The sequence below is a fragment of the Streptomyces sp. NPDC058371 genome, from assembly GCF_042723265.1.
In the GTDB taxonomy this organism is placed as follows: domain Bacteria; phylum Actinomycetota; class Actinomycetes; order Streptomycetales; family Streptomycetaceae; genus Streptomyces.
Map to the genome: position 1 here is coordinate 1,455,919 of NZ_JBHXJC010000001.1, position 56,152 is coordinate 1,512,070.

Genomic DNA, 56,152 nt, shown 5'->3' on the forward strand with positions numbered 1-56,152 from the left:
GAGAACCCGCCGGACCGGGTCATCGGCGAGGACGACCAGTGTGGCGTCGCACGAATGTCCGCCCGAAGTCGGCCTCGTGCAGTGTCCGCCGGCTTCCTGTGCGGTGGTGGGCGTGGCGGGGGCCGGTGGTGACGCGGTGGGCCCCCGCCCGTGGTCAGCCGGCCGGCTCGGGCAGGGGCGACGCGGCGCACTCCAGGTCCGCATGGCGACCGCGTGTGCGCGTGGGCAGCTCACCGGTGGTGAGGTACGCGGCGATGTGCGCGTCCACGCAGGTGTTACTGCCCGGCGTGGCACCGTTGTTGATGCCTCCCGGCACGCTGATCAGCGAGGAGCGGGGGAAGCGTGCCCGCACTTCGAGGCTCCCCTCAAAGGGCGTGGCGCCGTCCAGTGTCTCGTCGAGCAGAAGGGCGCCGGTGACCCGCGAACCGTCCACGTCAACGGGCGTACCGGCCTCGGCACCCCAGGTCCGGCACGGCGCGTTGAACCAGGTGTTGCCCCAGGTCGTGGTCGGTGCCTGTACGGCCGCGGCCTCGGAGTCCGCCTTCCAGCGCGCCGGGTCCGACGGCCAGGGTGCGTCGGTGCACACTTCGGCGAGCAGGGCCGCGTAGACGTTGTCGTTTCCGCGTTGGAGGAACTGGTCGAACAGCGTCTTCACCGTCGCGCCGTCACCGTCGCCCACCCAGCCCGAGAACGCTGACCCCAGGATTGGCCAGGTGGCCTGGAAGTAGGGGGCTGTCAGGAAGAGGTCGATCCACTCGTCCGGTCCGATCAGTCCGGCGGCGGGCTCCGTAGCCAGTGCGGCCACAGTCTTGTCCCATGTGTCTGCCACGGCCGTGCGGGTGGCGCCGAGGTGGTAGACGTCGTCGTGTGCGGCGAGCCAGTCGAACCAGATCCCGAGATTGCGTTCCAACGGGGCGTCCTGGTCGAAGGATCCGGCGTAGTACCAGACACGGCGAGGATCGACGTTGCTGTCCAGAACCATCCGGCGGATGCGCTGCGGGTGGAGTGTTGCGTAGACCTGGGCGACGTACGTGCCGTAGGAGTGCGCGTACACGCTCACCTGCGAGACACCGAGTGCTGCACGCACGCTTTCCATGTCCGCGGCGGTGTCGGTGGTCTTCATGTGGTCCAGCAGTGCCGACTGGCTTTCCGTTTCGCAGGCCTGCGCGTACCCCTGAGTCCGGCTCAACCAGGCCTGCTCGTCAGCCTTCGAGGCCGGTTCGTACGGCGGACGGTTGTAGGTGAAGTAGTCGGGCTCGCAGGTCAGGGCAGGGACGCTGGGCGCGAGACCGCGGCGGGCGAACCCCACCCAGTCGTACGCCGCCCCGGCGTCGTCCGGCAGCCGGGCGCCCTGGAGCGGGTCGGTGTATCCGGAGCCTCCAAGCGGGTTGGGAGCGGCGAGTACAACGCCCTGGTACTGGCTGTCCGGGACCGTGTGCCTGATTCGGGACAGCGCGAGTGTGATCTTTCTGCCGTCGGAATCGGCGTAGTCGAGCGGCACTTCGAGCGTGCCGCATTCGGCGTTGCCCGCGACCAGGGTTGGGTCCGTGCACGCGCCCCAAGCGATCGTGGGAGCACTAGGGGCGGTTGCTGCGGTCGCTGCGGTGGCTAATGGCGCGGCCGGTATCGCCAGCACCAGAAACGTGCCCGTGGCCAGTGCGGCCAGCAGTCGTCTCACCGGTCAAACTCCTTGCTCGGAGGGGTGGTTCGAGCGACGCTGGCAAGCACGGCCTGTACCTGTGGCAGCCTTGACGATCTTTTTGGATAGGAAAGTGATCCCGGACGGGCTCACTGCGGGCCAGGCCCGGTCTCCTGCCTGCTGCCCGCCCGGGGGTGGGCTCAGGCCGGTAGAGGCTCCGCCGCAGTAAATCCGGCATGTACTGCGGTAGGCAGGCATCGGAGCCACTCGACCCGTGGCTCGCAGCAGTGCGTCGTGGGCCTCGGCCGCGGTCGGTACCTCGGTCACATGGCTCTGCGCCGGGATCTGCTGGGGACCCTGGTCGGCGACGATTGCCGTGTCCTGGGTATCGCTGCTGGTCACAAGCGCCTCTTGAACTCTCTGCGCGCGCCCGGGCCAGTCGGCCGGAGACGCGCTGAGCAAAGCCGATCCGCCACAAGGTGCGATAACGAAATCCGGGCGTCGGGCTGAGGCCGACCAAGCCGGTCGTCGGGTTGCGGATCCGATGCGGGCCCGGAGGATGGGTCTTGGAAATCGGGTGGGCGGCTCATCGAGTCCCCAGCCCCTGGGTTCGGCGGCCCTTACGCCCGGCCAGCCCCGTGGGCCGGCCTGGATCTCTCAACGAGAGTGGAAGGAAACCACGACATGGCGGAAGCCACATCGGCTCTGCAGTACGAGACTTTGTGCATGCGCCGGTCGGGTCTGACCCGCGATCTGCCGCCCGGCACGGAAGAGCTCCAGTGGGTGGTCAACACCGCCACGTTGATCCTGGGGGAGCGGGACGCCGTGCTGGTCGACACGTTCCTCACGGTCGAACAGAACCAGCAGCTCGTCGACTGGGTGAAGGCGCACGACCGCAATCTCACCTACGTCTACATCACGCACGGCCATGGCGACCACGGCTTCGGCGTGAAGCAGCTCCTTGAGGCATTTCCCGAGGCCAAGGCGGTCTCGACTGCCGCAGCCGTGGCCAAGGCGAGGTTCGAGGGCACACCGCCCTACGTCGATACCTTCTGGGCCTCGCGCTTTCCGGGACAGGTCCCGCTGCCGCAGGTGTTCCCGGAGGCCCTGGACGGCGACACCTTCACCCTCGAAGGGCACCCGCTGCGGGCGGTCGAGACCGGCTTCACCGACTGCGAGGGCAGCACCGCGCTGTGGGTGGCGGACTTACGGCTCGTCGTGGCCGGCGATGTTGCCTACAACGGCATCCACCAGTACCTGGGCGAGACCACTACCGGCTCGCGCGAGGAGTGGATGCGCGCCACCGACACGCTTGCCGCACTGGACCCCGCCTTCGTCGTCGCCGGCCATAAGAACCCTGACCTGCCCGACGACCCGAAGATCCTGGCAGAGACCAAGAAGTACCTGGCGGACTTCAACCGGCTCGACACCGAGACCCACACCGCGGCCGAACTGTACGAGGCGATGCTCGAGCTGTACCCGAACCGAGCCAACCCCGGCTCCCTCTGGGGCGGAGCGAAGCGGGCCAAGGCGCCCTCGCAGTAGCGTCACGCCCCGGCCAACCGCAACGACCGCTACAAGAACCGGCCTTCGCGTACCGCACCCGCACCGGGTCGACGGGCGAGGCAGGCCCCTACCGGCCGCTCAGGTCCTGGTCGGGGTTGAACTCGTACCCGAATACGTAGCGGACATTGTCGTACGAGGCGCTCCTGCCCTGCGGTGCGAGCCCCTCAGCCGGTCCGGCCGGCGAAGGGGCACCGATGGCGGGCGCGGCCACCAGTGCGTATGCGCGGGCGAGCTGTTCCAGGGCTGCTGAGGCGTTGCCCGCCTGGGTGTCCGTGACCTGTTGGGCTTCCCTTCGGCGTGGTCCGCCAGGGCCGATTCGGGCCTGGCCACGGCCACGGCATCGACGACGACGAAGTACACGACCGTGCTGATCTCCAGGATCAGAGCCTCGAGGTCGACCCCGTGCCGACGGTCCTGCAGCAGGAGCAGCAGGCCCGTGACAAGTCCGCCTGCCGCGCCCCAGCGCCAGTCGAAGGACGAGACGACGCCCGCGACGATCCAGGGGATGAATCCGCGTAGATAACCCATTGATTGGTCCTTGGTGCATGGAGTGGATGGCCGCGGAGGGGCGCTGTTCCGAAGCCGTCCAGTGACCGATGCGATGCAGGTCACCGCAGCAGCTAAGCGGATAGATGTATCCACTTGCTGTTAGGGTTGTTTCCGTCGGCGTTGCCCATCACGCCACGAGAGGAGTCCGAATGTCGCGCAGGGTTTGGCTTCCGCTGGGAGCGGTGGTCCTGGTGGTGAACGCGTTGCAGTGGGTGGTCGCCGAAGCCGTCACCGCGGCAGCCTGGACCGATCCGCCCTACAGCTACGCCGCGAACTACATCAGCGACCTCGGTGTACCCGACTGCGGCACGCAGTTCCAGGGCCGCGACATCTGCTCGCCGGCGCATTCGCTGATGAACGCGTCGTTCATGGTCGAAGGGATCTTGTTCGCGGTCGCGGTGGTGCTGCTGGCCCGCCTGGTCGAGGGCCGCGCGCGTCGCGTCATCGTCGCCCTCGGCGTCGCGCACGGTGTGGGGATGGTGCTGGTCGGGCTGTTCCACGGCTCCGCGGACGGCCCGAGCTCCGGTCTGGTCCTCCACGTAGCGGGGGCGGGAGTCGGCATCTTGTGCGCGAACACGGTGGCGATCGTCGCGGGGTCCCTGCGGAGCCTGGGACAGTCGCCGGCGTACCGCGTCTTCAGCATCGCGGTCGGCGCCCTGGGTCTGCTGAGTGAGGCGCTGGTGAGCTTGTCGGCAAGCACGGCAGGGGTGTTCGAGCGCGGCGGTGTCTACTCCTGGCTGCTGTGGAGCGTCGTGACGGGCATCGTTCTCCTGGTGAGAAACCGGCGCCGCGCCGCGATGGTGGAGGATGTGTCGGTGTGACCCGGGATAGCGAACGCCCGCTGCGAGCGGACGCGGCACGAAACCGCCGACTGATCATGCGGACGGCTGAACGCATGTTCGCGCAGGGGGGTGCCTCGGTCACTCTCAACGAGATCGCGCGCGAGGCAGGCGTCGGAGTCGGCACGGTCTACCGGCGCTTCCCGGACCTGCAGTCGCTGATCGACGCCCTGTTCACCGAACGGTTCACCGTGTTCCTGGAGCTGGCGGCGGCAGCGGCCGATCAGCACTCGGATCCGGGGCAGGCGCTTCGCCAGTACCTGCTCGACGCGGCGCAATGGAGAGCCCGGGACCGGGCACTGGACGTCATCCTCGCCAACGCGAGCATGGACGCGCGGCCGATCGCCCAGATGCGCGACGACCTGGGCGGCCTCGTGGACGGCCTGGTGGAGCGTGCGGTGGCGGCAGGCGCCGCTCGTGAGGACTTCGCCGGCGCCGACGTGTACGCCTTCCTGCACATGGTCGGCGCCATCGCCGACCGGACCCACGACATCGCGCCCGACGCCTGGCGCCGCTACGCCGAGGTCCTGCTGATGGGCTTCGGCCTGGAGCAGTCCCCGCCGGCCCACACCTCCGCCATGTCCGACGGCCAACTCCGCCGGACATGGCCCAGGCCCGAGGCCTTCCGCTAGCAGCCGGGCGGCGCCATGCAGGTCCTGTACGAGGTGGCGGAACGCAGGACACTGCCGGCGAACCGGAGCCTCTGCGGGCCTACTTGGACTCGACCCGCCCGAGTGGGCTGGGCCCCGCCGCCAGTGCGTCAAGTGCCGCCTGCCACGCGGAATCGCCGGGGTACAGCTCGCTGCGGAGGTACGCCCAGGTGAGCCGCTGGACCGCAGCCACTCGCTCGGGGTTCTCGTCCGTGGTCTCGGCGACGTCGTATCCGGAGATGCCGCCCAGCCCGTGCTCCGCGTCGAAGAGGGTGAGCAGGGATTTGGGACCGGGGGAGAGGACGTAGGGATCGGCGTGCCATTCCGGTCCCCGGACCGTCAGGTGGGCGGAGGCGTCCTTGTCGCCGGCGACCACGAGCGTGGGCGTCGTCATTTCGGAGAAGTCCGTGGTCGAGAAGAAGGAGTAGTTCTCGGCCGTGAATTCGCTGAGGGCATCGCCCCCTCTGCCGGGCGCGGCAAGCAGCACACCCCCCTTGATCCGCTGCTCGGCCAGGTTCACTTCCTTGCCGTCGAGCGGATCGGTGAGCCGGGCGCCCAGCAGCAGGCTCGCGGTGTGCCCGCCCATCGAGTGCCCGGCAACGGCGACCTTGCTCCGGTCCAGGCGCCCGAGGAGCTGCGGGACGGCGGCCTCGACCGCGTCGAGCTCGTCGAGGATGCGTGTCATGTCCTCGGCCCGGGACCGCCAGTACAGAGGCGCCTCGGGATCGCCGGGGTCCAGGCTCAGCGTCCGCGAGCTCAGATGGGTGGGCTGGATCACGACAAAGCCGTGCGCCGCCCAGAAGTTGACGAGAGGGGCGTAACCGTTCAGTGAGGAGAGGTGGTTCGAGAAGCCCTGGCCGTGCGAGAGGAGGATGACCGGCAGATCGCTCCCGGTCACTGGTGCGGAGACCCGCACCTCCAGGTCCACGGCTCGGCCGGGAGCCGGCAGCACCACCGGGCCGACCGAAAGGACGGCAGCGGGCGGACTGATCGCGTCGTGTGTGTAGAGCGAACTGGCGGCGTCGGCTGGGTAAGTCGGATCACTCATGATGCGTATTCCCTTCCATGGCCTCGAACGTGGGCCTCGATCGGCCGGCGGCGGGTCAGGCGCTCAGGGGCGACCCGCTTCGGCTAAACTCAAAGCGGAGCGTCGTTCCGTTTAATATACGGAGCGCTGTTCCGCTTTGTCAATGATCATCGAAAGGGAGGCGCGTTGCCCAGTACAGGCCGGTCCGGGGAGGTGCCGGCCCGCAGCAAGCGGGCCGACGCGCTGCGCAACCAGCAGACGCTGCTCGACGCCGCCGCCGCGGTGTTCGTCACCTCCGGCGTCGACGCGCCGATCCGTGAGATCGCGGCCAGAGCCGGCGTCGGGATGGGGACGATCTACCGACACTTCCCGAACCGTGCGGATCTCGTCGTCGCCGTCTACCGCCACCAGGTCGACGCCTGCGCCGAGGCCGGCCCGACCCTGCTGGCCGGCGCCGACTCCCCGCTCATGGCCCTCCGTCAGTGGGTCGACCTCTTCGTTGATTTCCTGGTCACCAAGCACGGACTCGCCAACGCGATGCAATCGGACAGCAGCGGATTCGACGCGCTGCACACCTATTTCCTCGACCGCTTGGTGCCCGTCTGCGCGCAATTGCTCGACGCCGCGGTCGACGCCGGCGAAATCAGTCCTGGCACGCACGCCTATGAACTGATGCGAGGAATCGGAAATCTCTGCATCGGACGTGAAAGCGACCCCCGTTATGACCCCCGCCGCTTGGTCGAACTGCTCCTCAAGGGACTGCAGCGACCGCAGCCGTCCTGAGGCCAATGTTGAACCCGCATGCGGCGAGGGGGTGTTCGGCAGCGCCGCGTCGCTGGGGGATTCCTGTGTGAACCCGATTCAACGGCTGGGAAACCTTTGCGTTCGCCCATAAGTCGGTCCTTCTGCTTGAAGTCCTTCGTCGCGCACGAGTAGACCTATGGGCTGTTGCGGGTGTTTCGGCAAGTGAGCCTTTGCCACCCTGCCCAGCCAAAGGAGCCCGATGTCCTCGTCGTACGCTCGCCCGCCCGCTGTCGTACCTTCGCGCCGCAGCGTCCTGCGCCAAGCGGCCTCACTGGCCCTCCTCGGTCCCGCGCTGACGGCCCTCGGCGGCACGAGTGCGGCAGCCGCCGCCACGAAGGCCGGTTCGTCGCCGGACTTCGAAGGAGTCACCCTCAAGGTCCTCTGCAACACCCCGCACCTGTCGATGTACAGGAACTTCCTGGCCCCGGCCTGGCAGCAGTTGACCGGTGGCACGCTGCAGGCGACGGCCGTCGACTACACCCAGTTGGCGGACACGATCATCCAGGACGTGCAGAGCGGGACCGGCGAGTTCGACTGTTTCGACTATTACTACTACCTGTTGGGGACGATCGCGGATGCCGGAGCGCTGGTCGACCTGACCAGTTGGATCGCCGCGCAGGGTGACCTGAACACCAGCGACTTCCTGCCGAGCGTCTACGACCCGTACACCGTGTACCGGAGCCGACGCTACGGACTGCCGTACGACGGCGACCAGCACCTGATCTTCTACAACCAGGAACTTCTCGACAGGTATGGGCTCACGCCCCCGAAGACCTGGGCCGCCTACGACGCGGCCGCCAAGAAGATCACCGAGGGCGGCGCCGGCGCCTACTACGGGGCTGTCGTGACGGGCCAGCCGGACCCCCTGGTACTGGGCCCCGCTTTCATCAACCGGCTCGTCGGCTACGGCGGCGATCTCGTCGACGGCTCCGGCCGGCCGATCCTCACCAGGCCCGCCGCGCTCGCCGCCGCCCAGCACCTGATCGACATCGCGCCGTACGCGCTGCCCAAGCCCACCGAGACCGGCTTGGGCGCCGCCACCGACGCCTTCATGGCGGGTCAGGCCGCGCTCGTGGAGACCTGGACGGGTGTGGCGCAGCGGGCCGCCGACCCCACGCTGTCGAAGATCGTCGGCAAGTGGGGCGTAACGGCGCTGCCGCTCGGCGGAGGCAACACGCGTCGCCGCACACCGCTCAACGGGGGCTACGGCGTCGGTGTCTCCGCCGCGTCCAAGAACCGGGACGCGGCGCTGGAGTTCCTCAAGTGGCTGACCAGCACCGACGAGATGCTGCTGGAGACCACCCGGAAGAACAGCGCCATCGACCCCAACCGCATGAGCGTGCTGCACTCCACCGCGTACGCCGCGAACACCCCGTCCGCCGTCGACCTGATCCGCGCCGGCCTCAACGGCACGCCGATGGTCTGGCCCCACGGCCCCGCCGACCCCGACAACCTGCAGCGTCTCGTCGACCAACTCGCCCTGGCCATCGAGGGCAAGCAGAGCGCCACGAGGGCGTTGCGCAACGCGCAGGACGCCTGGACGGCGTAGGCGGCGGACCGGAGGTGAGCGCCGGTTCGGCTTGGCACCGACCACAAATCGAGGTGCACCTGGTCGGCGGCGCTGACAAGATGCGCCGGTGAACCGCGAACAGTTCTCCAAGATCGCCCATGCTGATCACCCGATCAAGGCTCCGCTCGACGACAACTCGGTGCGACGGCTCCTGGAACGCGGTGTTCCGAGCGGTGACGAGCGGGTCCTCGACCTTGGTTGTGGTGGCGGGGAATGGCTCCTGCGCGCCTTGGCCACGTGGCCGCACCTGCGGGCCGAGGGTGTCGACCTCTCCAAGGACGACTTGGCGCAGGCGGGCCGGACTGCCGACCACCTCGGCGTCCGTGAGCGGCTGGTCCTCCACCACCAGGACGCCGTGGACTTCGATTCCCCCCACTCGTTCGACCTGGTGCTCAGCGTTGGGGCGGCTCATGCCTTCGGCGGTCTGCTCGCCACGCTCTCCGCGGCGCGCAAGCACCTGGCCCCCGGCGGCCGGGTGCTCATCGGTGATGGGTTCTGGGACCGCGAGCCCTCCCAGGAGGCCGTAGAAATGCTGGGGAACTTCACCGACTTGGTGACCACCGTGGACCGCGTCGTCGCCGCCGGCTGGACGCCTGTCGACGGGCATGTCAGCACGCGCCGTGAACTGGACGACTACGAATGGGCCTGCTGGGGGTCGACGGCCTCCTGGGCCCTTGACCACCCGGCGGATCCTGACAGCTCACACGTTCTCGAGACAGCCACCATCCGACGCTCCGAATGGCTGCGGGTGTACCGGGACACTTGGGGGTTCGTCTCTCTGGTCCTGCGCCGTACGTCCGATTGATCTCGACCGGTCAGGGTGTCCCAGCTCGCCCCGGAAGGTCCTGCGCAGCCTCCCGTGCTTGCCGCGCAGGTCCCCGCAGCCTCCCGTGCGTCCCGTCAGGCGGCAGGGTGTTGGAGCGACGTGGTGTGTTTCCGGCCTCGGATGCCCATGACGGCCAGGGCGAGGACCGTCACTGTGACCGCGGTTGCCTGGGCCAGCGTGCTGCCCAGGACGGGCGTTGAGATGCTGAGGCCCCGCCAGAACAGCAAGCCGCTGAGGCGGTTGGCCAGGATGACCAGACCGAGTGCGGCGAGGCCGATGGCGCTGCCCATGGTGTCGCTCTGCTGGGCTTCCCGGTTGCGTGAGATGAGCCATCCGACGCCCAGGACGAGGAAGCCTGTCGCGGGTCCCCAGGCGGCATCGGCCGCGGCAGGCACCAGCGTGATGGAGGCACCGATGAGAGTGCAGCAGGCCATGTAGACGAGTCCGGGGGAGCCGGCGGGGAAGCGGGCCGGCGCGGCGTCACGGTGGAAGGCGGCGCAGACCGCGAGGACCGTCAGCCAGGCGAAGAGCATGGTGGTGATGGTGTAGGCGGGCTCGGGCGGGACGCTCCCCTCGGAGAGTTGGATGATGAGCGTGCTCACGGTCGGGAGCGCGGCGAGGACCACGCAGACGCGGGCCGGGCGACGGTGTCCGCCCACGAGGGCGAAGTAGCCGACGGTCCACAAGAGGGGAAGGATCCACTCGGTGCTGGTCCTTACGGCGATGAGCGGACCGTGTCCCGACCAGCCCATCAGGGACATCGCCTGATGAGGCGTACTGGTCGTCCCGAGCCAGGTCGCACTGAGCACCCGGTCGGTGAGCGTGGACGCCGCCTGCAGCAGCAGCGCGCAGAGAGCGAAGAAGCGGGCGGAGGAGCCCAGGAGCGCGTACGGCCCAGGCGCCTTGTCGGTGGCGAGACGGCTGCGTACGGCGAGTGCGGCGATGCTCGCCACTTCTCCGATGGTGGGACGTGACTGATCCTGCTGCTCTTCGTCGGCGTCCCAGAGATAGACCTCGAGCATCTCCTCCTCACGTGCCTGGCGGTAGTAGCGGGGGAGCAGGCGCATGACCGTGCGGTAGCGGGATTCGAGGAGCGTGGTCATGCGGCGCCTCCGGTCAGTCCGTGCCCAGGGAAGGGGGGAGGGGTGGTGTCGGCCGTCGGGTGGTGCCGGCCCGCGGCGATGCGTTCCATCGCGGCGGTGGCGCCGGCGGCCATCAGCTCCGCTTCGGTGTTGAGGGCGCGGATGCCCTCATCGGTCAGCCGGTAGTACCGCCTCAGTCTGCCCTGCTGCACTTCCTCTCGGTCCAGGACGATCAGCCCGTCCGTGGAGAGCCGGTCCAGTACGCCGTACAGCGTGCCGACCCGCAGTTGCAGGGAGCCGTTGGACAGCTGCTCGACCTCCTGCAAAATGCCGTAACCGTGCCGCGGCTGGTCGGCCAGCGCGGTCAGGACGAAGAATGCGGCCTGCGTCATGTTCCGTGGTGCCATGAAGACAGGATATCTCGGATTCCGATATATGCATGTCGACGATACGGGTGTGTCGGCCGTCTCGGGGATCCGCACCCGCCGAACGGCCGTCGTCCGACACGCGCGCTCGCCCTGGCGGAGACCGCGCGGGTTTCCGCCAGGGCGGGCGTGAACGTTGCCGGGCCATTGGCGGGGGCGCCGCCCCGATGACCGTCAGCCGGCGCTTCGGGACGGTCGGGCCGCAGGACGGCGGCATGCCGGACGTGGTGACCGGGCGGAGGCCGGGTCAGCGGGTGTAGGTGACCCGGCTCTCCTTCAGGGCGGCGCAGTTGGAGCCGGACACCTGCACGTACACGTTTCCGATGCTGCCGCCCCAGTCGACGCAGTGCCCCTTGCCGTAGACGTACGTCGGACCCGCGTACGACGTGTACGTCCCGTAGTCCTCGTCGCCCTGGTCGGTGTCGGCGACGTAGATCCAGGCGGACATGTCCACGGCGGTGCCCGGGGTGTTCCGGATGGTCGTGACGCAGTTCTTGCCGTTCGAGGAGTTGTAGGTCAGGTAGACGGTGCCCCGCGAGCCGATGGGTGCCGAGTTCACGGTCTTGTAGCTGCTTCCACAGACCTTCTGCGGTGTGGTGTTGGGTGCGGCGGAGGCGGGTGCCGCCAAGGCGGTCGTGGCCCCCAGCGACAGAGCCGCTACTGCGGTGGCGCCCAGGGCGGAACGGGTGAATCGCATATTTCCCCCTTGTGAGTGTTGGAGTCGTTTGCTCCTGCCTGGTGTGACCTGCGACTCACATGAATGGTTGTGCCTTGTCGGCAAGTTCAGACCGAAAGGGCGTACGCCCAGAGGCGTCCCCTCGCCACGTAGTACCCGCGGCCGTCGTGGAACCGACCGCCCTTCGCAGAGCGCGCTCGGAGGACGACCACGGCGCTTCAGCGGTGTTGGGGGCGAGCGGTTCCGTCGTGCCGAGGACCTCGCTGACAAGCTGTGCGAAGCGCTCCGGCTGGACACGGGCAGAGGCCACTTGACGGGCCGTAAGGTCCCGGCGGCCTACCTGCCAGGTAATCGACCCCGGCGCGGGCCGCATGCCACGATCAGCGGCGTACGGAGCCCCGACTGACCGGAAGGACACCATGACTGCCTACGCCATAGCTCACCTGCGGGACGCAGCCCCGCACCCGGAGATCGCCGAGTACATGGAGCGCATCCCCGCCACCTTCGCGCCGTACGGCGGCCGCTTCCTCGTTCACGTCACGCAGCACGAGGTGAAGGAGGGCAGCTGGCCCGGGCACGTCGTGGTGATCGGCTTCCCCGGGATCGCCGAGGCGCGGGCATGGTGGGACTCACCCGCATACAAAGAGATCGCACCACTGCGCTCGCGGCACATCGAGGGCGACATCATCCTGGTCGAAGGCGTCCCTGAGGGCTACGACCCTGCTGTGAGCGCAAAGGCGGTGCGGGAGGCCATGTCCGCCGACTAGGCCTCGAGTTCCCCCGGGCTCGGCCATCTCCGACCACCGCCGGCCTACGGCCCTCACGGCCGCGGTGAACCGGAGCGTTACTTCGACGTCGGTGCCAGGTGGGCGGCAGGGGACGACGTCACCGGGATCGTCCCCTGCCATCGGCGCGAGGCCCGTGCGAGGGTGATCGCATGACCAGCGAGATCAGGTTCGAGCCCGACCTCTACCGCAGCACTGCCGAGTACTACGACCGGTTCCGACTCTCCTACCCCGACGCGATGATCGCCGATCTCGTACGCCGGACAGCCCCGTCGGGGCGCGGGGCCCTGCTCGACCTGGCTTGCGGCACCGGTCAGCTCGCCTTCCCGCTGCGGGACCGGTTCGCGAACGTATGGGCCGTGGACGCCGAACCCGGCATGACCGAAGTGGTCCGCGCCAAGGCGAACGCTGCCGGCGCAGCCAACATTCGAGCGGTCACCGCCGACGCCGAGGGTCTTCACGCCGGATCGGGGAGTTTCGAGCTGATCGTCATCGGCAATGCCTTCCACCGGCTCCGCCGCGAGCGGGTCGCCGAGCGCGCCTACGCCTGGCTCGGGCCCGGCGGCTGCCCGGGGAACCGGGGGGGTGCGGAAAACCTCGACGGGGGGCCCAGACAATACGAAGGGGTTTGCCCGGTCTCTTCCTCCCCCCCCTCCCCCCCTCTTCCCCCCCCTCCTCCCCCCCCCCCCCTCGTCCCCCCCCCCCTCCTCTTCCCCCGGGCCCCAGGACTGGCAGCGGGTGCTCGACGGTCTGCTGCGCACCTGGCAGAACACCCTCGGCGTGTCCGGACGCGTTCCCTTCGGCTGGGACCGGGCGAGGATGCAGAACCCGGACCACGACGTCTTGTCCCGTGCCGGGTTCGAGCCCGCCGGGCGCCCCGAGTTCTCCGTCGAGCACCACTGGACGATTCCCGAACTCGCCGGGTACGTCCGGTCGACGTCGTTCCTCCCGCCTCCGGTCCTCGCGGACCACGCCGACGAGTTCGACGCCGACCTCGCTGCCCAACTCGGCCCCTACGCGGCCGAGGGCCGCCTCACCGAAATGGTCTGCTTCGCCTACGAGTTGGCCCGCAAGTCCGCATCCGCGTGACCGCCGGGAGACCGGCCGTGCCAGAACACCACCGGCAGCGACTCGAGGCCTCGCATCAGGCGCGTATGCCGCCACTGGAGGTCCTCGGCCGGAACGGCGAGTCGAAGCCGGCCGCAGCGGGTGAGAAGGGTGTCCAGAGCGATCTCGGCTTCCGCTCGGGCGAGGGGCGCGCCGAGGCATCGGTGGATGCCGTGGCCGAAGGCGAGGTGGTCCTTGGCCTCGCGATCGAGGTCGAGTCGGTCGGGGTCGGGGAAGTGCGCCGGGTCGCGGTTGGCGGCGCCGGGGGCGATGAGCACGGGGACGCCGGGCGGGATGTCGGTGCCGCCGAGGGTGAGCGACTCCGTGGAGTAGCGGAAGGTCGCGATGCCGACCGGGGAGTCGAACCGCAGCAACTCGTCGAGGACGGTGCCCATCAGCTCGGGAGCTTCACGCAACTGGGCCAGGGAATCCGGGTGTTGGAGCAGGGCGAGGGTGGCGTTGCCGATGAGGTTGGTCGTGGTCTCGTGACCGGCGACGAGCAGGAGGACGGCGAGCGATACCAGTTCGGACTCGTCGAGTGCGTCCCGGCCGTCGCGGGCGGCGATCAGATCCGTGAGGAGGCTGTCGTCCGGCGCCCGACGCTTGGTCTCGACGAGGCCGGCCATGAACTCGGCGAGGTCGTGCGAGGCGGCGTCGATCCGCGCCGGCTGCCCGGCCGCGAACAGGTCGTTCGACCATCGACGCACGGCGGGCCGGTCGGCTTCGGGTACCCCCAGCATGTGGCAGATCACGGTCACAGGCAGGGGGACGGCGAGGTCCTCGACGAGATCTGCACGGCCGTCGGGCAGGAAGGCGTCCACCAGCTCGGTGGTGACCTGTTGGATGTAGGGGCGAAGCCGGTCGACGGTGCCTCGCGTGAAGGCCTGGGTCACCAGACGGCGGAGCCGGGCGTGTTGGGGCGGGTCGGTGGCCAGCATGGTCCGGGAGACGGCGGGGTGCAGATTGCGCTGAGAGGGCTGGTCGGCGAAGAAGCGTGCGGTGTTCTTCGACAGGCGCGGATCGACGAAGGCCGCGCGGGCCTCGGCGTAGCCGGTGATCAGATAGCTGTACCGCCCGTTGCCGGTGGGGACCTTCTGCACCGGGCCAGAACTTCGCAGCTGGGCGTACGCCGGGTAGGGGTTGTGATGGAACTCCGGTCCCTGGAGCGGGTTGCTCATACTCGTCCTCGTGCCGTTGGATGCGTCGCCTGGGGACACACGCTACGTCCCGGCGGCGGAGATCCTTGCCGACGCCGGCTTCCCTTTGTCGGGTCGAGCGATGCCGACGTCGGGTGACCGGTGCCGACGACCCGTCGGGTGACCGGTGCCGGACGACCACCGGTTTGACGATGCCGACCCAGGCTTCCCTCGTAGGGTCGAGCGAACCGGTCGCGGAAGTTCAGCAGGTGGCTTCGACGTCTGTGGAGACGTCAGATTCCTGTCCCGTCAAGGGAGTTGACACTCAGTCGTGCTCTCAGCGATGTCGCGCGGGACTCAGGCGTCCTTGGCCGGTGGGCCACGTCGCGAAGTAGAGCAAGTCTCAGGCGTCTCACAGGGTTCGCTGATTCGCTGTGCTCACCATGTCCCACCCCCCACCCTTCTCGGAGGCCCGACCCATGGTCCGGAACCACTCCACGCCGTCCCGACGCGCCTTCCTCGGCGGTGCCGCCCTCGCCACGCTCACCGTGGCCGCCGGCGCCGGTTCGGCGAACGCCGCGTCCTCCAAGGCGACTTCCGCATGGCCGACCGAAATCCCGCTCCCGAACGGCTTCCTCTGCGAGGGGATCACCATCGGCAGAGAGCCGTACGCGTTCATGGGTTCCCGCGCCAACGGCGCCGTCTACCGCGCCGACCTGCGTACGGGCACCGGCTCGGTGATCTACGCGGGCGAGACCGGCACCGTCACCAACGGGCTGAAGCTGGACCACGACGGCCTGCTCTACCTGGCCGGAGCCGCGGGAGGGACCGCGAGAGTCGTCGACTCCCGGACGGGCAGGCTCGTCACCACGTACCAGTTGACCGCCCCGGATCAGTTCATCAACGACGTCGTGCTGCTCGGCGACCGGGCCTGGTTCACCGACTCCCGGGCTGCGGTGCTCTACGGCGTACCGCGCGGCGGTACGGGTGAGGTGCGCGCCCTGCCGCTCAGCGGCGACTGGGTGCAGACGCCGAATACGCTGAACGCCAACGGACTCGTCGGCACTCCCGACGGGCGGAACCTGATCGTCGTCAGCTCCGGCAAGCTCTACCGGGTGGCCCTGACGTCCGGTGCGGCCACCGAGATCGTGCTGAATGGCGCGGCCGACGTCTCCACCGGCGACGGTCTCGTCCGCATCGGCCGCACGCTGTACGTCGTACAGAACCGGCTGAACACCGTCAGCGTGTTCACGCTCGACTCCGAGGTGACCACGGCCACCCTGAGCCGCACGATCACCGACCCGCGCTTCGACGTCCCCACCACCGGCGCTGTCTTCGGCGACCGCCTCTATCTCGTCAACGCCCGCTTCACCAGCCCCCAGACGCCTGACACGACGTTCAGCGCCAACGCCGTCACCCTCTGACGACGACAGCGGCCGCCGTACGGGGGCGGTAGCTGACGTACTCAACAAGAGGCGGCACCTCCGCACGGGATGCCGCCTCTTCGTGGACGCTGTCGTACTCCACGGCTTCGATCCGCCACGGTGCGCCCTCTCCAGAGCGTGCCGGGCGGACCCGCTTGGCCTGTACGTCCCCGCTCGTTCAGTGGGCCGTCGCGACGAGGCGTCGCAGTGCGGCCTGGGCGGGTGGACCCCACGTGGGCTTGCCGCCGGGGCGGCCGTGGACGCCGGCGTCTCCGATGTGGATGCCGCCGAGGGCGCGCAGCGCTGCCCAGCCGCGGGCGCGGCGCAGGGTCGCGGCGTCCGGGCTCGGCCGGTAGGTCTCGTGGAAGAGGTCGGCGGCGCCGTCCGGCAGCAGGATCCAGGCGGCGGCGAGGTCGCAGGCCGGGTCACCGGCGAAGAGGTCGCCGAAGTCGATCACGCCGCAGAAGGTGCCGTTCGCGGTCAGGATGTTGGCCGGGTGCAGGTCGCCATGGAGCCAGAGTCCTGGGCCCGCCCAGTCGGGTGCGGCGGCGGCGTCCTCCCAGACCGCGCGGACGGCGTCCGGGTCGGGAATCAGCCCCAGTTCGGTGGCCGAGGCGAGTCCGTGGGTGAAGCTTTCGGCGGTGTCGGCCAGCGGACCACCGCGGTCTCGCCCTGCGGGCGCCCCGTCGGGGGCGGGGCGGTGAAGGGCGGTCAGGAAGCCGGCCAAGGTGACGGCCGCTTCCGCGGCGCGCGTAGCGGGGGCGCGGTCGGCGGGCTCGCCGGGTACCCAGGTGGTGACGAGCCAGGGCCGCGGAAACCTCTCGGAGGGCTCACCGAGGCGCTGTGGAACGGGGACTTGAAGGGGAAGGCCCGGAGCGAGGGCGGGCAGCCAGGCGTGCTCCTTGCGCAGCAGCGCGTCCGCGGACTGCGTCGCCCAGGGCAACCGGACGGCGAGGTCGTCGCCCAGCCGCCACAGCTGGTTGTCCCAGCCACGCGCCCCGAGCCGTACAGGGCGGTCGGCCAGGTCGGGGTGCTGGTCGCGCAGCAGATCCCGGATCAACTCGGCGGTGATCTCGATCTCGGTGTCGGGCATGCGAAGCAACGATAGCGATCGTCGCCTAGAAGGGGTGCATGACGATCTTTCCCACGTGACCCCTGTTGGCGAGTTGTTCCTGCGCCTGGGCGGCCTGGTCCAGTGGGAACGTCGCGGCGATGACGGGCTGGATCTCGCCCTGACGAGCCAGGTCCATGAGGAGCCCGAAGTGCGTGGGCGTGTGCATCGAAGAGCCGATCACCTGCGCGTTGTGCAGGTAGAGACGGCGCACATCAAAAGTCACTTCGTACCCGCCCAGTGCGCCCGCGACAACCCATCGGCCGCCCTCGCGCAGCAGCGGCAGTCCCGCACTCACCAGGTCGCCGGCGACGACGTCGAGTGCGACGTCGATGCCCTCCGGGGCGGCGGCGCGGAGCTGATCGCGCACGTCTCGTGCGCGGTCGACGACTTCGTGTGCGCCCGCCTCACGCACCGAATCGATCTTTGATCCGCTGCTGATGGCGAGCACCCTCGCACCGCGCGCACGGGCGAGCTGCATCAGCGCGACGCCGACACCGCCGGACGCCCCCGAGACCAGGACGGTCTCTCCCGGCCGCAACCGACCTCGCTCGATCATGCCCAGCGCCGTGCCGTAGGCCGTCGGCAAGGTCGCGAGCTGATCGTCCGTGAGCGGGGATTCCGTCACGTCATGTACGCGCTCCGCCGGCGCGGTCACGTACTCGGCGTAACCGCCGTCGCGTTCGCTCCCCATCAGACCCACCGGGTTCGCATCCGGCCCTTCGCGGTCGTAGATCGCCGGGTCGACGACCACTCGGCGACCGACGAGGCTCTCGCCCACGTCGGCGCCGACCGCCACGACCCGGCCGGCCACGTCGGCGCCCTGGACGCGCGGGAAGTCGACCGGGCCTCGCCAGCCCGACAGCGCCTTCGGGTCTCCCGGGCGGCCGTAGGCACCCTCCCGGGTCCACAGGTCGGTGTTGTTCAGGGCTACCGCGCTGACCTGGACCAGTACCTCTCCTGCCTGCGGGGCAGGAACGGCCACCTCCGTCAGCTCAAGAACCTCCGGCCCTCCGTGCGCCGTGATCCGCACCGCGCGCATGGTCTCGGACGCACCCATCGCTCAATCCTCCTCGCAGGTATACTGATCTGTGAACTTCGACCCACGGTACACCGATCAGTGAAGGGGTGCTGGTGCAGGGAGTACGGCCCATGACGCCGGCCGGTCGCCGCATCGTGGCGGCCGCCGAGGAGTTGTTCTACAACCGCGGGATCACGGCGGTCGGCGTGGATCTGATCGCCGAGCACTCGGGCGTAACCAAGCGGACCCTGTACAACCAGTTCGGTTCGAAGGACCATCTCGTAGCCGCCTGTCTCGCGGAACGAGACCAGCGCTGGCGGTCACTCGTCCGCGCAACCGTCGACGCCTGCGACGGCCCCGTCCAGGCCGTCACCGCACCCTTCGACGCGCTGCGGACCTGGAGCCGTACCAACACCCGCGGATGCGCGTTCATCAACGCACTGGCCGAACTCCCGGACCCCTCGCATCCGGCGCACCGCATCGCCGCGAACCAGAAGCTCTGGCTGCTGAACCTGTTCAAGGAACTCGCCACCGCGGCGGACTGCTCGGGCCCCGCCACCCTCGCCGCACAGCTCCTCGTGCTGCACGAGGGTGCTCTCGCCACGCAGCCGCTTCCGCTCGACACCCTTTCGGAAAGCACTGACCTGGCAAGAGCCCTGGTGCGAGCCGGCGTGTCGACCGGCTGCGGCTGATGTCCCGTCACGGCGTGCCGGAGTTCGATGATCTGCCGTCGGCCCCGAAGGGACCCTCCGGGCCGATCGGCTCCGTATGATCTCCGCCTCCAATTGTGGACTTGCCAGTCCATTTTTTGCGTCGCACAGTGGCACCTGCGCCCTGGTTGCCCAGGGCCCCGGCCGGTCGAAGGCGGTGTGCGACTCGGCCGTACGGGTTCACGGTGGAGAATCGAACAACGGAGTGGATCATGTCGATGCGGCTCGCGGGCAGGACCGCGCTGGTGACCGGAGCGACCAGCAACATCGGGCGGGCGGTCGCGGAAGCCTTCGCCGCCGAGGGGGCGCACGTCGCCGTCTCCGGCCGTAACGCCGAGCGGGGCAAGGAGGTCGTCGACGGGATCCTCGTACGTGGCGGCCGTGCCGACTTCGTGCAGGCCGACCTGGACGGCAGCGCCGCCGCCTCGCAGGCACTCGCCCAGGAGGCGACGGCGATCCTCGGCGGCCGTATCGACGTCCTGGTCAACAACGCCGGCATCTACCCCGGTGACGCCACCGCGGCCACCGACGAGAAGACCTTCGACCAGGTCTACGCAGTGAACGTGAAGGCCCCGTTCTTCCTGACCGCGGCCGTCGCCCCCGCCATGGTGGAGGCCGGCAGCGGGGCGATCATCAACCTGGGTTCCTGGGTCGCGCGCCTCGGAGTTCCGATCGGCGCCCTCTACAGCTCCACCAAGGGAGCCGTGGAGACACTGACCCGGGCGTGGGCGGCGGAGTTCGGGCCCCACGGGGTACGGGTGAACGCGATTTCCCCGGGGGTGGTGCTGACGCCCGCACCGGGAGAAGTCCACCCCGGCGAGATCATGATGAAGGGCACCCCCGCTGGGCGGCTGGGCACCCCTGACGCCGTCGCGAACGCCGCCGTGTACCTGGCCGGTGACGAGTCGTCATTCGTGCACGGCATCGTGCTCGACGTCGACGGCGGCCGTACCGCCGTCGCGGTCATCGCCGGCTGACGCGCGGGATCGGGCCCGGGCCGCGCCACGCCCGTTCACGCCACCGCGCCGCCCGCGCGCCGCAGATCCGCGATCCCCTGATCGAGGGCGGCGCGCAAGTGAGTGGACTGACCCGTCGACAGCAGGATCGACACGCCCCCTTGGAGCGCGGCCAGCAACGCCGCGGCCCGCATGTCGACATCGAGTTCGGCGGGAAGCCTGCCGGCCGCCTGCATTGACCTGATGCCCGCCGCCAGGCTCTCCTGCCAGTGGCGCATCAGCTCGATGACGATCGCCCGCGTGCCGGGAGTCGAGCGCCCGATCTGCAGGAACAGCGACCCGAGCGGACACTCGTCCCCCTGGATTTCGTAGCGCTTGATCACCACGTCCCGCCACTGCCCCCAGGCTTCCCACGAGTCGAGGCGGCCCAGATAGGGCTGCTGGTCCTCCAGGACCTGGTCCGCCTCGAACTGGGCCACTGCGACCAGGAGTTCGTCCTTGCCGGTCGGGAAGTAGTGGAACAGCTGGCTCTTGCTGGTGCTGGTCCGCGCCATGATGTCGTCCAGCGTCGCCGACGCGACGTTCTTCTCCCGCAGCACCGCCGCGGCCCCCTCGACGATCCGGCTCCGCGTCGCCTTCCCCTTCGCCGTCAGCTCGCCGCGCATTCCGCACCCCTTCTGAAAATGGACTTCCTGGTCCAGGGTATTGCTCCGGCCGTGCGGTGACCTGTGCCCGGACGCGCACCGCCGCCGGGGGGTTGATGCGGGCGCCGGCCGCAGACCGAGGCGCGTGCACCGTGGTGGCGAAGTCTCGCTGGTCAGGGAGCCGTCCGGGGTTCGGCCGCGCTCACTCGGGAGGCTCGGTGGCTGGGTCCGCGCAGGATTCTTCGAGGTAGTCGCGTGCGAGTGCTGCGGCGCGCTGGAACCAGTCGGCGATTACGGCCGTTTCGTCGGGGGCGTAGCGCGTGAAGAGTTCGGTGAGGCGGACGTAGTACGGCACATACAGCGCCTCCACGCGGGCCGCCGCGTCCGGGACGGCGGTGACGCGCACTCTGCGGCGGTCGGCCGGGTCCGGGCAGCGGGTGACGAATCCGGCGCGCTCCAGACGGTTGAGGATGCCGGTCACGGCTCCCGTCGTGACATGGGCGCGTTCGGCCAGCTGACCGGCCGTCGGCGGGGCGTCCCGCGCCTCCAGGACGTACGCGAAGCAGATGAGATCCGTGACGCTCACACCGAGCTTGCGGGCGAACTCCTGTTGGCCGATGACGCTTGTCGCGATGAGGTCGTCCATGGCGCGGATCGCGTCCTGGGCGGCGAGGCGGGGCTTGCCCTCCATTGAAGTTCCCTTAGTACATAAGATAAATTCCTTACTTGCTAAGGCATCATACGGCGTCGTGGCGTGACAGCGGCATGCCCGGGCGCGACCGGCCGGGCCCGAGGAGGTCGGCACATGAGTGGACACCAGTACGACGAAGGGCACACGGTCGCCGGATGGGTCGGTACCGCGGTGGCGGCGGCCGGCACCGCGGTCACCGGCGTGGGCATGTGCGGCTGGCGGCCGGGGATCGCGCTGGGGCTCGGCGTCATGGCCTCGGCGGTGCTTGTCACGTGGGTCCTGCACCTCGCCGGCTGGGGGAAACCGTCCGGACCCCGACCCGTCGATCAGTGGAGTCTTCGGGTTCGCGACCGTTCGGCGCGTGCGGGGCACGCCGGCTGCTTCGGGTGCCGACTGGCCGGCCGGCGCGGTGTCCCACGGCCGGCGAGCGATTCTTCCCAGCCGGTCGTCCCGGCTCCGGAAGCCGGTCTCCCGGCTGAGGTGTCGTCCTGACGGATACGTCTCGCTTCCTGTCGGAGTCGCCCCGGGGAGGCAGCGGACGGGGGCCGGTCTGGCGTCACGAGCCTTCGACGTGCTCCCGGATCTGCTCGGGAGTCAGGTAGGCGTTGGTGTACTCGAAGTCGCGGAGGGTGGCGGGCGTGCGGGTGAGGAAGCCGGTGCGGACGAAGTCGTCGCCGGCCACCGCGTTGAGTGCCCAGTTCGTGGCGACGCGGACCTTGGCGACGTTCGTGCGCAGTGCCGACCAGTGGTAGCCGCGGGCGGCGATCAGGGCGGGCAGACCGCGCAGTTCAATACCGAGCGGTTTGGATACGGCGTCCAGGCCACCGAGGTCGACGACGAGCCCGAGGTCCTTGTGGACGTAGGGAGTCATCTGCTTCCCGCGCAGTACGGCGATGACGTTGTCGGCGACGTGCTTGCCCTGACGCATCGCGTGCTGGGCGGTGGGCGGGCAGACGGCGCCTTCCGTGTCCTTGGCCTCGTCGGGTACGGCGGCGGCGTCACCGAGGGCGAAGACGCCGTCGTGGCCGGGCAGGCACATCTCCGAGGAGACGGCCAGCCGCCCCTTGACCGTCTCGGCGCCCAGGGTGGCGATGAGCGGGCTCGCCGCGACGCCCGCTGTCCAGATCAGCGTGTGGGTCGGGATCACCCGGCCGTCGGTGAACGTGACCTCCTCGGCGCCGGCCTTCGCGATGGACACACCCAGCGATACGTCGATGCCCCGCTTGCGCATGACCTCCAGAGCGCTGCGTCCGAGCTTGTCGCCCAGTTCGGGCATCAGCTTCGGCGCGATGTCGATCAGATGCCACTTGATCAGCTTCGGGTCGAGCCTGGGGTAGCGCTTCACGGCGTTGTGGGTCAGGCGCTGCAGGCAGGCGGCGGTCTCGGTACCGGCGTAACCGCCGCCGACCACCACGAACTGAAGCCGTGCCGCCCGCTCCGCCTCGTCTTCACTGGCATCGGCGATGTCGAGCTGCGAGATGACGTGGTCACGGATGTACGCGGCCTCGGCGAGCGTCTTCATTCCCCGGGCGTGCTCGGCCAGGCCCGGGATGTCGAAGGTGCGGGTGATGCTGCCCGGTGCCAGCACGATGGAGTCGTAGCGTTCGTTGACGATCTCGCCGGAGATCTTGCGGACGACGCAGACCTTGGCCTTAAGGTCCACTCCGATGGCGCCACCCGGGATGATGCGGGTGCGGTACTTGCGGCTGCGGCGCAACGACACCGCGACCGACTGCGGGGTCAGGACGCCGGAGGCGACCTGTGGCAGCAGCGGCAGGTAGAGCTGGTAGGAGAAGGGTGTCACCAGCGCAAGATCGGCCTCGTCGGGTCCGAGTTTGCGTTCCAGCCGCCGTACGCACTCCACTCCCGCGAAGCCCGCTCCCACCACCAAGATCCTCGGTCGTGCCACGATGTCCATCCCTTCACCGGCTGCAGACTTGTCTGACTCCCAGGTTCCTCTGCCCCCGGGGGCGCGTCTCGCACATCTTTGATCCCACCGCGCGACGGGCCGACGCGCCACCGGGCACCTGCCGGTGCCGTCGGCGGCCATCGAGGGCGGGCGCGGGATGAGGGCCCGCGGCTGCCCACCGACGCCGGAAGGAACGCAGGCCGACGTCGTCTCCGGCTGCTGCGACGGCGAAGCGGCCCCTCGTGACGGATGTGTGTTTCGCGGGGCGGTGGTACCTCGTTAGGAGGAATCGGGAGGGTCGCGCGCCTCGCCGCCCGCGCTTCGTGTGATCGGGCGGGGGAGGGGCTGACGCGAAAAACCCCGGAGACCCCCGGCCTGCGACCGATGTGGGGCCGAACGGATCGCGACGGCGTGACCGGTCTCATTTGCCGGTAGTGACGGCCCGAAATGGGGTGCGCGGCGCTGGCTCCTGCAGGGTTGGACCGGCCTGGTTCCAGAGCGCTGAAACCACGTTGAAACCGCGCTGAATGCGCCCTCCCGCAGTCTTCGCGGCATGACGACCACGACACCGCACTCACTCGCCATCGCGGCCAAGGGGCTGCGCAAGGCCTACGGGGACAAGACGGTCCTCGATGGCATCGACTTGGCGGTGCCGGCAGGCACCGTCTTCTCCCTGCTCGGCCCGAACGGCGCCGGCAAGACCACCGCCGTCAAGATCCTCTCCACGCTCATCACCGCCGACGCCGGCGACCTGCACGTCGGCGGCCACGACCTGGCCGTCGACCCGCAGGCCGTGCGCGCCGCGATCGGCGTCACCGGGCAGTTCTCCGCCGTCGACGGCCTGATCACCGGCGAGGAGAACATGCTCCTGATGGCGGACCTGCACCACCTCTCCCGCAGCGAGGGCCGCCGTACCGCCGCCGAACTGCTCGAGCGCTTCGACCTGGTGGAGGCCGCGAAGAAGCCCGTCTCCACCTACTCCGGCGGCATGAAGCGCCGCCTCGACCTCGCCATGACGCTGGTCGGCGACCCGCGGATCATCTTCCTCGACGAGCCGACCACGGGCCTCGACCCGCGCAGCCGCCACAACACGTGGGGGATCATCCGCGAGCTGGTCTCCGGCGGCGTCACCGTCTTCCTCACCACCCAGTACCTCGAGGAGGCCGACGAACTCGCCGACCGCATCGCCGTGCTCAACGACGGCAAGATCGCCGCCGAGGGGAGCGCGGGCGAGCTGAAGCGGCTCATCCCGGGCGGCCACATCCGGCTTCGGTTCTCCGACCCGGGCGCGTACCAGTCCGCCGCCGTCACCCTGCGCGAGGTCACCCGGGACGACGAGGCGCTGTCGCTGAGCATCCCCAGCGACGGCAGCCAGCGTGAACTGCGCGCCATTCTCGACTGGCTGGACTCGGCCGGCATCGAGGCGGACGAGCTGACCGTGCACACCCCCGACCTCGACGACGTGTTCTTCGCCCTCACCGGCACAACCGTCGTCACCGCCCAGCCCGACCAGCCGAAGGAGGCTGTCCGATGAGTGCCCTCTCCCTCGCCGTACGCGACTCGTCCACGATGCTGCGCCGCAACCTGCTGCACGTACGGCGCTACCCGTCCATGACCCTGAACCTGCTGCTCACGCCGATCATGCTGCTGCTGCTCTTCGTCTACATCTTCGGAGACGTGATGAGCGCGGGCATCGGTGGCGGCGGCGCCGACCGCGCCGACTACATCGCCTATATCGTCCCGGGCCTCCTGGTGATGACCATCGGCAGCACCGTGATCGGGGCCGCGGTATCCGTCTCCATGGACATGACCGAGGGCCTCATCGCCCGCTTCCGCACGATGGCCGTCTACCGCGGCTCCGTGCTCATCGGACACGTCGTCGGCAGTGTGCTGCAGGTACTCGCCAGCCTGGTCCTCGTCGGTGCCGTCGCCGTGGCCATCGGCTTCCGGTCCACTGACGCGACCGCCCTGGAGTGGCTGGCGGCGTTCGGACTCCTTGCGCTGTTCGCCCTGGCGCTCACCTGGATCGCGGTCGGGATGGGCATGGCCAGCCCGAACCCAGAGGCCGCCAGCAACATGGCAACGCCGCTGATCCTCCTCCCGCTCATCTCCAGCGCCTTCACTCCGGCCGACACGATGCCGGGCTGGTTCCAGCCGATCGCCGAGTACCAGCCCTTCACCCCGGCCATCGAGACCCTGCGCGGCCTGCTGCTCGGCACCGAGATCGGCAACAACGGGTGGATCGCGATCGCCTGGTGCGTCGGCCTGGCCGCGCTCGGCTACCGCTGGTCGACGTCGTTGTTCAACCGCGACCCGCGATGAGCGTGCGGGCTGCCTCCCGCAGCTCGTCCCGCTCGAGAGCGGCGTACTCCGACACCGCGTCGGCGTACGCCGCGCCGGCAGCGTTCCCGGCGGCCCCGACCGCCTTCCGGGCGCGCTCCGCCGACATCGTCGGCTGGAAATCGCGCAGCACCCGCAGCCGTTCGGCCAGCGCGATCATCCGTGCCGCCCCACCATCGCCGGACGCGAGCCCCGCCATACCAAGGGCGTGCAGCACCGTCCCGAACACAGGGAGCTCCATGGGCGTGCGGGCCGGGCCGGAGAGCAGGGACCACAACCGCTGCCGCAGCCGAGTGACCACCTCCGCGACGAGTCCGAGCCGGCCGGCGTGCGCGTGCGCCGTTACCGCGGCCGACTCGATCTGCAGTACCCACCGGTCGAAGAAGGGGTCGTCGCTGTGCATCGAACCGGCCTCGAGCATCCCTTCCACATTGCGGCGCCACAGGCCGAGCCCGACCTCCGTCAACCCGCGGGCGAGCGCGATCTCGGCGCGGCCCCCGAAGTCCGGGCTGTAGACGTCGTCCTTCTGCGGGGCGTTGCCACCCTCCGCCTGCCGCATCCAGTACTCGGCCTCGTCGGGGTCGCCGCGCTGCAGGCAGGCGAGGGTGAGGCCCCAGCGGACGCCGATCGAGTCGTGCTCGTCGCCGAGCCGCGGCAGCGCCTCGAGCGCCATCCTGAGGTGCTCGTAAGCGGCCTCGCCCTGCTCCACCTGCAAGCACATCTCGCTCAGCCGGGCGTGGCCCATGACCTGGAGGAACGGGTTGTCGACCGGCGCCAGGGCGGCGATGCTCCGCCGAGCCGAGGCGAGCGCGCGGTCGATGTCGTGCTCGTACCCCCAGACGTAGGTGGCGATGCACTCGGCGATGCCGGCGAGCAGTGGCTGCTCGCTGTCGCAGAGTTTCCGCAGCACGTCGTAGTCGGGAGGCACCATCTCAGGGACCGCGCTCAGCACTACCGCGATGGCGCGCACCAGTGTGTCCGGCGGGGCCGGGGGCAGCCGCCGGAGGGTGACGAGCTGGCGTACGACGTACGGGCCGTAGCCCATGAACAGGCTCGCCGTGCACAACACCGCGGCGGCGCGGGCGACTTCGACGTATTCGGGCTCGGGGTAGTAGTGCGACAGCGGCGGGCCGGTGTCCGCGGCGAGGGCGGTGAGGCGGGGGTAGCTGGAGCCGGTGGACCACAGGGCGGCGAGAACGGCGGTGAGGGCGGCGGTGGTGGGGCCGTCCGCCCGCGCCAGGGCGTGCCGCAGGGCCAGTACGAGGTTGTCCTGCTCCGCCCTGATCCGCTCCCAGGCGACCAGCGGTTCCGAGCCGAAGAACCAGTCGTGGTACGCGACCCCGAAGTCCCGCGCCCAGGTGAGGAACTGGCCGACGGCCGCGTCCTCCTCACCCGCCTCCGTGCGCCGGGCCGCACTGAACTCCCGTACGGTCTCCAGCATCCGGAACCGTACGTCGGCCGGGGTGTCGGCGACGGTGATCAGCGACTGATCGGCCAGCTGCTCCAGCAGAAGCAGCGCATCCTCGCCGAGCACCTGCTCCGCCGCCTCGCCGGAGAAGCCGCCAGGGAAGACGGACAGCGTGCGCAGCGCAGCCCTGGCGTCCTCCGCGAGCAGATTCCAGCTCCACTCCACGACCGCGTGCAACGTACGGTGGCGCTCCGGCGCGTCCCGCGCCCCGCCGCGCAGCAGCGCGAACCGGTCGCCGAGGCGGCGGGCGATCTCCGGCACCGAAAGGACTCGCACCCGCGCCGCGGCCAACTCCACGGCGAGCGGCAGCCCGTCGAGGTGGCGGCACAGCTCGGCCACCGCGCCGGACGGCAGCTCGACGCCGGGCCGTGCGGCCCGGGCCCGCTGCGTGAACAGCTCGACGGAGGTGTCGAGACCGAGCTCCGGCAGCGCGTACACCGCCTCCGACGTGAGGCCCAGCGGGGCCCGGCTGGTGGCGAGCACCCGCAGATCCTTCGAGGACGAGACCAGGGCCTGTACGAGTCCGGCGGCCCCCCGGATGACCTGCTCGCAGTTGTCCAGCACCAACAGGGCGGGCCCGGACCCGAGCACGCCGAGGATGCCGGACACCGGGTCGGCCGAACCGTGGCCGCTCACAGCGCCGTGTCGCCCCTCGCCCGCCCCGAGCCCGGAGGCCACTTCCGCGGCGACGTCCTCGTCCGCGGTGACGCCGGCGAGCGGCACGAAATACACGACGCGCTGCTCGGCCCGGCGGCTGACGGCGTGCGCGAGCCGGGTCTTGCCGAGGCCACCGGGGCCGACGACGGTGACGGCGCGGGACAGACGCAGCAGCCGCTCCGCCTCGGCGATGTCCTCGTCCCGACCGAGCAGTGGATTCGGCTCGTGCGGCACACCGTGCCTGACCACAGGCGCCTCACCGCGCAGCAACTCCTGCTGTACGGCCTTGAGCCCGGCGCCGGGATCCGTGCCGAGCGTCTCGCGCAACTCACGGCGGTACGCCTCGTACCGCATCAGCGCCGCGGACGGACCCGCCGTAGCCGCCTCGCCGCGCAGCAACTCGGCGAGCACCTCCTCGTCGCGCGGATGCTCCGAGGCAGCCACGGCCAGCGGCCCGGCCGCCTCCGCGTGCCGCCCCAGCCGGGCGAGCGCGAGCGCCTGCGCGCGGACGAGCGTGTCGCGGACGGGGGCACGCTCAATTGCCAACGCCACTACGGGGTCGTCGGTGTCGCAGGACTCGTCAGACGTGCCCTCCCACAGCGCGAGCCCGGCCTCGGCGGCGGCGAGCGACCCCGCGTGGTCCCCGGCCCTGGCCCGGTCCGCGGTCGCGGTGGCGTGCAGCAGCAGGGCGGAGGTGTCGACCTGATCCTCGGTGAGGTCGAGCCGGTATCCGGTCGGCGTACTTGCGAGGACGTCGGCGCCCAGCTGCGCCCGCGCCCGGGACACCAGGACCTGCACTGCCTTTCCCGGCCGCTCCGGCAACTCGCCGGGCCACAGCCCCGCCACCAGCCGCTCGACGCTGCAGCCCGTGCGCAAGTCGCCCGCGAGGAGCGCGAGAAGACCGCGCAGCCGGGGCGCGGTGACCTCCTGCCCGCGATAGGCGACACGCGGCAGCAGGGTCAGGTCGATGGTCATTCGTGCAGATTAGCCAAGGCGCCGTGCGGCTGAACTCCCGCCGTGGGCTGACATCCCACCGCACGGACGGCTCCGGCCCTGGCCGCGCTCGTCGCCCCACCCGCGTGTGAGGACGTGTGGAGCTGTCCCTGACCCCAAGGGCCAACTCCGGGCCATGGGCCCCGACCCCGCGAGCCGGCGCCCATACCTGTACCACGCCGCCATCCGTGAGAAGCCGGAGGCGGTCTGTAGGCCCATGGGGACGGCCCGGCAGCGGTCGACCATGACCGCCGCCGAACTGGCCGTCTACTGCCTCTTCCCGCTCCGCGGGCGCCTATCGAGCCGCGGTCGTGTGTGTGGCCTATCTCGCGTTTGTGACGTGCACCCCCCAGCAACTCCGCGCGGTCTGCCACCCGGTAGCCACCCCGCGCCGTAATCCGCTTTACCGGAGGCGCAGTTGTGTCTAGCGTCCTGCGACTGTGTGCAGTTCGCACACGTGTCGCATTTTCTACAAGGTAAGGACTCATCGCCTCGTGCATTTATACAAGCCATCAAGAGCGGGTCTGCGCGGCCGGATCGTGGCCGGCGTCGCCGTACTGCTGCTCATAGGTACCGGCCCGGCGAGCGCGGCCGACTCGGGGCGCACCGCCCAGCCCGACCCGAACGCCGCACCCTCCAGCCGTCCCGCCGCAGGACCTGAAGTGAAGTCGGCCGTGGCTGCTGGATCCCGCCCGGTGTCGGGCAAGAGCCCCACCGCTGCTCCGTCGAAGAAGAAGGACGCCGCGGGGTTCCAGCGGGTCATCTCCCAGAAGATCCAGCTGAAGAACACGGTGACCGACGCCGACGGCGACAAGGCGAACCTGACGTTCGAGGTGTGGACGGCCGATGCGGCCGGCAACCCGAAGACGAAGGTCAAGATCGACGACAACGAGTACGGCGTCATCGTCTCCCCCTTCGTGGCATCGGGATCGACCGTGACAGTGGACGTCCCCGCGGGCAAGCTGGCCATGAACACGAACTACGTGTTCCACACCTCGGCCTACGACGGCTCGCTGTACGAGACGACCTGGTCGCCGTGGGCGCGATTCCGTGTGGAGCTGCCGGTCGACCTCACCCTTCCCACGCCGAACTACAGCGCGCCCGACCCGAGTTCGTTCGACGTTCCTCCGAGTCCGTACCAGACGAAGCCACTCGGCACTTCGGCCGCGCCGGCCGCGAAGTCCGGCCCGGCGGTGGAGCAGTGCAGCCCGGTCAACAAGGACGGGCGGCAGGTCTGCTTCGGCAAGCCGATCCCCAAGGACAAGGCTCCCAGGAAGGTGGCCCAGGCGGCGAGGGCTACGGCGGCAACCGCCGGAGTCCCGTGGTGCAACACCGAGTTCGCGAGCATTCTGGCGACACGATTCACCGAGTGTGACGTACGGGCCGTGCCCGTCATCATCCGCACCGACGGCGTCCCGGACGCGATCGCCTACTTCACGTTCCTGCGCATGATCGAACTCGATGGGCAGAACAGCTTCACCGAGCACCTCGTCATCGAGCCCGCGCAGCAGATCCCGCTGGACTTCGCGGAGATCAACATGAAGCTCGCCGAGCACCTGTGCCAGGGGTCGTGCAAGCCCAGCGAACCGGGTCCTGACGCGTGGACCGAGAAGACGTGGTGGACGCCCGGCGACATGCACTCCACCTCGCTGACGACGCCCTACACCTGGGACGCCTCAAACGCAGGCCAGAAGTACATCTTCAAGCCGGACGTGAAGATCGACGCGGACATTCTGCCGTCCGACGGGAACATCCGCCCCTTCCTGACCGGCTACCAGTGGTCCAAGGGCTACAGCGGAGGCACCCAGGACCTGGACCAGATCCGGTGTGACACGACCACAGCCGGCCCGGGAACGGGCTGCGTGTTCGTCAACTCCGCACCGACGTATGTCTTCAATGCCAAGGCATTCCCGCAAGCAGCCGCGCACGGCTGGCTGATTCAGCAGTCCACCCCCAACCACCCCGGCTCCGAGTCTGCACAAAAGCCCCTGTACTACATGGGTGACAGCGCGCAGAACACCCGCAGCCGGGGCCGGATCTGCCCCACCGGATGGGCTGCCGAGAACGGGGACGCCAGCGCCCTGGTGGACGCCTCCGACACGCTGAACTGCGATGAGTTCGCGTTCGCGTCGTCGTACAACAGCGGCGGCATGTCGTCGGCGGAAGGCGGCCTGAACCCCGCCCTGAAGACCGGCAGCACCACTCCCACCGGCGCGGCGTGCATCGGCACCTACGCCAAGAAGCTGGGCTCCGCGGTGCACCTGTTCAGCCTGAACGGCACCGACCCGACATTCAAGGAAGTGTGCGGCCGCTCCGCGATCTCCGGCATGCACAACCAGGAGTCCATGGGCAACCACTTCGCGACGTTCATGCGTGACATGCGGATCATGGACAAGGATGCGTACTGGCTGGACACCCGCATGAGCCCGGGCAGCACCTGCACGTACGGAACACCCGGCAACGGTGACCCCGTCATCTGCAAGCTGACCGCCCAGTAACAGGCGCCCTCAACCAGTGTTGGTCCCCACGCCGAGAACGGGGTGGGGACCAACACTGATATGCGTAGGTCAGACCATGGGAATCAGGACCGCGGGAAGATCCCCGGCCTCCACGACTGTTCGATCGATGGACAGGCCGCAGTAGTCGCCCACGGCCGTGAACACCGCCTCGGGAAGCTGGGGCCCGTGCTCCTCGAAGTGCGCCACGGCAGCGGCCTCACCCACTTCCCCAATGGAGGGGAACACCGCGCCGGCAGCGTGCAGGGCCGCATCCAGGGCCGAGTCCTCCCCGGTGTCCTGCCCGAACTCGGCCTGACGGGCACTTCCGTCACCCGGCGCATGGATGATCCTTTGCGGCGGACTCCAGGCGTTCAAGGTCACGCAGACGATCTCCTCGTCCGGGGCGGGCCGCATGGACTCCACCTTCCGGTAGCCGGTGGCCCATGTCGCCGTGCCCCAATCCTCCAGTACGTACACCCACTCGCCATACGTCCCGTACATCGCGCGATTGACGTGCGGTGACTGGTCGCCTCGTCGCCTCGCAGGCACGACGAGATCCCTGCACAGCGTACGGTCGGCGAGCTCGTCGAGATCGGCACCCAGTGCGATGAGGAACTCGTCCGCGTCGACGCCGCGTGCGCAGGTAAGGGATATCCGTCCGAGCATGCCGGGAAGGGCGGCTGAACTGCCTGTCGTGCTGTGCGCACCGATCCAGGCGATTCCGTCACTCATGCGGGTCCTCCGTCTTCGGGTTACGTCGTGGCCGCCAAGAGATCCACGAGATCCAAGTGTCTCGTGGCGCTCCCTACGTGCCTCCCGGGCCCGGTCGGATTGTTCGTCCCACCCGCCCACTCCCGCGCGGTCTCTGAGCGGCCCGCAACCCTATCCAAGAGTCGACCGCCGCCCAGAAGCGTTTGGCCGCGGTGCGGTGCAGGCCGACGGCCGACCGACGCCGCACGGATATCGCCACAATGATCGACGCGCAGACGGTCAAGCCCGGCACCCCGGTCGTGCTCGCTACCGGTCTACCGATCGCTGGGCCGCCACCGACGAGAACGGCGACATTGTCCTCAACGCCACCGGAGCCTCCTTACGGCCTGGTCGACGAGGCCGGCGCAGTCGTCTGCGGCACCAGAACCTGCCAGGGCATGGACGAATGGCACACCGAGAACGCGGACGCTGCGCGGATCAACCTGCGAAACTCTGCGAACTGATCGTCGTCCTCCGGCGTCCTGTCGGATCTATCGTCTACCGATCTGCAAGATCAACGACTCAAGTGTGCCTCCGAGGTTCGTAGTTGGTGTGGTGTGGGTGGCCTGAGCTGTGGTGTTGGTGGTGATCTCCAGTTGTTGCGTGGCAGAAGGTTGCTGACGCTGCCGTGAGGTTTCAGGTCGTGGGGTCCCAGAGTCCTTCGGCCTTGCCGCGGGCGAGGTGGTCGGCGTAGACGCCGACCTTCCAGGTGATGACGGACCGGCACTCCTCCAGTGCCTGGATCTGTGCATCGACGCGCCGCCGGTGGGCTTCGAGAAGCTGCAGGCGTTCCGCCTCGTTTCCCGGACCGTGCCGCACCAGCTCGGCGAACTGCTTGAGGTCGGCCAGCGGCATCCCGGATTCCCGTAGCTTGACGCAGATCAGCAGCCAGTCGACGTCGAGCGCGCTGTACCGTCGCCGGCCTCCGGAGGTTCGCTGGACCGGTCCGACGAGCAGTCCCTCGCGCTCGTAGAAGCGCAGCGCGTGGACGCTGAGTCCGGTCTGCTCGGCCACGTCGCCGATGCTCAGTGGTGTTGCAGGAGTCTCGGTGCTAGCCATGCGTCGCAGTCTAGGACTTGATCTAGACCTCGCTCTAGATCGTAGCTTCGACGGCATGACCAGCATTGATCAGCAGCCGCTCGGCTCGCCCTTCTCCCCCACCAGCACTGCCGAGGACGTCACCGCGGGCCTCGACCTGTCCGGCACGAACGCCGTGGTGACCGGGGGCTACTCCGGGCTCGGCCTCGAAACCACTCGTACCCTCGCAGCCGCCGGAGCCCGCGTCATCGTTCCGGCGCGCCGGCCTGACATCGCGCGGGCCGCACTCGCGAATGTGAAGGGCTGCGAGGTCATCCCCATGGACCTGACCGACCTCGCCAGCGTGCGGGCCGCCGCCGCACACATCCGCGACTCCCTGGCCAGGCTCGACCTGCTCATGGCCGTCGCCGGAGTCATGGCCACTCCCGAACGGCGCGTGGGACCCGGCTGGGAGGGCCAGCTCACCGCCAACCACTTCGGGCACTTCGCCCTCGCCTGCGAGCTCTACCCGCTCCTGGCCGCCGCCGACGGTGCACGCGTCGTGGTCAACAGCTCCGCCGGCCACACCCTGACCGACATCCGCTGGCACGACCCGCACTTCCGCACCGACTACGACAAGTGGCTGGCCTACGGCCAGGCCAAGACCGCCAACGCCCTCTTCGCCGTACACCTCGACACGCTCGGGCGCGGCGACGGCGTCCGGGCCTTCTCACTTCATCCAGGCAAGATCATCACCGGGCTGCAGCGGGAAATGGCAATCCAAGAACAAATCGACCGCGGGTGGGTGGACGAGCACGGCAACGTGATCGCCACCGACTTCAAGACCCCCTCCCAGGGCGCCGCCACCGGCCTGTGGGCCGCCACCTCCCCTCTCCTCGCCGACTGCGGCGGCCTCTACCTGGAGGACTGCGACATCGCCGGCATCTCCGCCCGCGAGGCGTCCATGGACGACGGCGGCGTCCGCGCCTACGCCATCGACCCCGATGCAGCCGCACGGCTGTGGGACCTGTCCATCGCCGCGACCGGCACCGCCCCGATCACCCGATGACGTCACCGCACCGCAACGCACCACTGACCATCGAAGGCCGACGTCGCCTCGTCGAACGCTGCCGCGCCCGCCCGATCGCTCACGTCGCCGCCGAGATGGGCATCTCTCGGGCGTGCGCCGCGAAGTGGGTCAACCGGTGGCGCCGTCATGGTGACCTCGGTCTGCTCGACCGTCCGTCGCCCCCCGGCCACATGGTGCACCTGGACGTGAAGAAGGTCGGACGGATTCCCCACGGTGGCGGCCGGCGTATCCACGGTTGCGACTCCAAACAGGCCAAGGCAGCAGGCCGCGCGAAGTCAGCGGGCGCGAAGCGTGGCTACGTATACCTCCGCTCCGCCATCCACGGCTTCTCCCGGCTCGCCTACACCGAGCCGCTCGCTGACGAGAAGGGCGCCACGGCAGCCGCGTTTCTGGCAAGGTGAGCGCGGTCTCGGTCACGGCCGGCGCGTGAGCGGTCTGCAGGCGTACGGCGGTCGGATCGGGCACGGCCCGTGAGGTGGCGGCGCCCGCGCATCTCGGGCCACTCGGCAAGGAGTTGCACGCCGTACTGGGTGGGCAACCACACCCGGATGCGTCCGGCCTGCAGCAGCAGGGCGGAGGTGCCGACCTGATCCTCGGCGAGGTTGAGCCGGTATCCGGTCGGCGTACTTGAGCACCGCCTCCGCGAGCCGGCGCCCATGCCTGTACCACGCCGCCATCCGTGAGAAGAAGGAGGCGGCCAAGCATGGCCACGTCCTCGAACTCGCCGTGTGCTGCCCGACATACGCGCCCGGGCGGCCGACGACCTGGGGAAGCGCGGTCTCACCCGCGAGCGTGTCCGAACGGAGCCTTCACCTGCTCGGTCCCACCGGATCGAGTCGCGTTCTCAACCGGCCCGACTGTCAGCGGCCTCCTTTAAAGTCGCCCGCGTGACTGAGTCCTCCCACCTTGCCGCGGTCCGGAAGTCGTACGACACTGTCGCGGTCGACTACGCACAACTCGTCGAATCTCCTGCGGAGTTGGACCCGTTGTCCCGCGCGATGCTGGCCGCGTTCGCCGAAGCCGTGCAGGTGACCGATGGCGGACCGGTCGCAGACGTGGGATGCGGCCCCGGCAAAGTCACGGCACACCTGGCACACCTGGGGTTGCCCGCCTTCGGTATCGACCTGTCCCCGAAGATGATCGAGCTGGCCCGCCGGGCCTATCCGAGCCTGAACTTCGAAGTAGGCTCGATGACCGCGCTCCCGTTCCGGGACGACGAACTCGGCGGCATCCTGGCCTACTACTCCACCCATCACACCCCGCCGGAACTGTTGCCTGTCGTGTTCGCCGAATTCCACCGCACACTCGCGCCTGACGGCCTTCTGATGCTGGCCGGCCACGCGGGAGACCACGAGCACCTCCGTCCGACGCAGGCGTATGGCGGCCATCCGGTGTCCTATGAATCCCACCTGCTGCCGCCGGAGCAGACCGTCGATCTGTTGGAACGAGCCGGACTCGTGATCACCGCGCGATTGGTACAGGTGCCTGACCAGGGAGCGAAGAGGACGATCGCCACGTTCCTGGCGCGAAAACCCAAACGCCCCTCGACGGCATAGCGAACTGTCTGTCTCAACGAACCGAGCGCACGCGGGTCGGGAAACCTCCGCTGTCGTGGGGCACGGGTTCGCGCGCGGACTTCAGGCCGCTGGTCCCGAGGTCACCATGGGCGTACGCGTGCGGCGCGTTGCCGGAGCCGAGGATGGCTGTCGGCCGACATCGTTCGCCGGCGCTCGGGACGGTCTGCTCCCTGGACTAGGGTGCTGCGCCGCGTCGAGCACAAGGGAGATCATGAAAACCGCTGCTGACTCACCCAAGATCATCAGCGCGCCGTTGAGAGTCGCCGCCTTCCGACGGTTCGTGTCGGCCAATCTCATCTCCACCACCGGGTCTGCCATGGCCCCATTGGCCCTGGCCTACTCGGTGATCGAGGAGGGCGGGGGAGCGGGATCTCTCGGTCTGGTGCTTGCCATGAACACTGTTCCGACGATCGTGTTCCTCCTGGCGGGCGGTCTCCTCGCTGACCGCCTGTCCCGGAGCCTCATCCTGTTCCTCGGCAATCTGTTGGCGGCGGGCGCACAGGGTGCGGTGGCGGTTACCGTGGCCAATGGTCACGCGACGACGTCGTCGATCGCCGTGTGCGCGTTCGTTTCAGGGACCGCAGCGTCGTTCACGGTGCCTGCCACGCAGAGCGTCGTCGCTCAGATCGTTCCTGTGGAGTACCTGCAGCAGGCCAACGCCTTGCTCCGGATACCGAGCAACGCGGTCAGGGTGTTGGGCCCAGTGGTCGGCGGGTTCATCGTTGCTGCCAGTGGCCCGGCACGGGCTCTGGCCTGGGACGCGTTTACGTTCGCCGCCGCGGCCTTCCTGCTTCTCGGCCTGCGACTTGACGCCCCGCTCGTCACGAGCGGCATTCTGGCCGATCTGAGGGCGATCGTCGCCTGGACCACCGCCTTTCAACAGCACGTGCCTCAAGCCGAGCAGGGCCGTATGAGCGCGTTCAATGGCGCCGGGGAGCGTCTCGCCATCCCCTTCGGCTACCTCATCACCGCCCTTGTCGCCCACTCGTGGGACGGCCGGAGCGTGCTGCTGGCGTGCGCCGGCACGATCGCTGCCGCTGTCGTCCTCCCAGAGGCCGTAGTGGGGGAGGAGGGGGAGGCGGCAGAGCGGGGCGGTGTGGGGCTTGGGGGCTGATGGCGACCGGTTGGTGGCTTTGTGGGTCCGGGTTGGCGTGCAGGATTTCAATCGGATGGCGTGATCGAGGGCCAGACGCCGAGCCACTGTTCGGCGCCGTAGTCCTTGAACCGTTCCACTTCGGTGAAGCCCAGCCTTGTCGCGAGGTGCATCGAGCGCTTGTTGGCGGTTTGGGTGCGCAGTACCACCGGTTCGCGGGGATGTGTGTGGGCGAACCAGTCGAGTGCCGCTGTGCACGCTTCGGTGGCGTATCCGTGTCCCCACGCTTGCGGCAGGAAGAGATAGCCGAGTTCGGTCTTCCCGACATCTGGACGGACGTGTCCAGGACTTTCGGTGTCGTGGCGATCGAGCTTGACCATGCCGATCATCGCTGCGTCGAGATCGATTACGAATAGGCCGGGCCGCGGTCGGGACATCTCGGGCACGGTGCGCTCGAGCTCCTCACGCGGTCGCGGATCACCGAGGTAGGTATGCACCTGCGGTGAGGCGTGCAGTTCGATGAACGCCGTACGGTCTCGGGCCTGGGGCTGACGGAGCACGAGCCGTTCGGTCCTGATCGGGGCAGGTGGCCAGGCGTCGGGTCCAAGCTCAGTCATAGCGGGCAAGCTATCGCACGCCGCTGGGCGGGGGGCCTCAGATTCCGGAACAGAGATCAACCGTCTCCCGGTCCGTCGGACTCGGTCCCATGAGGTGAGTTGCAAACATCTGCTCAGATCCGCCGTCGCAGAGCGTCTCCTGCGTAGGTGGCGGCGGAGTGCGTCGGTGAACTCGCCTGGCAGGAACGGGGGTTGAGCGTGGTTGCTCGTGGGTTGGGCCGGGGTGGGATGTGGTGAGTGTGGCTGATCGTGAGTCGGCTGTTCGGCTGTGGGAGGTGGCCGGCGTTTGGCGTGTAGGGGGTCTGCATGCAAGAGGTCACGTCGGTCGGTCCGGCGTGGTGTTGTCGGTGGCCGCGCTGTGGTGGGGATGTTCCAACTCGCGTGCGGGTTGGGGGTGTTGGGGTCGGTGGAAGGTTCCGGCGTTGCTTAGGTGGCGGATGAGGGCGGTGACGGCGGGGTTGGTGGTCGCGGCGGCAGATGATGTGGTGGTCCGAGCCCTGTCGGTTTTCATCGACGCTCATCGACATGTCACGGCACGGCGATCCACAGATGCTGCTCCATCCTGACGACCAGCGATGCCCGTTCCCAACTACGGGACGCCTTCCCGTGTCCACGGGTAGTCCCCATGGTGGGGGTCAGGTGGTGCTGAGGGTGGCGGCGGCGTGTTTGGTGGCGTCGATGTAGGGGGCGGGGGCGCGCTGCATTTGTAGGGCGGGGCGGAGGAGGAGGACGGAGGCGGTGATGGAGTCGCCGTCGAAGACGGGGGCGGCGATGGAGTTCCAGTTTTTCATGCACTCTTGGTAGCCGAGGGCGTAGCCCTGCTCGCGGATGTCGACGAGGGAGGCTTCCAGGGTGTCTCTGTCGCGGATGACGCCGGGTCCGGCTTCCTGGGGTACGGGTTCGGCGAGTACGTGGGCCTGGATGGGTGTGGGCAGGTAGGCGAGGATGGCGCGTCCGCTGGCTCCGGTGCGCAGACTGCGGGTGACGGACAGGACGTCGCGGGGGGTCATGCCCAGCTCGACCAGGTCGGAGTCGCCGACGGCCATGTCCGCGCATTGGCGGCCCGCGGTCATGCCGGGCGACTTCATGTAGAGGAAGGCGAGGCCTTGGTCGGTGGCTTCGCGGAGTTCCTGCAGGGCTCGCTGTGCTTGTTCGTGGGTGGGGCCGTGGGGGAGGGCGTAGGCCAAATCGGAGAGGGGGCGGGCGAGTTGGTACATGCCGCGGGAGGGTCGTTTGTAGACCTTGCGGTAGATGCCGGCAGTGAGGATGCGTGAGGTGGTGGCGTCGTCGTACTGGCAGGCTTCCGCAATGTCGTGCAGCGAGTGGGGTCCGGGCCCCAGCGAGGCCAGTCGCTCCTGCACGTAGTAGGCGCGGGCCGCCACGCTGGATCCGCCCGGAATGGTGGTCATGGACTGCCCCCGTATCGCCGCCGCCGTCACTGCTGTCTGTGTGGTCTGAGCCGTCTGCGCTGCCCCGGTTGGGATTTTAGCCGGAGACATGGAGCATGGCCTTTCCCGTGACGGTGCGCGATTGCAGCGCGCGGTGCGCGTCGGCCGCCTGTTCAAGTGGCCACTGCTGTCCGGTGATGGGCCGCAGAGTCCCAGCAACGGTTGCTTCGAACAGGGCGGTCATGGACTGGGCGAGTGCGCCGCGCACGGCGTAGAGGTGCGGCAGCCACAGACCGCGGACCGTCAGGGAGCGTTCCAGGATCATGCGGCCGGCGGCCGGGGCGGGTGTGCCGCCCGCGTAGCCGTACACGGCGATTCTGCCCAGCGGCGCGAGGGTGGCGAGCAGTTGTTCGTGCACGCGCCCGCCCGTCATTTCCAGTACGGCGGTGACCGGGCCGCCGGCCGCATCGAGTACGGCCTGTGTGAGGTCCTCGGCCCGGGAGTCGGCCACGGCCGATGCCCCGAGCTGTACGGCCAGGTCGCGGCGTTCGGGGGTGGAGGCCAGGCCGATGACACGCGCCCCGGACTGTGCGGCCAGCTGCACCGCGAGGGAGCCGACCCCTCCGGCCGCCGCGGAGACGACGACGGTGTCCGAGTCGGTCAGGCTGAGGCAGGTGTGCAGCAGGTGCCAGGCGGTGTTGCCCTGCAGGGTCAGGGCGAGTGCCTGCTCGTCGCTGACTTCGTCCGGTACCGCCCAGGTGGTCATGCGGTGCGCGGCGACCTGCTCGGCGTACCCGCCGCCCCGGGTCAGGGCGACGACCCGCTGCCCTTGCTCGTCGACGCCCATGACCTCATTGCCCGGGATATACGGCAGTTCCACATCCGCGAGGTAGGTGCCGGTGCGGACATGTACGTCAGCGAAGTTGAGCCCTGCTTTGCGGACGCTGATGACGCGATGCGCTCGCGGTGGAGTCACATCGGGCGCCTCAGCCGTCTGAAGGACTTCAGGTCCGCCGAATGACTTCATGACGATGGCACGCACAGGGGTGTCCTCCACAGACGGAAATAGCTGAGATGCCAGCGTAGCGGCCCCTGCAACACCGCCTGGAGGCGGAGTTGGCCTGCCACGGGCGGACGCCCGCAGCCGGCAGGCGTACAGTTCCCCATGGCCAGGAAAGTTGATTCTTGGACTTCTGGGAGTTCCCTTCGGGGGGCTACGCGCCCTGCTTTCTCAACTACCGAGAAAGCAGGGCACTTTTCGATTGGCGTTGTTGACGATTCACTCGCGAATCTCAATGATTCATTTACGCCAGACAAAAGATCGATTGCGGCGGGATTGCCCGTCTTGAGGTGTCATGCGCGACCCCCCACCCGCACCCCCGGCACACCACCCAGACGCCGCGCTGACCCTCACCGGTCGAACCGCGGCACCGGCCGGCTGTAGCCACACGACCGACAGCTGAGCCACCGGCCTGGCTGTGTCCGGACCGCACAGGGGACGGCCCGGACACAGCCCGCCACACCACAGCCCAACGCACTACCACCACCGGAGGGCGCCGGCGCACAGCGCCTGCCCGCCACGCCGGTCGGCCAACGCACCATCACCGATGGTCGGCCAACGCACCATCACCTCCGGTCGGCCAATGCACCACCACCACGGCCTGTTGCCCGACGGGCACCACCGCCCGATGCCCGCCGGCGCACAGCGGCCGCCCGCCGCCGCACCGCCGGGCCCGCGGAGCCGATCGCATCGACGTCAGCGCACAGCGATCCCGCCACTGTCCGGCGGTGACCACGGCGGCCCACCATTTTGATCAACATCTCCGGCACACGGTAGCCGCGCCACCGCTCAGAGCGCAGTCCGCTCCACGGGGATCCACAGTTCCGCATCCGCCTGTGCCGCGTCCTGTGACAGCCGGGTCCGCAGGATCTCGGGTCCCGGCCGGCTCTGATAAGGATTGGACGGGAACCACTGCGTGAACACGTCCCGCCACAGGTACTGGAGCGCCTGCGGAAACGGCCCGGAGTTCTCGAAGACGGCCCATGTCCCGGCCGCGACGGTGAGCGCCTCCATGTCCTCAGGAACGACGGCGCTGCTCACCACGCCGTGGTAGTAGTCGAGTTCGGTACCCTCGGCGCGACTGTCGTCCAGATTGTCGCTCACCGAGACGATCCCCTCCGGTTCCTGATCGGACAGGCTCTGGATCCGCTGCAACGTCTCCTGGCCGAGGCCTCGGATGAAGGCGGCGATGTCCGGGTTCATCCCCTCGTGCACGAGGGGGACGCGTGCCTTCCTGCCGACCACACGGAACTCCTCCTTCTGCACGATCCTGTACCGCATGCTGCTACTCCCTTCGACGATGAGGCGGAAGGACATCCGTGGCTGGGACTGTAGGTGCGCACCGGCCCGCCTGGCCTCGCCGGGACCGACGCCGTGCATCGCGCGGAACGCACGGGCGAACGCCTCCCCGGAGGTGTAGCCGTAGCGCACCGCGATATCCAGCAGCGTCCGTTCCCCGGCCAGCACCTCGCCACCCGCGACCGTCAGCCGCCTGCGCCGGATGTACTGCGAGAGCGGGATCCCCGCCAGCGCGGAGAACATCCGCCGGAAGTGGTACTCCGACGTCAGCGCGATCCGCGCCAGATCAGACACCTCGATCCGCTGATCAAGGCGCCGCTCGATTTGCTCCATGGCCTGGTTCAGCCGCTCCAGCACCCGGGCCTCCTTCCCTTTCGATCACTCACGCTACGAAGACCCCACCCTGCCTGACCCGACATCCTGTGCCCGCTCCGGTCGGCAAGCCCGGGGCGCCCCCGCCCACGAAACTGCAACCGTTGGCGGTGTGCTGCCCCGAGGTCAGCTGGAGGCCCAGCCGGTGGGTCAGGGTGATACCGCTGCGCGGGTCTCCACCACGGCGGGGTCGGGCGGGAAGCCCTCCTGACGTAGGCATCGAGGGTCGCGGCGGCGCGTCCGACGCCGGAAACCCCCGCATCAGGTCGAACCCGTACACCATCTCCATGGACGCAACCCTGATGGTTCTCAGCAGGTCACTGCTCGTTGTCCTGTGGCAGGGGAGGCAGAGGGTATGCCATCGATATTTGCTGGGTGAGCCTCGGTCACAGGCTCGAGTACAGGGCTGCGGGCAGCGCCTCGCGGGCGGACTGCAGCGTCGAGATCCGCAACCACCCTCACCCGAAGCGCCTTGGCAGGTCGTCATGAGCGGCACCGGGCAGGAGTGGCGCTACTCCGTCAGCGCGTCGGGACGTCAGCAGCGCCCGCTGCACGCACATAGACCCGCCCACTTCGCGCAAGGCACACCGCCACACCGAGTTACCGCACGGGAAGATCGACGGCGCCGATATGGAGTCGTACGTCATCCCGGCCAACGACACCACACTCCGCCGTACCGGCCGAGATGGGCCGTGCCTGTCACTCGGTTCTGGAGATCCATCTCGTCAACCGGGAGCGGGAGTTCGGAGGCTTCGAGGAGCCGCTCACCCCGGGCGGAAGGGGCTCGCGGGGATCGAGCCCGCCGTTCCCCCGTGTCGCCGCCCCGACTTCTGGATCTGCGCCGAATGCGTAGGCGCGACCTCCACCGGCCCCGGAGGCACGGCGAAGCTCCGGACAGTGCAGGCGACTGGTCAGGTCACCGGCATGACCGGAGCTTCGTTGCGTATGGACCAGGTCCATCGGACATCGTCATACCGTCGTGGACCTGCACGCTTGTTCACTTGCCAGGACTACGCAACTGCCCTGGGCGGGTGCCTGCGGTCAGGAGACGCAGGTCAGACTCACATCGTCGATACGGACGAACTGCGCGACTGCCTTGCTGTTCCCGTAGATCGCCTGGATGTACACGGTGCTGAGTCCGTTCAGGTTCAGCGGCGGGGTGGTGATCTGCTGATACTTGCCAGCGCTGACCCCCGGTGCGGTGCTGGTCAATTTCACCCACCCGTTGGCCCCGTTGGGGTCCCAGACTTCAAGGCCGACTCCGGCACCGTAGCTGACGGGATTGGCCCAGATGCTTGCTGAGCAGTTGGATCGGTCTCCCCAAGATCCGATCGACACCGCGATCTTCTCGGCGGCCCAGCCGGTGCCGGTGTAGAGCCACCCGTTGTTCACGCCGGTGCGGGCGACGACCGGGTTCCCGTTGACGTCAGCGCCCGCAACGCCGTCGCCGCTCTTGAGGCCCTGCCAGTCGTTCCAGGGGTTCCCCTCGAAGCTGTTGGTGAACGTGACGGTGGAAATCGGTGCCGCCTGTGCCTGCGCCGGCACCGCGATTCCGATTGCGGTCACCGCCGCGGCCGTGGCGACAGCGATCAGCCGAAGCAGGCTGTGCGCGTTCTTGATCATGCGTTCTCTCCCTGTTCTCCGTGCGGATTACGGCGTTGCACTGAGAGCACGCGGAGCCCGCTGAGCTACCGGGTCCGGTGTGCTGTCTCATGCCTGTTGTCTACCGGGTAGCCGTTGTCCGGTTCCGGCGGCGGGACGCCGGACAAACAAACACCGGACAATGAACGCGATCAACGTCCGGCTGCCCGGGGCGGATGGGAGGCCAGTCGGCTCTGCGAAAGGTCCTGCGGTAGTCAACTGTTGTGCGAACAGGTCGAGTTCGGCTGCCAGACCGAACCTGCCCTGGCCGTCAGGCCCCTGACCTGCTACCTCAAGATGACGGCAGCTGCGTGTTGATCCGGTCGGCAGGCACTCCTTCGATCCGGGTCCAGCCCCTCCAACCCCGCTCCTCCGGGATCGCCAAGACTCGCTCGGCGTCCCGTGAGGACTCGACCATGGTGGTGTCGAGCAGGTCGACGAACCGGTCATCGAAGCCGTCGGTCCTCACCTCGCCGGCCTCCACAGCGCGGATCATCAGGCGCTCCAGGATGTCGGCGACCTCGACGATCCGCGGATCGTCGGCCGACCAGTCGAGCGCCCACGCCCTCGACCGACGCCGCGGAGATCCCGGGGATCACGACAATCCAGGTCAGGCCCAGGGTGCACAGGAACAGGATGCCGCGTTGACGCCGGGCGTCCCCGCGTCGGCCCCATGACGATTCTTCGCATGGATGTTCTCCTTTTCGGTAACGCCGAGTATCGGGATTACGAAGCCGGAAATTCGAATACCGCTGGAAATGGGCGCTCCTTGACCGCTGGGCCCCTGTAAGGCATTTGGTCGGCTCAGCGAAAAGGGGATGGACAACGGACAGCAGGGTCCGGAGAATCCGTGCTGTCGACATCTCACGGGGGAGAGCTGGCATGCCACGTTCCGAGAGTCCGCTTGACCAGGCGGATGGTCCACTCGTGCGATTCGCGGCTGAGCTGCGGCGGTTGAGGAAGGCTGCGGGCACGCCTCCGTACCGGCAACTGGCCAAGCGTGCTCATTACTCGGCAACGACACTCTCGGACGCTGCGGGAGGTCGCTCTCTGCCAAGCCTTGCGGTGACCTTGGCGTACGCCGAGGCGTGTAACGGGGATCGCGAGGAATGGGAAGAGCGATGGCACGCCATCGCGGCCCATATCGCCTCGGTGAACGGCGGCATGCGCAGAGCGGTTCACCGTGACGAATCCGCCGCGCCATACGTGGGATTGGCTGCGTTTCAGCCTGATGACGCGTATCGGTTCTTCGGCCGGGACAGGCTCGTCAGCGAACTGGTGACGAAGGCGAGCCGGCAGCGGCTCACGGCCGTTTTCGGCCCGTCGGGGTGCGGGAAATCCTCGCTATTGAGGGCGGGCCTGGTCGCCGTGGCGGAAAATACGGGGCTGGGCGGCACGCCCCTACCCGTTCTGCTGCTCTCGCCAGGGACCAGCCCGCTGGAGGAGTGTGCCGTTGGGATGGCGGAACTCACCGGTGATTCCCCGGGCATGCTCAAGGCGGAGTTCCTCGACGATTCCAGCAATCTCCATCTGCGTATCCGGCACGCCTTGGCCGACCGGCCCGCGGATGTCGACCTGCTGATCGTGGTCGATCAGTTCGAGGAGGTCTTCACCCTGTGCTCCGACCTTGACGAACGTGACCGGTTCATTGCGGCTCTGCTCGCCGCGGTCGGAACTGCGACCAGCCGGGCCCGTGTTGTGCTCGGCGTCCGCGCCGACTTCTACGGCCACTGTGCCCAGAACCCCGCCCTGGCCGACGCGTTGCGGGATGCGCAGATCATGGTCGGGCCCATGAGCAGCGAGGAACTGCGCGAAGCCATCGCGCGACCTGCGGTCAGCGCGGGGTGCAGTGTGGAGGGTCCGCTGCTGGCGGCTGTGGTCGCCGACGCGACAGGTCAGTCCGGTGCGCTGCCGCTGGTCTCGCACGCCATGGCAGAGACCTGGCGACGGCGCAGTGGCAACCGTCTCACCGTAGGCGGCTATCGAGCGGCCGGTGGCATTCGGCACGCGGTTGCGCACAGTGCCGAGGCGGCCTACACCGCGCTGTCCCCGGCCCAGCAGGACCTGGCACGCGGGATCTTCCTGCGCCTGACCGCGCTGGGCGAGGGCACCGAGGACACCAAGCGCCGTATCCAGCGGCGTGAGCTGGATGCGCATCCTGGCACCGATGTCGTTGTCGAAGCGCTGGCCCGGCGTCGGTTGGTCACTCTCGACCGGGACTGGATCGACATCACCCACGAAGCCCTCATCGGCAACTGGCCGCGGTTACGGGACTGGCTCACTGAGGATCGCAATGGCCTGCGGATCCACCGCCGGCTCACCGACGCCACCGATACATGGGAGAGCGGGCACCGCGACGAGCACAGTCTCTTCCGAGGCACCTGGCTGGCGCTGGCAACGGAATGGGCCGACGCCCACGAGGGCTCGCTCACCGATCGCGAACGCCGTTTCCTGTCCGCGAGCCGCGCCGCCGAGGCGGCCGCCGAGGCCGCCGCCCGTCGTCGTACCCGCAAGCTGTGGCAGCTCGTTGCGCTGCTCACGGCCGCCCTGATGCTCGCCGTCACGTCTGCCGTACTCGCCGTCCAGGCTCGGCAGACCGCCACCGAGGAGCGCGATGCCGCTCTCGCTCGGCGAGCGGCGGCAGCAGCCGACGACATACGCGGGGGCAATCCGGCGCTCGCGGCCCAACTGGGGCTGGCCGCCTATCAGCTGGCCCCGAACCAGGAGACCCGCGATGGCCTGCTCAGCGCCTCCGCAACGCCATACGCCGCCCCGCTGATCGGCCACACCAGGGACCTGGTCTCGCTGGCGTTCTCCCCGAACGGGCGGCTACTCGCCACGGCGGGATGGGACCGAACCGTCCGGCTGTGGGACGTGCGGGACGCTCACCATCCCCGTCAGCTCACCGTCATCCGCCGGCCCGGTGAGTTTCAGGCGGTGGCTTTCAACCGTACGGGCGATGTCCTCGCCGCGGCCGACGGCAACGAGGTGGTGCTGTGGGACGTGACCGATGCTCGGCACCTCGGCTTGCTCGCCACGATCACTAACGGTATCGGCGACGTCATGTGGGTGGCGCTCAGTCCGGACGGCCGGACCATGGCCACGGCCAACCGGGACAAGACAGCGGAATTGTGGGACGTGAGCGATCCGCGTCGGCCGGAGCGGCTGGCTACGATGCGCGGTCACACCGGCAGTCTCACGTCGGTGACGTTCAGTCCCGACGGACGCATGCTGGCCACGACCGGTGACACCACCGCACGGCTGTGGGACATCAGCGACCCGCACGCCCCTGGGAAGCTGGGGGTGTTGACCGGACACACCCGCGCGGTCTGGTCGGCAGCGTTCAGCCCGGACGGACATACGCTCGCCACTGCCAGCTGGGACCATACAGTCCGGGTCTGGGACATCACCCGCCCGAGCGCTCCCCGCAGCGTGGCCACCCTGACCGGCCACACCACCCTGGTCTGGTCCGTGGCCTTCAGCCCGGACGGCCGCACGCTGGCCTCCACGGGTGGCGGCACTTTTCTCTGGGACATGTCCGATCCCCGGCATCCGAGCATGCAAACCAACCTTCCGGACGGCGTCTACGCCGCCGCGTTCAACCCGGACGGGACCACCCTGGCAGCCGGCTCAGCCCTGCACGATCTGCGGGAACTCCCCTTGTTCTTCCACGACGATGTCATCGACACGATGGCGTTCAGCCCGGACGGCAAGGTCCTCGCCTCCGGAAGCTGGGACCGCACCATACGGCTGTGGGACGTCGCCGCCGGCCACCCCCGGCTGCTGCTGGCAACGCTGACCGGTCAGCGGGACTTCATCCGCTCGGTGGCGTTCAGCCCGGACGGGCACACACTGGCGAGCGCCAGCAACGACGGCACGGTATGGCTGTGGGACGTGGCGGACCCCCGCACCGCACGGCGGCTGACCGTGATCGAGCCGCATGCGGGTGAGGCGGCATCGGCATCGTTCAGCCCGGACGGCCGAACCCTCGCCACCTCCGGGTTCCGGACAGTGCGGTTGTGGGATGTGACCGACCGCAAGAACCCCAAGGCGCTGGCTCGCCTCGGCGGGTACCAAGGAGATGGCGGAGCGGTTGTGTTCAGTCCGGACGGCCGCACGCTGGCTACCGGCGGCAGGGGGAAGTCCACGCTGTGGGACATCGCCGATCCGCGACGGCCGAGCGCACTGGATTTCGCCTTCGCTTCCGACTCCGTCCCGTCCAATGCCTTCAGCCCCGACGGCCGCGTCTTGGCCACCGTGAACACCGCCGGCAACGCCGTACGGCTGCTGGACATGACCGACCTTCGCCATCCGCGGCAACTGGCGCTGCTGACCGGCTACACCAGCCCCGTATACGCGGTGGCATTCACCCCGGACGGCCGCCGCCTCGCCACTGGCGAAGGCGGCCAGAAAGCCCGCGTGTGGGACGTGAGCGACCCCCGGCAGCCCAAGCAACTGGGCGCCCTCACCGGGAACGAACTCGCCGTCCCCACGCTGGTGTTCAGCCCCGATGGCCACACCCTCGCTACCGGCGGCAACGACCACACTCTGCGGCTGTGGGAAACCGACATCGACCGCGCCACCGCACGCGTCTGCTCCCTCGCCCACCCACCCATCACCCGCACCGAATGGGAGCACTACCTCCCCGGCGTGCGCTACCGGCCGCCCTGCCCGGAGCCTCGATCGGGTAATGGCGACTGATCGCGGGCATGAGAAGGCACCTCGCCAAGTCTGCAAGAAACCCCAGGGCAGGGCCCGCATCAGGCAATGCGGCCGGTGCCGCGTCTCAGGCAACCGGCGGTTGAAGCCCTAGTTCGGCGAAGATTGATGCCGGAACGTCGGAGGCCAAGCCGAGGCAGGCGGGGTGGTACGGGGACCGGCTGGACGGGGCCGCCCAATGCGACGTCGCGGGCGGGCCGCCCGCTGCGGGATGCCCAGCGACTGCCCGCAGCCAGGCCACTGGGCCCGCGCACGGCACATCGGAGGGGAGGGGGATGGGAGGAGGACGACCGGTCCTCCGAGGCAACGGGGACCGGGCCGGCACCGGGGCACACCCGTCTCCATATCCTGCGACGTCATGGCAAGGCCTCCGAGTTGCCGAGGAAACCATTGGGCTGCCCGACTTGCTTCAGGCATGATCGAATCGTGGACACCTACCTGGAGACCGGGCGCCTGGCCCTGCGCCGCTTCACTGGCGATGACGCGGACCTGCTGATCGAGCTGGACAGCGACCCGGCGGTGATGCGCTATCTGACCGGGGGCAATCCGACCGCCCCGGAGATCGTCCGCGAGCGCCATCTGCCAAACATCATCGCCGGCTACGAGAAGTGGGGCGGAGACCTCGGACTGTTTGCCGCGTACGAGAAGGACGGTGGCGCGTTCATCGGCTGGTTCTGCCTGCGTCCCGAACCGCAGGGCCCGCTGGACGAAGTCGAACTCGGCTACCGGCTGCGGCAGGCGGCTTGGGGCAAGGGGTATGCCACCGAAGTCTCGCGGGCTTTGCTGGGCAAGGCGTTCACGGAGCTCGGTGTGCGCATGGTCTGGGCCGAGACGATGGCCGTGAACCACGGTTCGCGCAACATCATGGAGAAGATCCGAATGACGCTCGCGGACACTATGCCCACTCCCTCCGACATGGAGATGATCGAGGGCGCCGAACACGGAGGCGTACGGTACGAGGTCACCAAAGGACAGTGGAAGCAGCAGTAGGCACGAATGACCGCGGCCTTCGCCGCCTCCCGCCTCTGCGCCCGTCGGCAGACCCGCCTACGCCGAGGGCGCCGGGGGGGGGGGGGGAAAAAAGGGGGGGGGGGAAGGGGAAGAGAGAATAACTTTTGTGGGGGGGGCGTTCGGGGGGGGGGGGGGTTCAGGGGGGGGGCCCTCCCCCCCCCCCTCCCCCGCCCCCCTCCGACAACCCCCCCCCCGCTAGGTCCGCCGTGCGGCCCTCTCCCCCGGGGGGAGGCGGCCCCCACGGCGGCCGGATGTCAGCCGACCTTGGTGAGGTTCCAGAGCTGGTTGTTGTTGTTGCCGTTGTAGTAGGTCCAGTTGTGCACGGGGGCGCCGAGACCTCCGCCGGTGCGGGTGTCCAGGTCGAGGGCCTTGCCGTTGTGCCGGGCGAGCAGGGCGTAATGACCGTTGCCCGCGTTCACCAGCTTCCACATCTGGTTCGTCTGGCCCAGGCACTGCCACTGGTTGACGTCGCCGCCGAAGTCACCGTTGGGGTGGCTGGTGTCGACCGTCAGGCACTTCCCGCTGTGTTGGGCCGTGATGTAGAAGTAGTCGTCGCCGGTGGGGACGAAGGTCCACTTCTGGTTGGCGACGTTGTAGCAGTCCCACTGGTCGACCGGAAACCCGTTGGTGCTGTTCGCGTCCCTGACGTCGAGGCAGCCGTGGCCGTAGACGTTCGTGATGCGGTAGGTGCCGTCGCCGGCCCAGTCCGTGGTCTTCGCCTGCGCCGCCCCCGCGCCGGTCAGACATGCGGCGGTCGCGCTGAGCGCGGTGACGGTCGAGAGGATCCACGTACGAAGTCTCATGACAACTCCCAAGTCACGGTTGGCGTTCCGGGCTGGTTCCCGGGCCCGCCAGGTCATGGACGTGAGCTTGGCGTCCGCCCCGTACAGAACACGAACACGCCTAGTACAGCCAAGGCACATTCGTTGACGGCGGTTCTGATTAGTGTGGAGAAACGCGTCCTGACCAGGCGCGGATCGCCGGGCTGTGGGGGGAATGGTGGATTTCCGATTACTGGGGCCGCTGGAAGTGCTGGATCAGGGGGCGGTGCTGCCACTGAGCGCGAGGCGGCAGCAGGCCCTGCTCGCCACGCTGCTGCTGTCGGCCAATGAGATCGTGACGCTGGGCCGGCTGGTGGCGGCTGTGTGGGGCGAGAACCCGCCGGCGTCCGCCGTGATCAACATCCGGACTCATGTAGGGGCGCTGCGCCGGGTGCTGGGCCGCGCGGGCGGCGGCCCGCGGGTGGCGACCAGGCCCGGTGGTTACGTGATCACCGTGGCGCCCGAAGAGCTCGACCTGCTGCGGTTCGAGGCGTTGGCGGGCAGGGGTGAGCGTGCCATGGAGGAGGGCGATCACGTCCGTGCGGCCCGGGAGTTCGACGGCGCGCTGGCGTTATGGCGCGGTGAGGTGGCGGAGGGCGTGGAGCTCGCGGGCTCGGCCGAGGCGGAGTTGGTACGGCTCCAGGAGCGTCGGCTTACGGTCTGCGAGCAGTCGGTACGGGCCCGGCTCGCCCTGGGCCGACATGCCGAGCTCCTCGCCGAGTTGCGGGGGCTGACGTTGGAACATCCGCTCAGGGAGAGCCTGCACGGGCTGCTGATGCTCGTGCTCCACCGGGCCGGTTTGCAGGCCGAGGCCCTGGCTGCGTACGGCCGGCTGACGCACATCCTGAGCGAGGAGCTCGGGATCGAGCCGGCGGCCGAGGTACGCGAGCTGCGGCAGCGGATCCTGCGTGGCGATCCCGTGCCGGCGGCGCCCGGGCCGGTGAGCCGGGCGCGGGTCCGGTGTGATCTGCCGTACGACATCGGCGACTTCACCGGTCGGGAGGGGGAACTGGACGGGCTGGCTCTCGCGGTGCGGGACACCGCCGGGACCGCGGCGCTCACCACGGTGTCGATCTCCGCGATCGATGGCATGGCCGGTATCGGAAAGACGACGCTCGCCGTGCGGCTGGCCCATCACCTGGCCGAGAAGTATCCGGACGGGCAGCTCTTCATCGACCTGCACGCGCACACCCCGGGACAACCGCCGCTCACCGCGGCCGTCGCGTTGGAGAAGCTGCTCCGGGCGATGGGGGTGCCGGGTGACGCGATCCCGGAGAGCACCGAGGACCGGGCCGCTGCGTGGCGGTCGACCCTCGCGGGCCGCCGTGTGCTGGTCGTGCTCGACAACGCCGTTGACAGTGCCCAGGTCAGACCCCTGCTGCCCGGGGCCCGCTGTTGTCTGACCCTGATCACCAGCCGCCGCAGGCTCGCCGGTATCGACAGCGCCGCCCTCGTCTCCCTGGACGTCCTCACGCCCGGCCAGGCCGGCTCGCTGTTCCGGCGTGTCGTCGGCGACGGCCGTCCGGACCGCGAACCCGGGACCGTGGCGGAGGTCCTCGCCCTTTGCGGCCATCTCCCGCTCGCCGTCCGGCTGGCAGCTGCCCGGCTGCGGCACCGGCCCGCCTGGACCGTCTCCCAGCTTGCCGAGCGGCTGAGGGACGGCGGACGCCGGCTTGCCGAGCTGCGCGACGACCACAGCAGCGTCTCCGCGGTGTTCGCGCTCTCGTACCAGCACCTCATGCCGCCGCAGAGGGAGTTGTTCTGCCTCCTCGCCCTACACCCCGGCCCCGACTTCGACGCATACGCTGCGGCCGCCCTCGTCGGCCGTCCGGTCTCCGGCGTGCGGGACCTGCTCGAGGAGCTCGTCGACGTCCACCTCCTGCAGCAGCCCGTCGCCGGCCGTTACCGCTTCCACGACCTGCTGCGCGCCTACGCCGAGCAACTGGCCGGCACCGAGGAGCCCGAGAGCGTGCGCGACGCGGCGCTGACGGGGCTGCTGGACCACTACCTCACGGTCGCTGCGGCCGCGATGGACACGGCCTGTCCCTTCGACAAGGCCCGGCGTCCGCCCGTGCCGCCGCCAGGGCCCGTTCCTGGACCGATCCCCGGCATCGGGGACCCCGACGCGGCCCTGGCCTGGCTCAGCGCCGAACAGGCCAACCTGATGGCCGCCGGGCGCCTCGCCGCCGAGCAAGGTCGCCAGCGCCACGTCGCCGGGCTCTCCGCCACGCTCGCCCGTTACCTCGACACGCGCGCCCGCTACGACGACGCGCTCACCCTGCACGCGGCAGCACTCGAAGTCGGCCGTCGGCAGAGCGACTTCGCTGGCCAGAGCCTCGCCGCATACCACCTGGGCTGGGTGCACGTGTGGCTCGACCATCGAGAGAAAGCGTACGAACTGATGCAGGAGTCACTGCTCTTCGCCCGCAAGGCGGGCGACCGACTGGGGGAGGGCTATGCGCACGCGGGCCTGGGTCACGTGCACCTGGACTCGGGTCGGTACGACGAGGCGTTGGAGCACTCCCGCGAAGCGCTCCGGCACGCCAGGTGGGCCGACGACCTGCTCCTCCAGGGCTATGCCCTCATTGCGCTGGCCTGCGTGCACAGGGACCTGCACGACTACGGCAAGGCGCTGCGGTACTACTCCGAGGCGGCGGAAGTGGGGAGCCGGACCGACGACGCCATGGTTCGCGGACGTGCGGCGAACGGCCTCGGCCACGCCTACGTCCAGCTGGGCCGGCACGACGAGGCACGGCATCACCTGGAGGAAGCCCTCGCCTTCGCCGTGCAGTCGTGCCACCGGAGCCTGGAGAACTATGCCCGGGCCGGGCTGGCCGCCCTCGACCGCCCCGCGGAGGATTGACCCCACAGTGTGCCCCTTTGCCTTCCGCACCACGACCTTCACGCGAAGGGTCGCGGAGCTGGGCCGTCCGGCGTGCTGACTATCACTATCGCTCCGTTGCCCTGGTACCGGCCGGGGCGATCCACACCCCTGTCCCTGCTCGGCGAACTCCACGAATTACCCCAAGTGACCGGCTGCACGGCCATGGTTCCGCAACTGGGTTCCTTGGTGTCCCGCACCATCACCTTCGTCGGTTCGTTGTCGGCTACCTCAATGCGGTTCGCCCTCGCTTAGAGGCTGTTGTCTTTCCGGAGTCGAAGACTGTGTTTCCGCTGGTCGGGCGTAGAGGCGGCGGTTCCGTGGGAGTAGTGGCCTGTCGTGCTGTCGCTTCCCGGGAGGTCGTGGATGCCGTCGGTGGTTGGGCTGTTGGAACAGCGTGAGTTGGGTGCTCGTCGGCGTGTGGATGAGCTGCGGGAGGAGGCCGGCCGCATCCAGGCCGAGCGGGAATGGCAGGAGTGGGCGGGCGAAGAGGCGCTCGGCGATCCATCGCTTCGGCAGGACCACGAAGCCGCGCATGTCGTCGCTGCGTTTGACGATCGAGAGGACCAGGGCGAGCGTGGCCAGGCAGTATTCGACGAGGGGGCCGGTCTAGCCGCCGTCGGCCCAGACCAGGGCGAGGCGGAGGTGCGCGTCAGCCACCGGCTCAAGCAGGACCTGTGCGGCGGCGCGGACGCCGGTGTCCGCGGCGGTGACCATCACGCCCAGCAGCAGGCCGAGTCGACCACGACGTGCCGCTTGCGGCCGTTGACCAGCTTGCCGCCGTCGAAGCCACGGCTGTCCAATCCGACGACGGCATCCGCCTTGACGGACTGCGAGGCTGGGCCGTCACCGCTGGGTCGTGGAGAGGACGGTGTCCTGGCTCGCCGGATGCCGCCGCCCTGCACCGTCGCTACGAACGCAAGGCCGGGCACTTCCTCGCCTTCGTCGGTCTGGCGGCCCTTCTGATCGGATACCGCAGTCTGACGAAGTCCGTCAGGACCTGAGTCGATTCTGCTGAGGATCAAAGCAGACCAGCCCCATCGAGTCCGCGAGAGCCGCTGCCCAAGCAGAGACCTCCTCAGCCCTGCTCCAACTCATCGGGAAGTAGACGAGCGGGCCAGCGGCCCCGCCGATCAACGGCCCTGCGGCCCAAGGCGATGCGTCCTCCACATCATCAGTCACGTCACCCCACCGCTCAACAAGCGCGGCAACGTAAGCCGCGATGCACTCGGTCGGAGGAGAGTCCACATCCGGCTCCAGGTAGCGGTCGAAGAGATCGGTGAAGACTCGTCCGGCGCTCCTGTCATCCGCCGGCCGCTCTCCTTCCCAGACGGCCAAGTCGTAACTCATGCCCGGAGGCTCTCACACCGCAATACCAAGACAACGTCGACGACGGACAGGCGCCAAAAGAAACGATGTCTTATGTGTCGGGATGCTCCGGCAGGGCGAGCCAGTCCGACCAGGAGATCTCGCGGCCGAGGAAGCGCGGCTGCTCGAACGGCCAGTCGGCGGTGATCCACTGCGGCACCAGCGCGTCGAGGGCTTGCTCGACCTTGCTGCCCACCAACTCGTCCACCACCCACCAGGAGATCTCGCCGTCCGCGCCGGCCCTCTCCGGCGGGTCGATGTAGACGCAGCCGAGCAAAGCTGTCTCCGCCGCGTCGAACAGCGCGTAGTTGAAGGACTGGTGTGCGGCGATCTCCTTCTCGTGCCGCAACAGGTCGGCCTGGTCGGCCTCGTAGGTCATGGTGGCCGCGGGCCAGCCCCAGGCCGGGCCGAAGCTGGTCCACAGCCGCTCGCGCGAACCCATCACAGCCGGATAGTCGAGCGGGGTGTCCGCTTCCCGGATCGGCCGCAGGTGATGACCACCGCCCGGCAGCGGTACCAGGACGGGGTGGACGAAGTCATCGGGAAGCCAGCTCATGGCGCCCGACCGTAGCAGCGCGCGGCCGTCCGTTCCCCTGGATTTTCCCCGTATACCGCCAGGCACTGCTCTCATGCCGAGCAGGGCCCGCGAACATCCGATCGAGACTCCCGTTCGATCGACAGACTCCATGATCGGTATGGCAACGGCTTCTTAGAGGTCGTTGCAATTAGTGTGATCGGTAGCCTGCGTGTCCGTGACGATCGTGGAGCGTTTGGTCCCGGATGGGCTGTGGGAGTTGTTCCAGCGCGTGGTGCCGGCAGCACCTGTCCGGCCACAAGGCGGTGCCGTCGACGCTACGGCGACCGGGAGGTTTTGGCAGCAATCATGTTCGCGGCTACCTCCGGCTGTACCTGGCGGCAGACTCCAGAGACGTTCGGACCGTCCTGGTCGACCGTGTACCGACGGTTCACCGAGTGGAGCAGAGCTCGGGTTTGGGCCAAGCTGCACCGGCTGGTGTTGGACGAACTCGGCCGGAAGGGGGAGTTGGACTGGTCGCGGTGCGCGATCGACTCGGTGAACATGCGGGCGCTGAAAGGGGGGGAGCTGACGGGTCCGAATCCGGTAGACCGGGGCAAGAAAGGTTCAAAGATCCACTTGGCTACCGAGCGGACCGGTCTGCTCCTCTCGGTTGGTATTTCTGCTGCCAACACCCACGACAGCATGGGGCTCGAGCCTTTGATCCGCGGCATCCCACCGATCCGTTCCCGCCGCGGCCCTCGTCGGCGCCGCCCCTCCAAACTCCACGCCGACAAGGGATACGACTACGACCACCTGCGGATGTGGCTTCGCAGTCGGCGTATTACACCCCGTATCGCCCGTAAGGGCGTCGAGCCTTCGACTCGGCTGGGGAGACACCGGTGGACTGTTGAGCGCACCGTGAGCTGGCTGGGCGGCCTCCGTCGTTTACACCGCCGTTACGAGCGCAAGGCCGAGCACTTCCTTGCGTTCACCGGCATTGCCGTCGCCGTCATCTGCTACCGCCGCCTTGCCGAGTGACGCAATGGCTCACACCCGTTCTGTCTGTTCAGCAGGGCGCGGGTAGCCAAGGCCGGTTGCGGGGGTGGAGCGGCGGGCGAGGTCGGGCAGGAGGGTGGCCAGGCCTAGCAGTGCCATGATCGCGCCGAGCCAGAGCGGGGCGCGCAGACCCCAGGTGTCGATCGCGACGGCGCCGATGGAGGAGCCGAGGATGATGCCGAGGGTGATGAAGGAGGAGTGGACGGTGTTGACCAACGGGCCGGCGTTTCCGGTTCGCTGGACGCGGGTTGCCATGGCCGGGTTCATGGTGACGCCGACCAGGCCGATGCCCATCATGCAGATGACGGCCGGTGCGGGCAGGTCGGCGAGCAGGGCGAAGCCGGTCAGGAACACGGTGTTGAGGACGAGTCCGACGGCAAGGACAGGGACGGTGTAGCGGTCGGCGAAGCGGCCGACGATGTTGTTGCCGACGACGGTGGCGGCGCCGTAGGCGATCAGCAGGAGGGGGACGGTGCCGGTGGAGAAACCGACGAGGTCGGTCAGGATGGGGTTGAAGTAGCTGAAGGCGGAGAAGGTGGCGCCGATGATGAGCGTGCTGGTGGACAGCACGGGCCACAGCTTGGGCTTCCTGAAGACGCCGATCTCCTGACGGAAGCCGCCGCCGCCTTCGGCATGTTCGATGCGGGGCACGCCGAACCAGGTGGCCACGGCGGCGATCACGGTGATCGCGGCGATGGCCCAGAACGCGGCGCGCCAGCCGAAGCGCTCGCCGACCAGGGTGGAGATGGGCAGCCCGAGCAGGGTGCCGAGC

The 56,152-nt window shown here is 69.0% G+C and carries 48 protein-coding genes and 5 pseudogenes (2 of these 53 running past the window's edge); 28 read left to right on the top strand and 25 right to left on the bottom strand.

What is annotated here, in order from left to right:
• Window positions 1-36 (top strand): annotated as a pseudogene (locus tag ACFWM2_RS06390) (aminopeptidase) (its annotated part extends 62 nt beyond the left edge of the window); the annotation flags it as partial.
• Between the two features lie 118 nt (window positions 37-154).
• On the opposite strand, the gene ACFWM2_RS06395 reads toward ACFWM2_RS06390, so the two are convergent.
• A complete protein-coding gene (locus ACFWM2_RS06395; RefSeq protein WP_383273582.1) occupies window positions 155-1,678 on the bottom strand; it encodes an alpha/beta hydrolase in 1,524 nt (507 codons plus the stop codon).
• 645 nt (window positions 1,679-2,323) lie between these two features.
• Between ACFWM2_RS06395 and ACFWM2_RS06400 the strand changes: the two genes are divergently transcribed.
• Window positions 2,324-3,184: an MBL fold metallo-hydrolase gene (locus ACFWM2_RS06400; protein ID WP_383273584.1), complete on the top strand. Its 861-nt coding sequence runs from the start codon at window positions 2,324-2,326 to the stop codon at window positions 3,182-3,184.
• A gap of 99 nt (window positions 3,185-3,283) precedes the next feature.
• Here ACFWM2_RS06400 and ACFWM2_RS06405 read toward each other — a convergent pair whose 3' ends face one another.
• Complete coding sequence (locus ACFWM2_RS06405) at window positions 3,284-3,733, bottom strand: hypothetical protein (protein WP_383273586.1); 450 nt, start codon at window positions 3,731-3,733, stop codon at window positions 3,284-3,286.
• Between the two features lie 170 nt (window positions 3,734-3,903).
• Here ACFWM2_RS06405 and ACFWM2_RS06410 point away from each other — a divergent pair, with 170 nt between their 5' ends.
• Together ACFWM2_RS06410 and ACFWM2_RS06415 are read left to right on the top strand one after the other, a co-directional pair.
• The gene (locus tag ACFWM2_RS06410) at window positions 3,904-4,575 is read left to right on the top strand and encodes a DUF998 domain-containing protein (RefSeq protein ID WP_383273588.1); all 672 of its coding nucleotides are present in this window, start codon (window positions 3,904-3,906) and stop codon (window positions 4,573-4,575) included.
• Window positions 4,572-5,225, top strand: coding sequence for a TetR/AcrR family transcriptional regulator (locus ACFWM2_RS06415; protein ID WP_383273590.1), 654 nt, complete (start codon window positions 4,572-4,574; stop codon window positions 5,223-5,225). The genes ACFWM2_RS06410 and ACFWM2_RS06415 overlap by 4 nt, the downstream gene beginning before the upstream one ends.
• 79 nt (window positions 5,226-5,304) lie before the next feature.
• Here the strand turns inward: ACFWM2_RS06415 and ACFWM2_RS06420 are convergent, their stop codons facing one another.
• Window positions 5,305-6,291, bottom strand: coding sequence for an alpha/beta hydrolase family protein (locus ACFWM2_RS06420; protein ID WP_383273592.1), 987 nt, complete (start codon window positions 6,289-6,291; stop codon window positions 5,305-5,307).
• 192 nt (window positions 6,292-6,483) lie between these two features.
• Between ACFWM2_RS06420 and ACFWM2_RS06425 the strand changes: the two genes are divergently transcribed.
• From ACFWM2_RS06425 to ACFWM2_RS06435, 3 genes are all read left to right on the top strand, one after another.
• Window positions 6,484-7,053: a TetR/AcrR family transcriptional regulator gene (locus ACFWM2_RS06425; RefSeq protein WP_383273594.1), complete on the top strand. Its 570-nt coding sequence runs from the start codon at window positions 6,484-6,486 to the stop codon at window positions 7,051-7,053.
• Between the two features lie 220 nt (window positions 7,054-7,273).
• Complete coding sequence (locus ACFWM2_RS06430) at window positions 7,274-8,623, top strand: ABC transporter substrate-binding protein (RefSeq protein WP_383273597.1); 1,350 nt, start codon at window positions 7,274-7,276, stop codon at window positions 8,621-8,623.
• Between the two features lie 88 nt (window positions 8,624-8,711).
• Window positions 8,712-9,449 (top strand): SAM-dependent methyltransferase, encoded by a 738-nt coding sequence (locus ACFWM2_RS06435; protein WP_383273599.1) that lies wholly within the window; start codon window positions 8,712-8,714, stop codon window positions 9,447-9,449.
• A gap of 95 nt (window positions 9,450-9,544) precedes the next feature.
• Here the strand turns inward: ACFWM2_RS06435 and ACFWM2_RS06440 are convergent, their stop codons facing one another.
• The 3 genes from ACFWM2_RS06440 to ACFWM2_RS06450 form a co-directional block, all read right to left on the bottom strand.
• Entirely contained in the window at window positions 9,545-10,573 is a 1,029-nt protein-coding gene (locus tag ACFWM2_RS06440; RefSeq protein ID WP_383273601.1) for a hypothetical protein, read from the bottom strand.
• Window positions 10,570-10,944 (bottom strand): PadR family transcriptional regulator, encoded by a 375-nt coding sequence (locus ACFWM2_RS06445; RefSeq protein WP_383274219.1) that lies wholly within the window; start codon window positions 10,942-10,944, stop codon window positions 10,570-10,572. The genes ACFWM2_RS06440 and ACFWM2_RS06445 overlap by 4 nt, the downstream gene beginning before the upstream one ends.
• Window positions 10,945-11,224: 280 nt before the next feature.
• Window positions 11,225-11,674: a spore-associated protein gene (locus tag ACFWM2_RS06450; protein WP_383273603.1), complete on the bottom strand. Its 450-nt coding sequence runs from the start codon at window positions 11,672-11,674 to the stop codon at window positions 11,225-11,227.
• A 398-nt stretch (window positions 11,675-12,072) separates the two neighbouring features.
• Between ACFWM2_RS06450 and ACFWM2_RS06455 the strand changes: the two genes are divergently transcribed.
• From ACFWM2_RS06455 to ACFWM2_RS06465, 3 genes and pseudogenes are all read left to right on the top strand, one after another.
• Window positions 12,073-12,420 carry a DUF1330 domain-containing protein gene (locus ACFWM2_RS06455; protein WP_383273605.1) on the top strand — a complete coding sequence of 116 codons (348 nt, stop codon included), beginning with the start codon at window positions 12,073-12,075 and terminating at the stop codon, window positions 12,418-12,420.
• Window positions 12,421-12,677: 257 nt separating this feature from the next.
• Window positions 12,678-12,995 (top strand): annotated as a pseudogene (locus ACFWM2_RS06460) (class I SAM-dependent methyltransferase); the annotation flags it as partial.
• Between the two features lie 181 nt (window positions 12,996-13,176).
• Entirely contained in the window at window positions 13,177-13,527 is a 351-nt protein-coding gene (locus ACFWM2_RS06465; RefSeq protein WP_383273607.1) for a hypothetical protein, read from the top strand.
• On the opposite strand, the gene ACFWM2_RS06470 is transcribed toward ACFWM2_RS06465, so the two are convergent.
• Window positions 13,494-14,723, bottom strand: coding sequence for a cytochrome P450 (locus tag ACFWM2_RS06470; protein ID WP_383273609.1), 1,230 nt, complete (start codon window positions 14,721-14,723; stop codon window positions 13,494-13,496). The two genes, ACFWM2_RS06465 and ACFWM2_RS06470, sit on opposite strands and share 34 nt — an antisense overlap.
• A 437-nt stretch (window positions 14,724-15,160) precedes the next feature.
• On the opposite strand from ACFWM2_RS06470, the gene ACFWM2_RS06475 reads away from it, so the two are divergent.
• On the top strand, window positions 15,161-16,105 hold the full coding sequence (locus ACFWM2_RS06475; RefSeq protein WP_383273611.1) for an SMP-30/gluconolactonase/LRE family protein: 945 nt from the start codon (window positions 15,161-15,163) through the stop codon (window positions 16,103-16,105).
• Window positions 16,106-16,283: 178 nt separating this feature from the next.
• On the opposite strand, the gene ACFWM2_RS06480 is transcribed toward ACFWM2_RS06475, so the two are convergent.
• Together ACFWM2_RS06480 and ACFWM2_RS06485 are read right to left on the bottom strand one after the other, a co-directional pair.
• Window positions 16,284-17,198 carry an aminoglycoside phosphotransferase family protein gene (locus tag ACFWM2_RS06480; protein WP_383273613.1) on the bottom strand — a complete coding sequence of 305 codons (915 nt, stop codon included), beginning with the start codon at window positions 17,196-17,198 and terminating at the stop codon, window positions 16,284-16,286.
• A gap of 25 nt (window positions 17,199-17,223) precedes the next feature.
• Window positions 17,224-18,276: a zinc-binding dehydrogenase gene (locus tag ACFWM2_RS06485; protein WP_383273615.1), complete on the bottom strand. Its 1,053-nt coding sequence runs from the start codon at window positions 18,274-18,276 to the stop codon at window positions 17,224-17,226.
• Between the two features lie 92 nt (window positions 18,277-18,368).
• Here ACFWM2_RS06485 and ACFWM2_RS06490 point away from each other — a divergent pair, with 92 nt between their 5' ends.
• Complete coding sequence (locus tag ACFWM2_RS06490; RefSeq protein ID WP_383273617.1) at window positions 18,369-18,929, top strand: TetR/AcrR family transcriptional regulator; 561 nt, start codon at window positions 18,369-18,371, stop codon at window positions 18,927-18,929.
• Window positions 18,930-19,159: 230 nt separating this feature from the next.
• Window positions 19,160-19,924 (top strand): SDR family NAD(P)-dependent oxidoreductase, encoded by a 765-nt coding sequence (locus ACFWM2_RS06495; RefSeq protein WP_383274222.1) that lies wholly within the window; start codon window positions 19,160-19,162, stop codon window positions 19,922-19,924.
• Between the two features lie 35 nt (window positions 19,925-19,959).
• Here ACFWM2_RS06495 and ACFWM2_RS06500 read toward each other — a convergent pair whose 3' ends face one another.
• Window positions 19,960-20,568, bottom strand: coding sequence for a TetR/AcrR family transcriptional regulator (locus ACFWM2_RS06500; RefSeq protein ID WP_383273619.1), 609 nt, complete (start codon window positions 20,566-20,568; stop codon window positions 19,960-19,962).
• A gap of 181 nt (window positions 20,569-20,749) precedes the next feature.
• Window positions 20,750-21,238: a MarR family winged helix-turn-helix transcriptional regulator gene (locus tag ACFWM2_RS06505; RefSeq protein WP_383273621.1), complete on the bottom strand. Its 489-nt coding sequence runs from the start codon at window positions 21,236-21,238 to the stop codon at window positions 20,750-20,752.
• 114 nt (window positions 21,239-21,352) lie between these two features.
• Between ACFWM2_RS06505 and ACFWM2_RS06510 the strand changes: the two genes are divergently transcribed.
• Window positions 21,353-21,730 (top strand): HGxxPAAW family protein, encoded by a 378-nt coding sequence (locus tag ACFWM2_RS06510; RefSeq protein WP_383273623.1) that lies wholly within the window; start codon window positions 21,353-21,355, stop codon window positions 21,728-21,730.
• 64 nt (window positions 21,731-21,794) lie between these two features.
• Here the strand turns inward: ACFWM2_RS06510 and ACFWM2_RS06515 are convergent, their stop codons facing one another.
• Window positions 21,795-23,156 (bottom strand): NAD(P)/FAD-dependent oxidoreductase, encoded by a 1,362-nt coding sequence (locus tag ACFWM2_RS06515; protein WP_383273625.1) that lies wholly within the window; start codon window positions 23,154-23,156, stop codon window positions 21,795-21,797.
• 544 nt (window positions 23,157-23,700) lie between these two features.
• Here ACFWM2_RS06515 and ACFWM2_RS06520 point away from each other — a divergent pair.
• The gene (locus ACFWM2_RS06520; protein WP_383273628.1) at window positions 23,701-24,681 is read left to right on the top strand and encodes an ATP-binding cassette domain-containing protein; all 981 of its coding nucleotides are present in this window, start codon (window positions 23,701-23,703) and stop codon (window positions 24,679-24,681) included.
• Entirely contained in the window at window positions 24,678-25,469 is a 792-nt protein-coding gene (locus ACFWM2_RS06525) for an ABC transporter permease (RefSeq protein ID WP_383273630.1), read from the top strand. Before ACFWM2_RS06520 ends, ACFWM2_RS06525 begins: the two co-directional genes overlap by 4 nt.
• Here ACFWM2_RS06525 and ACFWM2_RS06530 read toward each other — a convergent pair.
• Window positions 25,450-28,587 (bottom strand): ATP-binding protein, encoded by a 3,138-nt coding sequence (locus ACFWM2_RS06530; RefSeq protein WP_383273632.1) that lies wholly within the window; start codon window positions 28,585-28,587, stop codon window positions 25,450-25,452. The genes ACFWM2_RS06525 and ACFWM2_RS06530 overlap by 20 nt on opposite strands.
• A 512-nt stretch (window positions 28,588-29,099) precedes the next feature.
• Here ACFWM2_RS06530 and ACFWM2_RS06535 point away from each other — a divergent pair.
• Window positions 29,100-31,103 (top strand): hypothetical protein, encoded by a 2,004-nt coding sequence (locus ACFWM2_RS06535; protein WP_383273634.1) that lies wholly within the window; start codon window positions 29,100-29,102, stop codon window positions 31,101-31,103.
• A 69-nt stretch (window positions 31,104-31,172) separates the two neighbouring features.
• On the opposite strand, the gene ACFWM2_RS06540 is transcribed toward ACFWM2_RS06535, so the two are convergent.
• Entirely contained in the window at window positions 31,173-31,835 is a 663-nt protein-coding gene (locus ACFWM2_RS06540; RefSeq protein ID WP_383273636.1) for a hypothetical protein, read from the bottom strand.
• 239 nt (window positions 31,836-32,074) lie between these two features.
• On the opposite strand from ACFWM2_RS06540, the gene ACFWM2_RS06545 reads away from it, so the two are divergent.
• Entirely contained in the window at window positions 32,075-32,317 is a 243-nt protein-coding gene (locus ACFWM2_RS06545; RefSeq protein WP_383273638.1) for a hypothetical protein, read from the top strand.
• A 172-nt stretch (window positions 32,318-32,489) separates the two neighbouring features.
• Here the strand turns inward: ACFWM2_RS06545 and ACFWM2_RS06550 are convergent, their stop codons facing one another.
• Complete coding sequence (locus tag ACFWM2_RS06550; protein ID WP_383273640.1) at window positions 32,490-32,912, bottom strand: MerR family transcriptional regulator; 423 nt, start codon at window positions 32,910-32,912, stop codon at window positions 32,490-32,492.
• A 55-nt stretch (window positions 32,913-32,967) separates the two neighbouring features.
• On the opposite strand from ACFWM2_RS06550, the gene ACFWM2_RS06555 reads away from it, so the two are divergent.
• From ACFWM2_RS06555 to ACFWM2_RS06570, 4 genes and pseudogenes are all read left to right on the top strand, one after another.
• Complete coding sequence (locus ACFWM2_RS06555; protein ID WP_383273642.1) at window positions 32,968-33,939, top strand: SDR family NAD(P)-dependent oxidoreductase; 972 nt, start codon at window positions 32,968-32,970, stop codon at window positions 33,937-33,939.
• Window positions 33,936-34,358: pseudogene (locus ACFWM2_RS06560) on the top strand (helix-turn-helix domain-containing protein); the annotation flags it as partial. The gene ACFWM2_RS06555 and the pseudogene ACFWM2_RS06560, both read left to right, overlap by 4 nt.
• A 489-nt stretch (window positions 34,359-34,847) precedes the next feature.
• Window positions 34,848-35,516 carry a class I SAM-dependent methyltransferase gene (locus ACFWM2_RS06565; RefSeq protein WP_383273644.1) on the top strand — a complete coding sequence of 223 codons (669 nt, stop codon included), beginning with the start codon at window positions 34,848-34,850 and terminating at the stop codon, window positions 35,514-35,516.
• A 232-nt stretch (window positions 35,517-35,748) separates the two neighbouring features.
• Window positions 35,749-36,651, top strand: a complete 903-nt coding sequence (locus tag ACFWM2_RS06570; RefSeq protein ID WP_383273646.1) for an MFS transporter — start codon at window positions 35,749-35,751, stop codon at window positions 36,649-36,651.
• 47 nt (window positions 36,652-36,698) lie between these two features.
• On the opposite strand, the gene ACFWM2_RS06575 is transcribed toward ACFWM2_RS06570, so the two are convergent.
• From ACFWM2_RS06575 to ACFWM2_RS06590, 4 genes are all read right to left on the bottom strand, one after another.
• Window positions 36,699-37,247 carry a GNAT family N-acetyltransferase gene (locus ACFWM2_RS06575; RefSeq protein WP_383273648.1) on the bottom strand — a complete coding sequence of 183 codons (549 nt, stop codon included), beginning with the start codon at window positions 37,245-37,247 and terminating at the stop codon, window positions 36,699-36,701.
• Between the two features lie 635 nt (window positions 37,248-37,882).
• Window positions 37,883-38,656 carry an IclR family transcriptional regulator C-terminal domain-containing protein gene (locus tag ACFWM2_RS06580; protein WP_383273650.1) on the bottom strand — a complete coding sequence of 258 codons (774 nt, stop codon included), beginning with the start codon at window positions 38,654-38,656 and terminating at the stop codon, window positions 37,883-37,885.
• A 76-nt stretch (window positions 38,657-38,732) separates the two neighbouring features.
• On the bottom strand, window positions 38,733-39,611 hold the full coding sequence (locus tag ACFWM2_RS06585; RefSeq protein ID WP_383273653.1) for a zinc-binding alcohol dehydrogenase family protein: 879 nt from the start codon (window positions 39,609-39,611) through the stop codon (window positions 38,733-38,735).
• 873 nt (window positions 39,612-40,484) lie between these two features.
• Window positions 40,485-41,351 (bottom strand): GyrI-like domain-containing protein, encoded by an 867-nt coding sequence (locus ACFWM2_RS06590; protein WP_383273655.1) that lies wholly within the window; start codon window positions 41,349-41,351, stop codon window positions 40,485-40,487.
• Window positions 41,352-41,951: 600 nt separating this feature from the next.
• On the opposite strand from ACFWM2_RS06590, the pseudogene ACFWM2_RS06595 reads away from it, so the two are divergent.
• Window positions 41,952-42,132 (top strand): annotated as a pseudogene (locus ACFWM2_RS06595) (aminopeptidase); the annotation flags it as partial.
• Window positions 42,133-42,407: 275 nt separating this feature from the next.
• On the opposite strand, the gene ACFWM2_RS06600 reads toward ACFWM2_RS06595, so the two are convergent.
• Together ACFWM2_RS06600 and ACFWM2_RS06605 are read right to left on the bottom strand one after the other, a co-directional pair.
• The gene (locus ACFWM2_RS06600; RefSeq protein ID WP_383273657.1) at window positions 42,408-42,989 is read right to left on the bottom strand and encodes a hypothetical protein; all 582 of its coding nucleotides are present in this window, start codon (window positions 42,987-42,989) and stop codon (window positions 42,408-42,410) included.
• A 310-nt stretch (window positions 42,990-43,299) separates the two neighbouring features.
• On the bottom strand, window positions 43,300-43,503 hold the full coding sequence (locus ACFWM2_RS06605) for a hypothetical protein (protein ID WP_383273659.1): 204 nt from the start codon (window positions 43,501-43,503) through the stop codon (window positions 43,300-43,302).
• A gap of 386 nt (window positions 43,504-43,889) precedes the next feature.
• Between ACFWM2_RS06605 and ACFWM2_RS06610 the strand changes: the two genes are divergently transcribed.
• A complete protein-coding gene (locus tag ACFWM2_RS06610; RefSeq protein ID WP_383273661.1) occupies window positions 43,890-47,708 on the top strand; it encodes a helix-turn-helix domain-containing protein in 3,819 nt (1,272 codons plus the stop codon).
• Window positions 47,709-48,152: 444 nt separating this feature from the next.
• On the top strand, window positions 48,153-48,716 hold the full coding sequence (locus ACFWM2_RS06615; RefSeq protein ID WP_383273663.1) for a GNAT family N-acetyltransferase: 564 nt from the start codon (window positions 48,153-48,155) through the stop codon (window positions 48,714-48,716).
• Between the two features lie 275 nt (window positions 48,717-48,991).
• Here ACFWM2_RS06615 and ACFWM2_RS06620 read toward each other — a convergent pair whose 3' ends face one another.
• A complete protein-coding gene (locus ACFWM2_RS06620) occupies window positions 48,992-49,540 on the bottom strand; it encodes an RICIN domain-containing protein (RefSeq protein WP_383273665.1) in 549 nt (182 codons plus the stop codon).
• A 244-nt stretch (window positions 49,541-49,784) separates the two neighbouring features.
• On the opposite strand from ACFWM2_RS06620, the gene ACFWM2_RS06625 reads away from it, so the two are divergent.
• Entirely contained in the window at window positions 49,785-52,421 is a 2,637-nt protein-coding gene (locus ACFWM2_RS06625) for a BTAD domain-containing putative transcriptional regulator (RefSeq protein ID WP_383273667.1), read from the top strand.
• A gap of 853 nt (window positions 52,422-53,274) precedes the next feature.
• Window positions 53,275-53,443, top strand: a pseudogene (locus tag ACFWM2_RS06630) (transposase); the annotation flags it as partial.
• Here ACFWM2_RS06630 and ACFWM2_RS06635 read toward each other — a convergent pair.
• Together ACFWM2_RS06635 and ACFWM2_RS06640 are read right to left on the bottom strand one after the other, a co-directional pair.
• On the bottom strand, window positions 53,433-53,789 hold the full coding sequence (locus ACFWM2_RS06635; protein ID WP_383273669.1) for a hypothetical protein: 357 nt from the start codon (window positions 53,787-53,789) through the stop codon (window positions 53,433-53,435). The pseudogene ACFWM2_RS06630 and the gene ACFWM2_RS06635 sit on opposite strands and share 11 nt — an antisense overlap.
• Before the next feature lie 70 nt (window positions 53,790-53,859).
• Window positions 53,860-54,363, bottom strand: coding sequence for an N-acetyltransferase (locus ACFWM2_RS06640; protein WP_383273671.1), 504 nt, complete (start codon window positions 54,361-54,363; stop codon window positions 53,860-53,862).
• A gap of 205 nt (window positions 54,364-54,568) precedes the next feature.
• On the opposite strand from ACFWM2_RS06640, the gene ACFWM2_RS06645 reads away from it, so the two are divergent.
• Window positions 54,569-55,362, top strand: a protein-coding gene (locus tag ACFWM2_RS06645; RefSeq protein ID WP_383274225.1) for an IS5 family transposase whose coding sequence is annotated in 2 segments (ribosomal slippage) — window positions 54,569-54,650 and window positions 54,650-55,362 — 795 coding nt in all. Because the reading frame shifts where the segments join, the coding sequence is not laid out codon by codon here.
• A 9-nt stretch (window positions 55,363-55,371) separates the two neighbouring features.
• Here the strand turns inward: ACFWM2_RS06645 and ACFWM2_RS06650 are convergent.
• Window positions 55,372-56,152 carry the 3' portion of an MFS transporter gene (locus ACFWM2_RS06650; RefSeq protein ID WP_383273673.1) on the bottom strand. The gene runs 410 nt beyond the window's last position, so 781 of the gene's 1,191 nt are visible here — the last part of the coding sequence; its start codon lies beyond the right edge, outside the window; the stop codon is at window positions 55,372-55,374.

Coding starts and splice junctions, on each gene's coding strand:
- ACFWM2_RS06490 (WP_383273617.1), top strand. CDS start 18,369: ATGACGCCGGCCGGTCGCCGCATCGTGGCGGCCGCCGAGGAGTTGTTC.
- ACFWM2_RS06605 (WP_383273659.1), bottom strand. CDS start 43,503: ATGATCCGCGCTGTGGAGGCCGGCGAGGTGAGGACCGACGGCTTCGAT.
- ACFWM2_RS06430 (WP_383273597.1), top strand. CDS start 7,274: ATGTCCTCGTCGTACGCTCGCCCGCCCGCTGTCGTACCTTCGCGCCGC.
- ACFWM2_RS06450 (WP_383273603.1), bottom strand. CDS start 11,674: ATGCGATTCACCCGTTCCGCCCTGGGCGCCACCGCAGTAGCGGCTCTG.
- ACFWM2_RS06570 (WP_383273646.1), top strand. CDS start 35,749: ATGAAAACCGCTGCTGACTCACCCAAGATCATCAGCGCGCCGTTGAGA.
- ACFWM2_RS06600 (WP_383273657.1), bottom strand. CDS start 42,989: ATGATCAAGAACGCGCACAGCCTGCTTCGGCTGATCGCTGTCGCCACG.
- ACFWM2_RS06640 (WP_383273671.1), bottom strand. CDS start 54,363: ATGAGCTGGCTTCCCGATGACTTCGTCCACCCCGTCCTGGTACCGCTG.
- ACFWM2_RS06580 (WP_383273650.1), bottom strand. CDS start 38,656: ATGACCACCATTCCGGGCGGATCCAGCGTGGCGGCCCGCGCCTACTAC.
- ACFWM2_RS06520 (WP_383273628.1), top strand. CDS start 23,701: ATGACGACCACGACACCGCACTCACTCGCCATCGCGGCCAAGGGGCTG.
- ACFWM2_RS06635 (WP_383273669.1), bottom strand. CDS start 53,789: ATGAGTTACGACTTGGCCGTCTGGGAAGGAGAGCGGCCGGCGGATGAC.
- ACFWM2_RS06420 (WP_383273592.1), bottom strand. CDS start 6,291: ATGAGTGATCCGACTTACCCAGCCGACGCCGCCAGTTCGCTCTACACA.
- ACFWM2_RS06440 (WP_383273601.1), bottom strand. CDS start 10,573: ATGACCACGCTCCTCGAATCCCGCTACCGCACGGTCATGCGCCTGCTC.
- ACFWM2_RS06400 (WP_383273584.1), top strand. CDS start 2,324: ATGGCGGAAGCCACATCGGCTCTGCAGTACGAGACTTTGTGCATGCGC.
- ACFWM2_RS06455 (WP_383273605.1), top strand. CDS start 12,073: ATGACTGCCTACGCCATAGCTCACCTGCGGGACGCAGCCCCGCACCCG.
- ACFWM2_RS06550 (WP_383273640.1), bottom strand. CDS start 32,912: ATGGCTAGCACCGAGACTCCTGCAACACCACTGAGCATCGGCGACGTG.
- ACFWM2_RS06405 (WP_383273586.1), bottom strand. CDS start 3,733: ATGGGTTATCTACGCGGATTCATCCCCTGGATCGTCGCGGGCGTCGTC.
- ACFWM2_RS06485 (WP_383273615.1), bottom strand. CDS start 18,276: ATGGGTGCGTCCGAGACCATGCGCGCGGTGCGGATCACGGCGCACGGA.
- ACFWM2_RS06470 (WP_383273609.1), bottom strand. CDS start 14,723: ATGAGCAACCCGCTCCAGGGACCGGAGTTCCATCACAACCCCTACCCG.
- ACFWM2_RS06575 (WP_383273648.1), bottom strand. CDS start 37,247: ATGACTGAGCTTGGACCCGACGCCTGGCCACCTGCCCCGATCAGGACC.
- ACFWM2_RS06540 (WP_383273636.1), bottom strand. CDS start 31,835: ATGAGTGACGGAATCGCCTGGATCGGTGCGCACAGCACGACAGGCAGT.
- ACFWM2_RS06620 (WP_383273665.1), bottom strand. CDS start 49,540: ATGAGACTTCGTACGTGGATCCTCTCGACCGTCACCGCGCTCAGCGCG.
- ACFWM2_RS06530 (WP_383273632.1), bottom strand. CDS start 28,587: ATGACCATCGACCTGACCCTGCTGCCGCGTGTCGCCTATCGCGGGCAG.
- ACFWM2_RS06410 (WP_383273588.1), top strand. CDS start 3,904: ATGTCGCGCAGGGTTTGGCTTCCGCTGGGAGCGGTGGTCCTGGTGGTG.
- ACFWM2_RS06445 (WP_383274219.1), bottom strand. CDS start 10,944: ATGACGCAGGCCGCATTCTTCGTCCTGACCGCGCTGGCCGACCAGCCG.
- ACFWM2_RS06500 (WP_383273619.1), bottom strand. CDS start 20,568: ATGCGCGGCGAGCTGACGGCGAAGGGGAAGGCGACGCGGAGCCGGATC.
- ACFWM2_RS06555 (WP_383273642.1), top strand. CDS start 32,968: ATGACCAGCATTGATCAGCAGCCGCTCGGCTCGCCCTTCTCCCCCACC.
- ACFWM2_RS06525 (WP_383273630.1), top strand. CDS start 24,678: ATGAGTGCCCTCTCCCTCGCCGTACGCGACTCGTCCACGATGCTGCGC.
- ACFWM2_RS06505 (WP_383273621.1), bottom strand. CDS start 21,238: ATGGAGGGCAAGCCCCGCCTCGCCGCCCAGGACGCGATCCGCGCCATG.
- ACFWM2_RS06475 (WP_383273611.1), top strand. CDS start 15,161: ATGGTCCGGAACCACTCCACGCCGTCCCGACGCGCCTTCCTCGGCGGT.
- ACFWM2_RS06510 (WP_383273623.1), top strand. CDS start 21,353: ATGAGTGGACACCAGTACGACGAAGGGCACACGGTCGCCGGATGGGTC.
- ACFWM2_RS06515 (WP_383273625.1), bottom strand. CDS start 23,156: ATGGACATCGTGGCACGACCGAGGATCTTGGTGGTGGGAGCGGGCTTC.
- ACFWM2_RS06610 (WP_383273661.1), top strand. CDS start 43,890: ATGCCACGTTCCGAGAGTCCGCTTGACCAGGCGGATGGTCCACTCGTG.
- ACFWM2_RS06545 (WP_383273638.1), top strand. CDS start 32,075: ATGATCGACGCGCAGACGGTCAAGCCCGGCACCCCGGTCGTGCTCGCT.
- ACFWM2_RS06495 (WP_383274222.1), top strand. CDS start 19,160: ATGTCGATGCGGCTCGCGGGCAGGACCGCGCTGGTGACCGGAGCGACC.
- ACFWM2_RS06480 (WP_383273613.1), bottom strand. CDS start 17,198: ATGCCCGACACCGAGATCGAGATCACCGCCGAGTTGATCCGGGATCTG.